52 protein-coding genes and 4 tRNA genes (1 of these 56 cut by a window edge) are annotated in these 56,722 nt (G+C 60.9%); 33 read left to right on the forward strand and 23 right to left on the reverse strand.

Annotated elements, in window-relative coordinates; genetic code table 11:
- Window positions 1-42 precede the first annotated feature (42 nt).
- Window positions 43-119, forward strand: a tRNA-Met gene (locus ACMU_RS15130).
- Window positions 120-204: 85 nt separating this feature from the next.
- Here the strand turns inward: ACMU_RS15130 and ACMU_RS15135 are convergent.
- Window positions 205-1,251: an NAD(P)-dependent alcohol dehydrogenase gene (locus tag ACMU_RS15135; RefSeq protein ID WP_035261145.1), complete on the reverse strand. Its 1,047-nt coding sequence runs from the start codon at window positions 1,249-1,251 to the stop codon at window positions 205-207.
- A gap of 447 nt (window positions 1,252-1,698) precedes the next feature.
- Here ACMU_RS15135 and ACMU_RS15140 point away from each other — a divergent pair, with 447 nt between their 5' ends.
- Window positions 1,699-2,637 carry a helix-turn-helix domain-containing protein gene (locus tag ACMU_RS15140; RefSeq protein WP_051588375.1) on the forward strand — a complete coding sequence of 313 codons (939 nt, stop codon included), beginning with the start codon at window positions 1,699-1,701 and terminating at the stop codon, window positions 2,635-2,637.
- Here ACMU_RS15140 and ACMU_RS18890 read toward each other — a convergent pair.
- Window positions 2,626-3,324: a GntR family transcriptional regulator gene (locus ACMU_RS18890; RefSeq protein ID WP_051588376.1), complete on the reverse strand. Its 699-nt coding sequence runs from the start codon at window positions 3,322-3,324 to the stop codon at window positions 2,626-2,628. The two genes, ACMU_RS15140 and ACMU_RS18890, sit on opposite strands and share 12 nt — an antisense overlap.
- A 100-nt stretch (window positions 3,325-3,424) precedes the next feature.
- Here ACMU_RS18890 and ACMU_RS15150 point away from each other — a divergent pair, with 100 nt between their 5' ends.
- From ACMU_RS15150 to ACMU_RS15180, 7 genes are all read left to right on the forward strand, one after another.
- Entirely contained in the window at window positions 3,425-4,603 is a 1,179-nt protein-coding gene (locus ACMU_RS15150; protein WP_051588377.1) for a mandelate racemase/muconate lactonizing enzyme family protein, read from the forward strand.
- 124 nt (window positions 4,604-4,727) lie between these two features.
- A complete protein-coding gene (locus ACMU_RS15155; RefSeq protein ID WP_035261149.1) occupies window positions 4,728-5,975 on the forward strand; it encodes an ABC transporter substrate-binding protein in 1,248 nt (415 codons plus the stop codon).
- Window positions 5,976-6,127: 152 nt separating this feature from the next.
- Window positions 6,128-6,892 carry a carbohydrate ABC transporter permease gene (locus ACMU_RS15160; protein ID WP_236626277.1) on the forward strand — a complete coding sequence of 255 codons (765 nt, stop codon included), beginning with the start codon at window positions 6,128-6,130 and terminating at the stop codon, window positions 6,890-6,892.
- Complete coding sequence (locus ACMU_RS15165) at window positions 6,889-7,794, forward strand: carbohydrate ABC transporter permease (RefSeq protein WP_081805552.1); 906 nt, start codon at window positions 6,889-6,891, stop codon at window positions 7,792-7,794. Before ACMU_RS15160 ends, ACMU_RS15165 begins: the two co-directional genes overlap by 4 nt.
- A gap of 3 nt (window positions 7,795-7,797) precedes the next feature.
- The gene (locus ACMU_RS15170) at window positions 7,798-8,889 is read left to right on the forward strand and encodes an ABC transporter ATP-binding protein (RefSeq protein ID WP_035261157.1); all 1,092 of its coding nucleotides are present in this window, start codon (window positions 7,798-7,800) and stop codon (window positions 8,887-8,889) included.
- A 41-nt stretch (window positions 8,890-8,930) separates the two neighbouring features.
- On the forward strand, window positions 8,931-9,347 hold the full coding sequence (locus tag ACMU_RS15175; protein WP_035261160.1) for a VOC family protein: 417 nt from the start codon (window positions 8,931-8,933) through the stop codon (window positions 9,345-9,347).
- Window positions 9,348-9,374: 27 nt separating this feature from the next.
- Complete coding sequence (locus tag ACMU_RS15180) at window positions 9,375-10,466, forward strand: Gfo/Idh/MocA family protein (RefSeq protein ID WP_035261162.1); 1,092 nt, start codon at window positions 9,375-9,377, stop codon at window positions 10,464-10,466.
- Between the two features lie 99 nt (window positions 10,467-10,565).
- Here ACMU_RS15180 and ACMU_RS15185 read toward each other — a convergent pair whose 3' ends face one another.
- The 3 genes from ACMU_RS15185 to ACMU_RS15195 all read right to left on the reverse strand — a co-directional run bounded on the left by ACMU_RS15185 (window position 10,566) and on the right by ACMU_RS15195 (window position 12,689).
- Complete coding sequence (locus ACMU_RS15185) at window positions 10,566-11,051, reverse strand: YHS domain-containing (seleno)protein (protein WP_081805561.1); 486 nt, start codon at window positions 11,049-11,051, stop codon at window positions 10,566-10,568.
- A gap of 206 nt (window positions 11,052-11,257) precedes the next feature.
- Window positions 11,258-11,626, reverse strand: a complete 369-nt coding sequence (locus ACMU_RS15190; protein ID WP_035261164.1) for a hypothetical protein — start codon at window positions 11,624-11,626, stop codon at window positions 11,258-11,260.
- A 106-nt stretch (window positions 11,627-11,732) separates the two neighbouring features.
- On the reverse strand, window positions 11,733-12,689 hold the full coding sequence (locus ACMU_RS15195) for an AraC family transcriptional regulator (RefSeq protein WP_035261166.1): 957 nt from the start codon (window positions 12,687-12,689) through the stop codon (window positions 11,733-11,735).
- 186 nt (window positions 12,690-12,875) lie between these two features.
- On the opposite strand from ACMU_RS15195, the gene ade reads away from it, so the two are divergent.
- The 4 genes from ade to ACMU_RS15215 all read left to right on the forward strand — a co-directional run bounded on the left by ade (window position 12,876) and on the right by ACMU_RS15215 (window position 15,494).
- Window positions 12,876-14,567, forward strand: a complete 1,692-nt coding sequence (ade, locus tag ACMU_RS15200) for an adenine deaminase (RefSeq protein WP_035261169.1) — start codon at window positions 12,876-12,878, stop codon at window positions 14,565-14,567.
- Between the two features lie 66 nt (window positions 14,568-14,633).
- On the forward strand, window positions 14,634-15,122 hold the full coding sequence (locus ACMU_RS15205; RefSeq protein ID WP_081805553.1) for a winged helix-turn-helix transcriptional regulator: 489 nt from the start codon (window positions 14,634-14,636) through the stop codon (window positions 15,120-15,122).
- Between the two features lie 94 nt (window positions 15,123-15,216).
- A tRNA-Asp gene (locus tag ACMU_RS15210) sits at window positions 15,217-15,293 on the forward strand.
- Between the two features lie 124 nt (window positions 15,294-15,417).
- A tRNA-Asp gene (locus ACMU_RS15215) sits at window positions 15,418-15,494 on the forward strand.
- Window positions 15,495-16,146: 652 nt separating this feature from the next.
- Here ACMU_RS15215 and ACMU_RS15220 read toward each other — a convergent pair.
- Together ACMU_RS15220 and ACMU_RS19795 are read right to left on the reverse strand one after the other, a co-directional pair.
- Window positions 16,147-16,231 (reverse strand) — tRNA-Tyr (locus ACMU_RS15220).
- A gap of 156 nt (window positions 16,232-16,387) precedes the next feature.
- Entirely contained in the window at window positions 16,388-16,588 is a 201-nt protein-coding gene (locus ACMU_RS19795; protein WP_236626278.1) for a hypothetical protein, read from the reverse strand.
- A gap of 63 nt (window positions 16,589-16,651) precedes the next feature.
- Between ACMU_RS19795 and ACMU_RS19800 the strand changes: the two genes are divergently transcribed.
- Window positions 16,652-16,858 carry a hypothetical protein gene (locus tag ACMU_RS19800; RefSeq protein WP_236626279.1) on the forward strand — a complete coding sequence of 69 codons (207 nt, stop codon included), beginning with the start codon at window positions 16,652-16,654 and terminating at the stop codon, window positions 16,856-16,858.
- Window positions 16,859-16,957: 99 nt separating this feature from the next.
- Here the strand turns inward: ACMU_RS19800 and ACMU_RS15230 are convergent, their stop codons facing one another.
- From ACMU_RS15230 to ACMU_RS15240, 3 genes are read right to left on the reverse strand one after another with little or no spacing between them, the layout of a single operon-like run.
- On the reverse strand, window positions 16,958-17,641 hold the full coding sequence (locus ACMU_RS15230) for a M50 family metallopeptidase (RefSeq protein WP_051588379.1): 684 nt from the start codon (window positions 17,639-17,641) through the stop codon (window positions 16,958-16,960).
- On the reverse strand, window positions 17,641-17,940 hold the full coding sequence (locus ACMU_RS15235) for a putative quinol monooxygenase (RefSeq protein ID WP_051588380.1): 300 nt from the start codon (window positions 17,938-17,940) through the stop codon (window positions 17,641-17,643). Before ACMU_RS15235 ends, ACMU_RS15230 begins: the two co-directional genes overlap by 1 nt.
- The gene (locus ACMU_RS15240) at window positions 17,940-19,319 is read right to left on the reverse strand and encodes a M20/M25/M40 family metallo-hydrolase (RefSeq protein WP_035261174.1); all 1,380 of its coding nucleotides are present in this window, start codon (window positions 19,317-19,319) and stop codon (window positions 17,940-17,942) included. The genes ACMU_RS15235 and ACMU_RS15240 overlap by 1 nt, the downstream gene beginning before the upstream one ends.
- Window positions 19,320-19,443: 124 nt before the next feature.
- On the opposite strand from ACMU_RS15240, the gene ACMU_RS15245 reads away from it, so the two are divergent.
- From ACMU_RS15245 to ispG, 4 genes are all read left to right on the forward strand, one after another.
- Complete coding sequence (locus ACMU_RS15245; RefSeq protein ID WP_035261176.1) at window positions 19,444-20,022, forward strand: hypothetical protein; 579 nt, start codon at window positions 19,444-19,446, stop codon at window positions 20,020-20,022.
- A gap of 212 nt (window positions 20,023-20,234) precedes the next feature.
- Entirely contained in the window at window positions 20,235-21,458 is a 1,224-nt protein-coding gene (gene hemA / locus ACMU_RS15250) for a 5-aminolevulinate synthase (protein ID WP_035261177.1), read from the forward strand.
- A gap of 117 nt (window positions 21,459-21,575) precedes the next feature.
- Window positions 21,576-22,799 carry a helix-turn-helix domain-containing protein gene (locus ACMU_RS15255; RefSeq protein WP_035261179.1) on the forward strand — a complete coding sequence of 408 codons (1,224 nt, stop codon included), beginning with the start codon at window positions 21,576-21,578 and terminating at the stop codon, window positions 22,797-22,799.
- A gap of 76 nt (window positions 22,800-22,875) precedes the next feature.
- Window positions 22,876-23,997: a flavodoxin-dependent (E)-4-hydroxy-3-methylbut-2-enyl-diphosphate synthase gene (ispG, locus tag ACMU_RS15260; RefSeq protein WP_035261181.1), complete on the forward strand. Its 1,122-nt coding sequence runs from the start codon at window positions 22,876-22,878 to the stop codon at window positions 23,995-23,997.
- A 3-nt stretch (window positions 23,998-24,000) separates the two neighbouring features.
- Here ispG and ACMU_RS15265 read toward each other — a convergent pair whose 3' ends face one another.
- Complete coding sequence (locus ACMU_RS15265; protein ID WP_035261183.1) at window positions 24,001-24,741, reverse strand: DsbA family protein; 741 nt, start codon at window positions 24,739-24,741, stop codon at window positions 24,001-24,003.
- A gap of 71 nt (window positions 24,742-24,812) precedes the next feature.
- Entirely contained in the window at window positions 24,813-26,153 is a 1,341-nt protein-coding gene (locus tag ACMU_RS15270; protein WP_035261186.1) for a M48 family metalloprotease, read from the reverse strand.
- Between the two features lie 58 nt (window positions 26,154-26,211).
- Between ACMU_RS15270 and ACMU_RS15275 the strand changes: the two genes are divergently transcribed.
- Window positions 26,212-27,360 (forward strand): pyridoxal phosphate-dependent aminotransferase, encoded by a 1,149-nt coding sequence (locus ACMU_RS15275; RefSeq protein WP_035261187.1) that lies wholly within the window; start codon window positions 26,212-26,214, stop codon window positions 27,358-27,360.
- Complete coding sequence (locus ACMU_RS15280) at window positions 27,357-28,553, forward strand: N-acetylmuramoyl-L-alanine amidase (protein ID WP_035261190.1); 1,197 nt, start codon at window positions 27,357-27,359, stop codon at window positions 28,551-28,553. Before ACMU_RS15275 ends, ACMU_RS15280 begins: the two co-directional genes overlap by 4 nt.
- Here the strand turns inward: ACMU_RS15280 and ACMU_RS15285 are convergent.
- Window positions 28,543-29,139, reverse strand: coding sequence for a class I SAM-dependent methyltransferase (locus tag ACMU_RS15285; protein WP_035261192.1), 597 nt, complete (start codon window positions 29,137-29,139; stop codon window positions 28,543-28,545). The two genes, ACMU_RS15280 and ACMU_RS15285, sit on opposite strands and share 11 nt — an antisense overlap.
- A gap of 154 nt (window positions 29,140-29,293) precedes the next feature.
- Between ACMU_RS15285 and ACMU_RS15290 the strand changes: the two genes are divergently transcribed.
- From ACMU_RS15290 to ACMU_RS15310, 5 genes are all read left to right on the forward strand, one after another.
- Window positions 29,294-31,858: a penicillin-binding protein 1A gene (locus tag ACMU_RS15290; RefSeq protein ID WP_035261194.1), complete on the forward strand. Its 2,565-nt coding sequence runs from the start codon at window positions 29,294-29,296 to the stop codon at window positions 31,856-31,858.
- 91 nt (window positions 31,859-31,949) lie between these two features.
- Window positions 31,950-33,077, forward strand: coding sequence for a peptide chain release factor 2 (prfB, locus tag ACMU_RS15295; RefSeq protein ID WP_035261196.1), 1,128 nt, complete (start codon window positions 31,950-31,952; stop codon window positions 33,075-33,077).
- 78 nt (window positions 33,078-33,155) lie between these two features.
- On the forward strand, window positions 33,156-34,553 hold the full coding sequence (locus ACMU_RS15300) for a hypothetical protein (RefSeq protein ID WP_035261199.1): 1,398 nt from the start codon (window positions 33,156-33,158) through the stop codon (window positions 34,551-34,553).
- Window positions 34,553-36,127 carry a hypothetical protein gene (locus tag ACMU_RS15305; RefSeq protein WP_035261202.1) on the forward strand — a complete coding sequence of 525 codons (1,575 nt, stop codon included), beginning with the start codon at window positions 34,553-34,555 and terminating at the stop codon, window positions 36,125-36,127. The genes ACMU_RS15300 and ACMU_RS15305 overlap by 1 nt, the downstream gene beginning before the upstream one ends.
- Before the next feature lie 72 nt (window positions 36,128-36,199).
- Window positions 36,200-36,961, forward strand: coding sequence for a DUF2189 domain-containing protein (locus ACMU_RS15310; protein WP_035261204.1), 762 nt, complete (start codon window positions 36,200-36,202; stop codon window positions 36,959-36,961).
- 54 nt (window positions 36,962-37,015) lie between these two features.
- Here the strand turns inward: ACMU_RS15310 and ACMU_RS15315 are convergent, their stop codons facing one another.
- From ACMU_RS15315 to ACMU_RS15330, 4 genes are all read right to left on the reverse strand, one after another.
- Window positions 37,016-37,555: a bactofilin family protein gene (locus ACMU_RS15315; RefSeq protein WP_035261207.1), complete on the reverse strand. Its 540-nt coding sequence runs from the start codon at window positions 37,553-37,555 to the stop codon at window positions 37,016-37,018.
- The gene (locus ACMU_RS15320) at window positions 37,545-38,870 is read right to left on the reverse strand and encodes a M23 family metallopeptidase (protein ID WP_035261210.1); all 1,326 of its coding nucleotides are present in this window, start codon (window positions 38,868-38,870) and stop codon (window positions 37,545-37,547) included. Before ACMU_RS15320 ends, ACMU_RS15315 begins: the two co-directional genes overlap by 11 nt.
- Window positions 38,871-39,011: 141 nt before the next feature.
- Window positions 39,012-39,824 (reverse strand): ferritin-like domain-containing protein, encoded by an 813-nt coding sequence (locus ACMU_RS15325; protein WP_201769899.1) that lies wholly within the window; start codon window positions 39,822-39,824, stop codon window positions 39,012-39,014.
- Window positions 39,821-40,288, reverse strand: a complete 468-nt coding sequence (locus ACMU_RS15330; protein ID WP_035261212.1) for a peroxiredoxin — start codon at window positions 40,286-40,288, stop codon at window positions 39,821-39,823. The genes ACMU_RS15325 and ACMU_RS15330 overlap by 4 nt, the downstream gene beginning before the upstream one ends.
- An 86-nt stretch (window positions 40,289-40,374) precedes the next feature.
- On the opposite strand from ACMU_RS15330, the gene ACMU_RS15335 reads away from it, so the two are divergent.
- The 5 genes from ACMU_RS15335 to lpdA all read left to right on the forward strand — a co-directional run bounded on the left by ACMU_RS15335 (window position 40,375) and on the right by lpdA (window position 48,104).
- Window positions 40,375-43,632, forward strand: a complete 3,258-nt coding sequence (locus tag ACMU_RS15335; RefSeq protein ID WP_051588382.1) for a YhdP family protein — start codon at window positions 40,375-40,377, stop codon at window positions 43,630-43,632.
- Window positions 43,629-44,684 carry a tRNA preQ1(34) S-adenosylmethionine ribosyltransferase-isomerase QueA gene (gene queA / locus ACMU_RS15340; RefSeq protein ID WP_035261215.1) on the forward strand — a complete coding sequence of 352 codons (1,056 nt, stop codon included), beginning with the start codon at window positions 43,629-43,631 and terminating at the stop codon, window positions 44,682-44,684. Before ACMU_RS15335 ends, queA begins: the two co-directional genes overlap by 4 nt.
- Window positions 44,685-44,695: 11 nt before the next feature.
- Window positions 44,696-45,955, forward strand: a complete 1,260-nt coding sequence (locus ACMU_RS15345; protein WP_035261218.1) for an MFS transporter — start codon at window positions 44,696-44,698, stop codon at window positions 45,953-45,955.
- A 92-nt stretch (window positions 45,956-46,047) separates the two neighbouring features.
- On the forward strand, window positions 46,048-46,641 hold the full coding sequence (locus tag ACMU_RS15350) for a DUF924 family protein (protein ID WP_035261221.1): 594 nt from the start codon (window positions 46,048-46,050) through the stop codon (window positions 46,639-46,641).
- Window positions 46,642-46,709: 68 nt separating this feature from the next.
- Window positions 46,710-48,104, forward strand: coding sequence for a dihydrolipoyl dehydrogenase (lpdA, locus tag ACMU_RS15355; protein WP_035261223.1), 1,395 nt, complete (start codon window positions 46,710-46,712; stop codon window positions 48,102-48,104).
- A 91-nt stretch (window positions 48,105-48,195) separates the two neighbouring features.
- Here lpdA and ACMU_RS15360 read toward each other — a convergent pair whose 3' ends face one another.
- The 3 genes from ACMU_RS15360 to ACMU_RS15370 are packed head-to-tail and all read right to left on the reverse strand — an operon-like array spanning window position 48,196 to window position 49,320.
- Window positions 48,196-48,567 (reverse strand): DUF1761 family protein, encoded by a 372-nt coding sequence (locus ACMU_RS15360; protein WP_035261226.1) that lies wholly within the window; start codon window positions 48,565-48,567, stop codon window positions 48,196-48,198.
- Window positions 48,564-48,989 (reverse strand): SRPBCC family protein, encoded by a 426-nt coding sequence (locus tag ACMU_RS15365; RefSeq protein WP_035261229.1) that lies wholly within the window; start codon window positions 48,987-48,989, stop codon window positions 48,564-48,566. The genes ACMU_RS15360 and ACMU_RS15365 overlap by 4 nt, the downstream gene beginning before the upstream one ends.
- The gene (locus ACMU_RS15370; protein ID WP_035261232.1) at window positions 48,982-49,320 is read right to left on the reverse strand and encodes an ArsR/SmtB family transcription factor; all 339 of its coding nucleotides are present in this window, start codon (window positions 49,318-49,320) and stop codon (window positions 48,982-48,984) included. The genes ACMU_RS15365 and ACMU_RS15370 overlap by 8 nt, the downstream gene beginning before the upstream one ends.
- Before the next feature lie 94 nt (window positions 49,321-49,414).
- Between ACMU_RS15370 and ACMU_RS15375 the strand changes: the two genes are divergently transcribed.
- The 3 genes from ACMU_RS15375 (at window position 49,415) to ACMU_RS15385 (ending at window position 54,532) form a co-directional block, all read left to right on the forward strand.
- On the forward strand, window positions 49,415-50,593 hold the full coding sequence (locus ACMU_RS15375) for an MFS transporter (RefSeq protein ID WP_035261518.1): 1,179 nt from the start codon (window positions 49,415-49,417) through the stop codon (window positions 50,591-50,593).
- Between the two features lie 108 nt (window positions 50,594-50,701).
- Window positions 50,702-53,623, forward strand: a complete 2,922-nt coding sequence (gene uvrA, locus ACMU_RS15380) for an excinuclease ABC subunit UvrA (RefSeq protein WP_035261234.1) — start codon at window positions 50,702-50,704, stop codon at window positions 53,621-53,623.
- Between the two features lie 204 nt (window positions 53,624-53,827).
- The gene (locus tag ACMU_RS15385; RefSeq protein ID WP_035261236.1) at window positions 53,828-54,532 is read left to right on the forward strand and encodes a head GIN domain-containing protein; all 705 of its coding nucleotides are present in this window, start codon (window positions 53,828-53,830) and stop codon (window positions 54,530-54,532) included.
- Here ACMU_RS15385 and mmsB read toward each other — a convergent pair.
- The 3 genes in view from mmsB to ACMU_RS15400 are tightly spaced (each overlapping or abutting the next) and all read right to left on the reverse strand, a layout consistent with a single transcriptional unit that may run on beyond the window.
- Window positions 54,529-55,401, reverse strand: a complete 873-nt coding sequence (gene mmsB / locus ACMU_RS15390; RefSeq protein ID WP_035261238.1) for a 3-hydroxyisobutyrate dehydrogenase — start codon at window positions 55,399-55,401, stop codon at window positions 54,529-54,531. The two genes, ACMU_RS15385 and mmsB, sit on opposite strands and share 4 nt — an antisense overlap.
- On the reverse strand, window positions 55,398-56,441 hold the full coding sequence (locus ACMU_RS15395) for an enoyl-CoA hydratase/isomerase family protein (RefSeq protein WP_035261241.1): 1,044 nt from the start codon (window positions 56,439-56,441) through the stop codon (window positions 55,398-55,400). Before ACMU_RS15395 ends, mmsB begins: the two co-directional genes overlap by 4 nt.
- A protein-coding gene (locus ACMU_RS15400; RefSeq protein WP_035261242.1) for an acyl-CoA dehydrogenase family protein crosses the window boundary here: on the reverse strand, window positions 56,438-56,722 show its end. It continues 861 nt past the right edge of the window; the window shows 285 of its 1,146 coding nt (coding positions 862-1,146); its start codon lies beyond the right edge, outside the window; the stop codon is at window positions 56,438-56,440. Before ACMU_RS15400 ends, ACMU_RS15395 begins: the two co-directional genes overlap by 4 nt.

Genomic DNA, 56,722 nt, shown 5'->3' on the forward strand with positions numbered 1-56,722 from the left:
CTCTCTAAGCGAAAAGCGTTTCATGCCGGCAACGGCACATGGCGCGGGATGGAGCAGCCCGGTAGCTCGTCAGGCTCATAACCTGAAGGTCGTAGGTTCAAATCCTACTCCCGCAACCAACTTATACGTACAGCCCTTGGGTACTTACCCCGGGGCTGTTTTCGTTTTGTGATATGCATGCGCCGCTCTCTTTCATTGTCATTCTCAACCGCGTGCTGTTGCGACTTTAATCTGTAGTTTGATGTCCGAGGGCAGGCCCTTGGCGGCCCGCTCAAACGCGGCAATACTTTGATCAAATGGGTAAGTCTCGGAGATCAGCGGTTTAAGGTCGACCTTGCCAGATCCAATCAGTTCCAGGGCGCGGTCAAAAACATTTGCATATCGAAACACCGTTTCAATGCGCACTTCCCGCGCGATGGCGGCGTTTACGTCAAAAGGCACCTCGCTTGGGGGCATGCCAATCAGAACGACGCAGCCTCCCGGCCGCAGGGCGCGAAGCGCGTCGTTCAATACCCCGGGTGCGCCGCTTGCTTCAAAGACAACATCTGCACCCCAGCCACCAGTATGCTCTTCAATCGCGGAACCAAGCGTGCGCTCGCTGACGTTAACGGGGAAGACGCCCGCGTATTGGCCTGCGGTTTTCAGCTTCGCGGCGCTGATGTCGGTGATGATGACCTTGCTGCATCCGCCTGCAAGCGCGGCAAGGGCGACCATGTTTCCAATTGTGCCGGCGCCGGTAACCACACCCACGTCGCCAGGTGTAATCCGCGCACGAGTGGCCGCTTGCATGCCGATGGCAAAGGGCTCCACCATTGCTCCCTCGGCGAAGGTTACGTTGTCGGGCAACCGATAGGTAAATGCGGCGGGATGCACGACCTCGGCCGTCAGGATGCCATGGTCGGGCGGGGTGGCCCAGAACGTGACGGCGGGGTCGACATTGTAAAGGCCCAGCTTCGAAGCCCGCGAAGTGGGGTCCGGCACGCCGGGCTCCATGCAAACACGGTCCCCAACTTTCAGGGTGGACACGGCTGTGCCAACCTCGATCACGGTTCCGGCGCCTTCATGGCCAAGAACCATCGGGGCCTTCACCTCAAAGTCGCCGATACGCCCATGGGTGTAATAGTGCACGTCACTGCCGCAAACGCCCACGGTGTCGATGGCGATCTTGACGTCATTTTCGCCGACATGCTCTGGCAGGGCGATGTCTCTGATTGCCAATTCACCGACACGTTCCAACACAAGAGCTTTCATCTCATGACCTCCTATTGATATCTTGGGGCGCCGCAAATCGGCCGCCAATGCGTTTGGATTTCGCGGCCGGCAGGATCAAAAATGTACGTATCGTGCGGGCCTGCCTTCGGCGCGTCCGGGCCGAGTATGGCTCAGAAACTCTTGGTCTTGATCGGGACAACCTGAGGTGCTGCCAGGGCGCGGATGACGCCCGTTTGCACGGTGTGTCTACATTTGGCCGCGAAAACCTTGTAAAATTGGGGCTTCGGATGCCACGCCGTTGCACTGAACGCTGATCATCTTTGTGAACTCCTCCCAGAATGTCGGCTGTTCCCGATCCTCCCAATCGGGGCTGGTTTCAGACATTGACGGCTGAACGGTGTTCAAGCTAGCGCTTGTCATGCGTAGTACCTGTACTATTTTGACATTCTGGAAAGCGGTGCTCCCGCAGCTTTGTGAGGGTTGGACATGAACACGGAAGCAATCAAACCCACAGAAACGCACGCGTTTTACGAACAGATCGATGTGCCGCCCGGGCACAGTTTTTTGTGGCGTGTCGACGATTACCCGTGGGAGCGCAACGTCTGGAACTATCATCCCGAGGTCGAGATACACTTGATTCGACACTCGTCCGGGCTGGCATATGTCGGTGATCACATTGGGCAGTTTCACGCGGGCCATCTGTACATGGTTGGCGCAGATCTGCCCCATAACTGGATCACACCCAATATCAGTGACCAAAGGCTTAGGGCGCGTGACGTTGTCCTTCAGTTCGACGCAGAGCTGTTTCGATGCCAAACGCAGAGTTTTCCCGAACTTGGCAGCCTAGAAAACCTGTTTGACCGTGCGAAACGAGGCCTCGAATTTCACGGCGAAACGCGGCAACAGGGGCGCCGCATTCTGGAAAGCATGGACGGGTCGGGCAGCCTGCCGGATCTGGCAAAGGTGATGGAATTACTTGGCCTCCTTTCGCGTTCGGACGAGGTGACCGTGCTGTCCTCGCAGGCCTTCGTTGCCGGGGATCACATCAAAGGGCGGAAAGAGCACGAACAGATCGAACGGGCCCTCGATTACCTGCAGCGTAATTTCCTGAGCGCGCCTTCGCTGAAGGACGTCGCGGAGGTTGTGAACATGTCAGAAAGCGCGTTTTCGCGTTTCTTCAAGAAGAAAACCGGCAATACGTTCACGGATCATATGGCGTCGCTGCGGCTGTGGATGGCGGGCAAGCTTTTGCTGGAAACCGACCAGGCGATCACCGACATCTGCTTTGAGGCGGGGTTTGGCAATATCGCCAACTTCAATCGGACGTTTCTGCGAAAGACGGGGATGACGCCGTCGGCCTACCGCAAAGCATCCCGCCAGCGAAACCTTTCGATAGCGCAAGGGATGAAGTTGTCAGCGGTTTAGCTTGTGAATTTTGCGTCTGGATTGCCGCATTTGTTCCAGAAAATCTTCGCCTGCTGCCAGCACGTGGTCGCGTGACGCTTGGCGCGCCAGCTCGACGTCGCCTTTGGCGATGGCCTCGATGATTGCGGCGTGTTCGACGATCCGCATGCGCGCGCGCCCTTCCGTCATTCGGTGCTGTGACCGGACGGCGTTGATCAGGTCACCATAGCGTTCGATCACCTGTATGCCTTCTTCGTTGGGTTCTTCTTCGATCATGATGGCGTGAAAATCGCGGTTGTGCCGGTCCATGGCATCTGTGTCGATAGGGTGCGTGCCCGCTTGGCGGAATTTTTCAGCGGCCTCTTTAAGCCGATCGATGTCTGCTGACGAGCATCGGCGACAAAAACGGCCGACAAACAGGGGTTCAATGACCGAGCGGATTTCAAAGATGTTCCGCACAAAATCATCGTCAACCACCCGAACGCTGGCCCCTTGGTTGGGCAAAAGAACAATGAAACCTTCCCCTTCAAGTCGCCATAACGCCTCTCGGACCGGGCTTGCGCTGACCGCGTAACGTTCTGTCAGAACTTCGGTTTTAAGCCGGGTACCTGGGGCAAAATAGCCGGAAATGATGTCGCGCCGGATATCGGCGGCAAGGCGGTGGGCAAGGCTTTTGGCGGGCGCGGCGGCCGGCGAGTTTTGTTTCATCCTGCCACTAAGCGATGCGCCGACACTGCTGTCAACATTGGGAATCTATGGACATTTGATATGATTCTATATAATGTTATTAATAATCTATACTAACGGGATGAAATTCTTGAACATTGTCAGGCTCGAAACCTTTCTGGTAGGGCGGGATTGGAACAATCTTTTGTTGGTCCGCCTGACAACGGACTCTGGCCTGACCGGTGTGGGCGAAGGCACCATGCAGTGGCAGGCCGCCTCGGTGCAGGCCGCAACAGCGGTGCTGTTCGAACGCTACGTCCATGGGGCAAACCCGTTTGAGATAGAGCGCCTGGTTCAGGCCATGTACCGCAATGAATACGCGCGCGGCGGGCCCGTGGTGAATTCCGCCATCGCCGGGATCGAGATGGCATTGTGGGACATTTGCGGCAAGGCCACGAACCTGCCTGTCCACAGCCTGCTTGGCGGACGCATGCGCGACAGCATCCCGGCCTATGCCAATGGCTGGTTTGGCAATCGGGTGGACGATGTCGTGCTGGCGCAGGATGCCCGCGCTGTGCGCCAAGCGGGATACACGGGCCTGAAGTTTGACCCCTTTGGCGGGGCGGGGCGCGATCCGTCGCAGGCCGAGATCAAAGACGGTTTGCGCAAGCTTGGCGTCGTGCGCGCGGCGGTGGGCGACACCATGCGCATCATGATTGACGGGCATGGGCGTTTCAGCGTCGGCACCGCCAGCTATATCGCCCATGGCTTGGCCGAGCATGATGTCTATTGGTTCGAAGAGCCGGTGGAGCCCGAAAATTTTCGCGCCCTGGGCGAGGTGGAACGCCCTAACGGGCTGCGCATCGCCACCGGTGAACGATGTTTTTCCCGCTATCAGTACCCGGCCTTGATCCAGGATGCGCGCCCCCATGTTCTGCAACCCGACCTGATACAGGTCGGTGGTTTGCTGGAAGGGCGCAAGATCGCATCGCTGGCCGAGACGCATTATTTGCCGGTCTCGTTCCACGTGCCGTTTGGCCCGATTGCAACGGCCGCCGCGCTGCAGCTGGACGCCGCCATTCCGAATTTTGTCTGCCAGGAATCGTTCTCGGCCTTCGATGTGCCGTGGCGCAAGGACCTGGTGACCAACTGCCCAATGCCAAAAAACGGCGCCTATCCCGTCAGCACGGCACCGGGACTGGGCATCGAGATCAACGACGAAGTTGCGCTGGCGCATCCGTACCGCGACGACGCCGTTTTGCCCATGTGGGGCGAGAACGGATCGATGACCGCGGGGTTGGAGGCTTCGATGCCAGCCTAGACCGGGATTTTGCCGCTCTGGAGGGGGCGGCGAAAGGGCCTGCATGGCAGGTTCGTGCGCAAAGGAGCGCACGCGTTCAATAGGTGCAAAAGGGGGGAGCCTCTTGCGCCACAAGGAGGAAACTATGTTACGCAAAGCACTCGTTGTAGGAGCATTCGCGGGCGTCGGCGCATTGTGCACGCCGGCATTGGCCGAGGGCGAACGGGCCGAGGTCATTCACATCTGGACGTCCGAGGGTGAATCAGCCGCCATCCGCGAAGTGGTCACACGCTTCGAAGCTGCCGGCGGCGTATGGCTCGATTCTGCCGTCGCAGGTGGCCAAAACCTTGGCCAAACCGTGTTCAACCGGATCGCTGCAGGCGACCCGCCAACCGCATATCAAGGCCTCGGCGGGCGGGCGTATGAAGACCTGCTGGCCGAAGGGTTGCTGAACGACGTCGACGCGACGGCAACGGCGGATGGTTGGCGCGACGTGCTGCCCGGCCCACTGGTGGATGTCATCACGAATGACGACGGCAAAATCTTCCTGATCCCGATCAATGTGCACGGACCGAACTGGATTTGGTACAGCAAGGACGTGCTTGAAAAAGCGGGCGTGACCGAGGTTCCGACCACTTACGACGAAACCTTCTTTGCGGCTGTCGAAAAGATCAATGACGCCGGAATGGTCGGGTTCGCGGTCGGCGGGCAAAGCTTTCAGGAACGCTTCCTGATGGAATCCGTCATGCTGGCCCTGGGTGGTCGCGATTATTGGAACAACGTGTGGCAGAACCGCGATGAAGCCGCCATTCGTTCCGCGACAACCACGAAAGTGTTCGAAACCTTCCGCCGGTTGTCGACCTATCGCGACGATGGTGCCGCAGGCCGGTCCTGGCCGCAAAACACCAATATGCTGATCACCGGGGCTGCTGGTTTCAACGTGATGGGCGATTGGGCCAAGGGTGAGTTCACCGCCGCCGGGCAGCAGGCCGAGGTGGACTATGGCTGTATCCTGCCGGGCGACAAGCCGTATTTCATCGTGCATGCCGATGTCATGGCCGTGCCCTCGGGCCGGGACAAGGGTCGCGTCGAAGCGCAGCAATTGCTGGCCCATGTTGCCATGAGCGCCGAGTCTCAGATCGAGTTCAACCTGCGCAAAGGCTCGTTGGCTGCGCGCACCGATGTTGACACCTCGCGCTATGACGCGTGTTCGCTGAAAGGTCTGGCCTCGTACTCGGACCCTGAGCTGGTGGTGCCAAGCGTGAATATGACGATGACCCCCGCCGCTGCCGGCCTTTGGGAAGACCTCGTGACCGAGTTCTTCAATGACGACTCCATCAGCATCGACACGGCAGTGGATCGCCTTGCCGATATCGTCGCCGGGTCCGACTGAGCCCGAACCCGCCAACCTGACAGAACCGTGGGACATTCAACGTGAACAAATGGATTGCAAGACTAGCACTTGCGCCAGCTGCCATTGTCGCATTTGGCGTATTCATAGGATGTCTGGCCTATACGTTGGCCTTGTCATTCACCTCATCAAGAATGCTTCCACGGTTCGAATGGGTTGGGTTCGAGCAATATGAAAAGCTGTTTGCCAGCTCGCGCTGGCAGGTATCGGTCGAGAACCTGTTCCTGTTTGGTACAGTGTATATCGTGGCGTGCCTGTTGCTTGGTTATGTGCTTGCGGTTCTGATCGACCAAAAGGTGCGCGGTGAAACCTTGCTGCGCACCATCTATCTCAGCCCCCACGCGCTGAGCCTTGTGGTGACCGGACTTGTCTGGTCATGGTTTCTGAACCCGCAATTCGGCCTGCAAGCCTTTGTCCAGGAGCTGGGGTTCGAAAACTTCCGTTTTGCGTGGCTGTCCGACCCAAAGATGGCCATTCATGCCGTGACTTTGACCGCCGTGTGGCGGGGCACCGGGATTGTGATGATCCTGATGCTGGCCGGCTTGCGTGGCGTGGATGCCGAAATGATCAAAAGCCTGCGTGTCGACGGGGTGCCGAAATGGCGGATCTACACGCAGGTCATTCCACCCATCCTGACACCGATGATCCTTACGTCACTGGTCTTGTTGGCCGCCGGTGTGATCAATTCTTATGACCTGGTCGTTGCGCTGACCCGCGGGGGGCCGGGGATCTCTACCCAGGTGCCCGCGCTTTTTGTGATGGAGCATTTCTTTGCCCGCGGCGACGTTGGCGTGGCGACGGCAGGGGCGGCCATCATGTTGCTGTCGCTGATCGTGGTTGCCGGGCCCTTGATCCTTTGGCGGCGCATCGCATCGCGGCGACAGGAGGCCGCGCAATGACGACACAATCCCGTCCCCAGCAATTCGAGGGGCCACACGGCCCCAGACCGCGGCGTGTGTCGCCCATGCGCGTGGTGACCTATGCCATCCTGATCGCGGCCGCCTTGTTCTTTCTTTTACCGGTCTACGTGATGATCATCACCTCGCTGAAACCGATGGAGGAAATCCGCACCGGTGCAATGTTGGCCCTGCCGCAAAACCCGTCGTTCGAGGCGTGGTCGATCGCGTGGAGCCAGGCCTGTTCCGGCGTGCGCTGCGAAGGGGTGGCGCCGGGGTTCTGGAACTCGGTCCAGATCACCATTCCATCCGTCATCGTATCAGTTCTGGCCGGGGCTTTGACCGGCTACACCATGTCGTTCTGGAAGTTCCGCGGCTCGAACCTGGTCTTTGCCATTCTGATTTTCGGGGCCTTTGTTCCTTATCAGATCCTGCTGTACCCGCTTGTCCGCGTTTACGCGTCTCTGGGGATTTTTGGCACCGTCGGCGGCTTGGTCATCGTGCATTCCATCTTTGGCCTGCCGTTGACCACGTTGATGTTTCGCAATTTCTTTGTTTCGATCCCGACAGAGCTGTTCAAGGCCGCGCGGGTTGATGGGGCAGGGTTCCTGCGTATCTTCTGGCAAATCGTGCTGCCCATGTCTGCGCCCATCATTGTGGTTACGGTGATCTGGCAGGCCACCGGCATCTGGAACGATTTCCTGATGGGGCTGGTCTTTGGCGGGCGCGAGGCCAAGCCGATGACCGCGTTGCTGAACAACATCATTCTCTCTGAATTTGGCGAGCGGCGCTACAATGTCGAGATGGCGGCGACCTTCCTGACCGCGCTTGTTCCCCTTGCAATCTACCTGTTGTCGGGCCGCTGGTTCGTGCGTGGCATCACGGCTGGCTCTGTGAAAGGATAAACTGTGGCTGATCTGGAAATCCGCGGCGTGTCAGTCGCTTACGGGGCTTTGACCGTACTGGAAGAGCTGAACCTGACCGTGCCGGATGAAGAGTTCCTGGTTTTGCTGGGGCCGTCGGGTTGCGGCAAGTCGACCTTGCTGAACGCCATTGCCGGCCTGCAGGATATCAGCACCGGCCAGGTGGTGATCGGCGGCAAGAACGTTACCTGGGCAGAACCCAGCGCGCGCGGTATCGCGATGGTGTTTCAGTCCTATGCGCTGTATCCGCGTATGAGCGTTTACCGAAACCTCGCCTATTCGTTGCAGGTGGCACGCCTGCCAAGGGCCGAGATCGAGGACCGCGTGCACCGCGCCGCCGAGATGTTGCAGATAACAGAGCTGCTTGAACGTAAACCGGCCATGCTGTCGGGTGGTCAACGACAGCGCGTGGCGATTGGGCGGGCGCTTGTGCGCGACGCCAGCGTGTTCCTTTTTGACGAGCCGTTGTCGAACCTCGACGCGCAGCTTCGGGTGGAATTGCGGGTCGAGATCAAGCGCCTTCACCGCGAGCTGAAACGTACCATGATCTATGTGACCCATGATCAGGTCGAGGCAATGACACTGGCCGACAAAATCGCCGTTCTGAAGGGCGGCGAGATTCAGCAACTGGGCACCCCGGACGCGATTTACGACACCCCCGCTAACCTCTTCGTGGCCGGATTTGTGGGTGCCCCTGCGATGAACTTCCTCTCGGGCACGGTGCAAAGCGCTGGGCCCGATTTGGTTGTGGATGTTCGGGGCACACAGCTGGCTTTGCCCAAATACGCGCGGACGGCTGCGCCGGTGGCGGGCCAAAAGGTGGTTCTGGGCATCCGGCCCGAACGGCTGAACCTCGATAACCGCCTTGTAGGTGCTGATTGCCGCCTGACCGTCGACGTGGATGTGCAAGAGAGCCTGGGATCGGAAAAGGTGATCTGGGCGCGCTACCAAGGTCAGCAGATCGCCATCAAAACCCCGGTTGACGCACCCGCCGTGACCGACGGCGCACCTCTGGAGCTGAATTTCTCGTCCGCAAATGTCTCGCTGTTCGATGCCGACACCGAGACCCGCCTTTAACCCCCAAACCATCGGCGCATTCCGCGCCCAAAGGAGTTTCCATGCCAATCAAACAACTGGCTCATGTCTGTATCTTCGCGCGTGATCTGGACGCAACGAAACAGTTTTATACCCAGGTTCTGGGGTTGGATATTGCCTTCAACTTCACCCGTGATGGCCGTGTGTTCGGCTTTTATCTGCATGCGGGCGGTCGCAGCCATATTGAGGTGTTCGAAAACGCCGAGGCCGAGTTCGACAAAACCAACCGGATCAACCACCTGTGCCTAGAGGTCACATCGCTGGACGAGATGATCGCCCAGATACGCGGGCAGGGTGTTGAAATCACCGACAAAAGCCTGGCCTGCGATGATACCTGGCAGGCGTGGACGGCAGACCCGAACGGCACACGGATCGAGCTGTTCGAATATACCGACAAGAGCGCGCAATTTGTTGGCGGTGATCGCGTCGCGAATTGGTAGCATGGCACCGGTTTCGGAGGACAGAGGATGACCGGCACGAAGATCGGGCTGTTGGGAACCGGCAATATCGCGCCGGTCTATATCAAGGCCGCACAGCATTTCCCGGTGCTGGACCTGCGGGCCATTGCCGGGCGCAATCCGCAGGTCACCAAGGCCCTTGCCGACGAGGCCGGGATCGCCGCGATGGACATCCCTACCATGCTGGCTGACCCCGAGATCGAGATCATCGTTAACCTGACCACGCCCGAGGCTCATTTCGATACCTCTATGGCGGTGCTTGAGGCCGGAAAGCACCTGTACAGCGAAAAACCCCTGGGCGTGGACGTGACCGAGGCGCAGACTCTGCTGCGCACCGCGGCGGCGCGCGGGTTGCAGGTTGGTGGTGCGCCGGACACGTTTCTGGGGCAGGCGGTGCAGACCGGGCGCGCCTATCTGGACACGGGCAAGCTGGGCACGGTGATGGGGGCGTCGCTGAACTTTCTGTCGCCGGGGCACGAGCGTTGGCACCCAAATCCGCACTTCTTTTATCAACCCGGCGGCGGGCCGCTTTATGACGTTGGCCCCTATTACATCAGTGCGCTGGTTGCGCTTTTGGGGCCGGTTGCCTCGGTCTCGGGGTTGCGGGCGCGGCCTCGGGCCAACCGGCCCTGGGCCAACCCCGCCACCGGACAGGCGCAGGATATCGAGGTGAATGTCGACACCCACATCACCGGCCTGCTTCAGATGGCCAGCGGCGCCATCGTCACCATGAGCATGAGCTTTGATGTCGCCAAGACCGGCAGCCGCGACATAGAAATCTATGGCACAGAAGGAACCTTGTCCCTGCCATCCCCCGGTGCGTTCGGTGGTGTGGTTGAAGTCAGCGGCCCGGATCGTGTCTGGCAACAACTGACGCCCCAACACGGGTTCGGTGACGAAAATTACCGGATCATCGGCGCGGCTGACATGGCGCAGGCACTGCGCGACAGGCGCCCAATGCGAACCAGCGGCGACTTGATGCACCATATTGTCGAGATCATGGATGGGGTGATGCATTCTGCGCAAACCGGGGCCCGTGTCAGCATGCAGACCGCACCAAAGCGCCCAGCGGCAGTGGACCCGACCGAAAGCTGGCACTGAACAGCGCCTTGTGTCGGCGAAGCGCTGCGTTACCGTGACGGGCTGAACAAAATGAGGGCGGCCAGTACAGCCGCCCCCGCTGATCAGGTTTGAACCCAATTACAGGTCCGTCACCGCGATGCTGCGGATCTCTTTCCAGTTGGTCTCGGCTTTCGAGATGGTGCCCGCCCGGTCCTTGTTGAACGCGTCAAAGATTTCGCGGTTCAGGAACACGTACAGTTTGTTGTCGATGACCGCATGGTATTCGGGATCGCCGTCGAACTTTTTGCCAACCGAAACACCATAGGTGCAGAAGCCGCCGTTCTGAGGCAGGAAGGCGGCGGGGTTGGCCTTGAACGCCTTCATGTTGTCTTGGGTGGCAAAATAGTAGGCAACACCGTCATGCACAGCAGTGTAGGCCGCACTGCCTTCAACCGGGTTTTCGGTGGCCAGGAATTCCACCGGGTCAACGCCGTGCAGGCCCAGCGGCGCGTTTACAGCTGTCAATCCGCGCGACACGTTGTACTCGTCGGCGGCAAAAGCAGCGGTGCCAGTGAAAGCCATTCCGGCCAAGATGGCAGACGTCAGAGCGATGGTTTTGATCATGATATGTCCTTTCAGGTTGCAACCAGCCCGGCCAACCTTGGCCCCGCTGGTGTGTGAAAGAAGATACTTTCGCTGAACGATAGGGCAATAAATTGGGCGTAATGGCGAATGATCGAATGTGTTTGCTGAACGATCTGCGTAAACCGGGCCGCTAAAGGCAAAAAGGGGCCGCCAATCTTTGACGGCCCGGTTGGATTTCTCTGCCTTCATGCCAGAACGCTGTTTTCCTCGGGCTTGTGCAGCCCAACAACGGCCAAAACGGTCAGGCCCAGCGCGAAGTAATACCAGAAGTCTAACCCGGCAAATCCCAGAACAAACGGAGCCGCGACAAAGACGACACCAACCAGTCCGTCCACAGTCAGGTGGACGCTGTAGGGCAACACGCGGAACAGGCCCAGGTGGTGGTCCGTCAAGACCGTCAGCAAGAACGCCGCGACGCCGGTTGCAATCGACAGCCACAGTGCCAAGGCATTGCCGCTGCCCAGGTCGAAAACTATGGGCATGACGATCAGGCCGAACGCCACAGGATAGTCCAGATAGGCATGGATGGTTTTGGTTACGAAACGGAGGGACATGGTTTCTCTTCCTTGTGTTAATGCAGCAAGCTGCGGGGTGGAAGAGATGTAACGCCCGACGACCGAACGCCCCATGCGCGGGCGTTCCTAAGTTTACGCAGATCGTTCAGGAATGCGCCGCATCTGCGCTGGCCAGCTTTCGGAAGCTGGCAGGGGACAGCCCGGTTTCTTTCTTGAACACGCGGGCAAAGGCGGAATCCGAGGCATAGCCAGCGCTTTCCGCAACCTCGGCCATGGCCACGGCCGGCTTGGCAAGCATCTGCTTGGCAACCTCTACCCGCCACGCCGTCACGTATTCCATCGGTGTCATCGCCATTTTCTTTTGGAACAGCACTGCAAAGCTGGTGCGCGACATGCCGGCCTCTTGTGCCAGTGCTTCTACCGTCCACGCACGATCTGGCGCTTTGTGAAACGCATCCAGTGCGCGGCACAGATGCTTGTCCGCGAAACCGGCAAGTCCCCACTCGGGCGCGTCATGGCTTTCGATGAAGCTGCGAATGGCTTGCGCCAGGATCGCCTCGGACATTTTCAAGGCAATAAGGTCTCCACCCATTTTCCGGCCGCCAGCCTCATCACCGATAACCCGCAAGGTGGCCTCCATCCAGCGCCCGGCGGCCTCGCCGTAGTTTCTGAGGTGGATATAGGGCGGCAGGCGTTCCATCAGGATGTGCCTGGCGTGCGGCTCGAACGAGAAATGGCCGCAGATCAACTGGGTCTCGCTGGCCGGTTCTTCGCCGCCAAACACCAAAACCCCGGACCCGTCATAGCCCGACTTCTCCAGCACGCGGTCCAACGGCATGACCGAATAGTTCTGGACATGACCCGACACCAGATCGTGCGACGCCCCATGGGGGATGATGATCAGATCGCCTTGCGCCAGATGCACCGGATCATCGACGCCATCCACGGCGACCAAACACGCGCCCCGATGGGCAAAATGAAACCGCGCAACATTTTCGTAGCTGGGTACCGCCACGCCCCATGGGCTGGTGAAGGATGTACGGAAATAGAGGGTCCCGCGTACCGACAAGGTGGTCAGGATGTCACTGAGCAGATCAAGCATGTGACAGAGATACCCGATTTGCGTTCCCTGTACAGGTTATCGAACGAACTGCGTTGTTTTCGGAAGGATCTGCGCGCTTGGAAGCCGGCTTTGCGCGTGCCAGGGGTGATCTGTCCCTTGTCTCTTTGGCAATCCACCGCATAATCGGCGCACGTCCCTTTGGACGGCAGTTGAAAGGACAACACGGTGGCCGATCTGGAAACGCTCATTGATGTCGCGGCGGGGCGACAGCCGGCCGATCTGGTGCTGCGGGGCGCGCAGGTTCTGGACGTTGTGACCGGAGCTTTGATGGATGGCGACGTGGCCATCTGCGACGGACGGATCGCCGGGATAGGGGCTTACGAGGGGCGCATGGTGCGCGACCTGACGGGCCTGACGCTGGTGCCCGGTTTTATCGACACGCATCTGCATATCGAAAGTTCGCTGGTTACCCCGTTTGAGTTTGACCGCTGCGTTCTGCCCCACGGTGTGACCACTGCAATTTGTGACCCGCACGAGATCGCAAACGTTGCAGGGGTGTCCGGCATTCAGTATTTCCTCGATGCCTCGCAGCTGACACTGATGGATATCAAGGTACAGCTGTCTTCCTGCGTACCGTCAACCGATATGGAAACCGCAGGCGCAAGGATCGAGGCCGAAGATCTGCTGCCATTTCGCGATCATCCGGCAGTGGTCGGTTTGGCCGAAGTGATGAACTATCCCGGTGTGATCCACAAGGATCCGGGCATCATGGCCAAGCTTAAGGCATTTGAAGGCGGCCATATCGATGGTCACGCGCCGCTTTTGTTGGGCCAGGATCTGAACGCCTATATCGCCGGAGGCATCCGGACGGAGCACGAGGCCACAACCGCCGAAGAAGCGTTGGAGAAGCTGCGAAAAGGGTTGCGTGTTTTGATACGCGAGGGCTCAGTTTCCAAAGACCTCAACGCGTTGCAGCCCATTCTTGATGTCGCAAGCAGCGCTTACATCTGCCTTTGCACCGATGATCGCAATCCGTTGGATATTGCCGATCAGGGGCATCTTGACCACATGATCCGCACCCTGATCGCCAAGGGAACAGACCCGCTTGCCGCCTATCGCGCCGCCAGCCTTTCAGCGGCCGAAGCGTTTGGGCTGAAGGATCGCGGCCAGATCGCGCCGGGCAAACGCGCCGATATCGTGGCCGTCGGCAGCCTTGTGGCATGCGATGTACAGACCGCGTTCTGCAGCGGGGTAGAGGCCACCGCAAGCACCTTTGCTGCGCGGGGGCATATTCCACCTGTTGCCCGCCACTCCGTCAAAGCCCCGCAGGTGGTGCCGGAAAGCTTCCGCAGCGGCGGAAATCGCGCCGAAACGGATGTAATCGGCATCGTTGAAGGCAAGATCATCACCGATCACCTGCACGAGGTGATCCCGGTCGTAGATGGCGACAAACAGCCGGATATCACCCGCGATCTGATCAAGATTGCAGTGATCGAAAGGCACGGCAAAAACGGCAATATCGCGACCGGCTTCGTTCGCGGCTTCGGTTTGCAAAAGGGGGCCATCGCCTCCACCGTATGCCATGATCACCACAATATCGCCGTTGTGGGATCGGACTATGACGACATGGCGCTGGCCGCCAATCGCCTGTCGCAGATCGAGGGCGGGTTTGTCGTGGCCGAGGGCGGGCAGGTATTGGCGGAACTGCCTTTGCCCGTCGCAGGGCTGATGAGCCTTGATCCCTATGAAAAGGTCGAAACCGATCTGCGCGCGCTGCGCGATGCTGCGATGTCGCTGGGCGTGAAATTGGAGGAACCTTTCCTTCAGCTTGCTTTCCTTGCATTGCCGGTGATCCCTGCGCTGAAAATCACCGATCGGGGCATGGTTGACGTTACGAAGTTCGAGATTATCGCCTGACCACCCTTGATTGCCGGGCGCTGCAAGGTCTGATACCGTATTCTGCACCCAGCAAAGGCACAGGCCATGACACAATCCGACAGCCCCTTTCCCCGTCGCCGCGCACCGCTTCCGGTGGAAGAATGTGGTGCGGCGCTGGCCTCGCGTCTGCTGTCAGATCGCTGGACATTGCTGATCGTGCGCGAGGGGTTTTATGGCGTCACCCGGTTCGACGATATGCGGGCTGATCTGGGTATCCCACGCTCGGTTTTGGCGGACCGGCTTGATAAACTGGTCGAGGCCGGAGTGTTCGCCCGGCAACCATATCGCGAAGAAGGGGCCCGAACCCGGCAGGCCTATGTACTGACCCGCGCGGGCTGGAAGCTGAGCCTGACAGTGCTGGCCCTGATGCAATGGGGCGATGAACACCTGCGGGGCGGAAAGAGCTCTCTTGATGTGACCGAAAAGGGCACTGGCAAGCCGCTGCGTGTGGCGCTGGTGCGCGATGGCGATGATTTTGTCCGTCTGTCGCAGGTCGACTACATGCCCAGAAACACCGGCGAAACTGGCAAGTAAAAAAACATGCAGAATTTTGCGCGGACCTGCTTGACGCGCTTGGCACTGGGGCATAATAACGCCCTCACGCCGGGCCAAGCCCGACGCAAGCAGAGCGGTTGTAGCTCAGATGGTTAGAGTACCGGCCTGTCACGCCGGGGGTCGCGGGTTCGAGCCCCGTCAACCGCGCCACTGCTTTCAAGACGCCCTCCGATCCGGGGGGCGTTTTGCGTTTTGGGGCCGCGATCAGACGGTGCCGGGATCCCTCAAAATCGCGATTGACGCCATCCCGACGCTCGGCTATCCAACGCCCCACGCGGTTGTAGCTCAGATGGTTAGAGTACCGGCCTGTCACGCCGGGGGTCGCGGGTTCGAGCCCCGTCAACCGCGCCATTGCATTCATGACGCCCTCCGACCCGGGGGCGTTTTGCGTTTCGGGCCGTGCGGCAACACGACAAACCCCACGCGACGCCACTTTGACGCCTAGGATGCACCGCGTCCCGCGATTGGAGCAGAGCAGGTCAACCGGCCTGAAGGTTACACGACTCCATCAACGGTGCCAGTGCCCCCGCAATCGGACAACGTATTCTTTTTTGGCTTTTGCGAAAAGTGTCAGAGAGTCAGTCGTGATTAACCTTGCGATAGACACAAGGTTAACTGTCCACATCAATAGTATCAAAGAACCCCGACCAGCCCTCGGGTTCGGGATAAGCCAAAACAAACGAGGCATATTCTTGCCTGTCGAGTGAACGCACCCAAGAATGGAACGCATGCCAGTAGTCCTCACCGACCCCCATCCTCCAGCCCATTGAAAACCTGTCCTATTTCGGGAAAGCGACCCACGGAGGTTGTTTATGATCTACCGCGTTCTTCTCCATGCTCTTTTTTGCGTCGAGCAGAAACTCCCTGAGTTCTGAAGACATTGAGCCGTCAGGTAACAAGTGTTCTTGGACTTTGATTCCGCGCTCGTGTTTTTTCATGTCTGGAACTGCGCCCTTCGTTTAACAAAACTGAACGGTCATTTGCCGTTTAAGCACACCAAGTTTGGTGGGGAGTCTAGGATTCGAACCTAGGTGGGTTGCCCCAACGGATTTACAGTCCGCCGCATTTGACCGCTCTGCCAACTCCCCAGAGTTGGTGCCTAAGTAACCGAAAAGCAACCGAACAATACGACCCAAACGTATTGCGCCGAATACCGAGTTACCAAGGCAGTCGTTGGGTCCAGCGGTGTATGTAGAGTATGAAACAATCAACCAGCACCCAACATTCGGGCACTTTCGCGCCCGTCAGATATAGTAGGTGTATTGATAGTTCATCTGTTTCATAGCAGCCGTGTAGCATGGCCCCAAAACCGAGGCAACGTCCCAACCGGACTTTTGATGAATTGCAGAAATCTCTTCACTTGGCTCAAAGCGCCGTAAAGCGCCAGGTCGCAGGAATGCCTGCGTTCTTTGGGGAAACACCGCCTGCCGCAACACAACGTCCATTTGTGTCCTGGGAGACGCTGGCATAGCTTTGCGAAGGTTAAGTCTGAACGGAATCGACCCATGATGACATTTGATGAGTGCGTTCGTCTTACCTATCTCGATTGGGAAAGCTGGCTCATATTGTTTGTGTCTTTGGCCATCTCCCTTGGTCTTTGGAAGATCGGAAAGACTGTACTTGCAATTGTGATCGGTTGTTTCGGCCTGCTCTTTGCAGGTTCGTGGGCATATTCTTTTTACGTACTAACCTGTGTAGAACTCATCGGTTTGTAGGGATCTGGGTTCAAAGCAAGGTTTGGCGGCTTGTGGCAGGCATGGTTGCTTCGGGTGAGGAAAATCCGGCTGCCTCGACAATATGGCCGTGCCGCCCCTTTACCTGTTCGTTTTTGGGCGCCTAAGGTTGCTGTTTTCACCCAGCCCGTGGCGCAAGCACCAATAGATCGCGCCCAGCGCCAGGATCAGCCACAGCCCGCCCCACAGCATCGTGGTGCCGCCGAATTCTTCGGCCAGCATGCGCGCGTCCGATTGCAGATTGGATCGCAGGATCGTGTCCGAGATGATGTCGTAAGGTACGTAGAACAGGCTGCTGATGCCGATGACGCGCAGGGTTACGTCGCTGACCGTGGCCGGCAGGAATCGCGCGGCGGCCAGCATTGCGATGCCGGCGCCCAGGGTAAACGCCAGTGCAAAGAGGTCGCGCAGGTACAAGAGCGCCACGGCCACCATTACCGCTCCCAGAACGCCCAGCACCGCTCGATCCAGCCGGCTGCGCGTTGCCGCCAGCAACAGCCCGATGCCGATCACCAGCGAACCCAAATAGCCCGCCGTCAGCGTCCAGAACCGTGCGCCACCGCGCATGATCACATGGCCGCCCTGCTGCGCGGACAGGCCCATATCCACAATGGTGGCGCCCGTGGCCAGCCCGACCAAGGCATGGGCCAGCTCGTGCAGAAACACGATCAGGATCTTCAGCGGCACCACCACCGGCGTCTGCCAAAGCCCAAAGACCACTGCGGCCAAAGCCAGCAATTGCCAATGGCCGCGCAACATCCGCATCAGAGGTCCGACTTGGGCCCGGCCGAGAACTTCTGAACCTTTGCATTGCGCAGGTCGAACCCAGCTAATGCCGCGCGGAAGGTTGCCATATGCGGCGTCTCACCATGGGCGGTCAGGGCCTCCTGATCCTCCCATTCCTCATAGACGCGGAACCGGCCCGGCGCCTCGACGTCTTCGTAGAACGCATAGGCGATACAGCCGTTTTCGCGTCGCGTGGCAACGGCCATTTCGGCGGCGGCGGCGCGCGCCGCTTCGATGTCGCTTTCGGCTACTTCAATCAATCCGGTGACAACCAGCATCAGTTTTCCTCCGCCAGAGCATTCAAAATCCGCGCCCAGCTGCGCATGCCTTTGTGGAAGCTCTCCACATCGTATTTCTCGTTCGGGCTGTGAAGCTGATCGTCGTCCTTGCCAAATCCGATCAACATCGCATCGACACCGAGAATGTCCTTGAAATAGCCAGCAATCGGGATCGAGCCGCCGCAACCCACATAGGCGGCCTCGACACCCCATTCTTCGGTCAGGGCACCGCGTGCGGCTTCGAACGCCGGGTCACCGATTTCCATCTGGCCCGCCGGGCTTGCACCGTGATCCGTGAACTCAACCGAGCAATCGGGTGGCAGCATCGATGTGACATACGCACGAAAGCTTTCGCGGATCGCCAGGGGGTCTTGTGTGCCCACCAGACGAAAGCTGATCTTGGCCGAGGCTTTGGACGGCAGAACGGTTTTGAACCCGTCACCCTCGTAACCGCCCGAGATCCCGTTGACCTCGCAGGTGGGGCGAGACCACAACATTTCCAGCGCGCTGCGGTTGGCTTCGCCGGCAGGTTGCGACAGGCCGACATCGCCAAGGAACGCAGAGTGGTCAAAGTTCAGCGCCTCCCAACCGGCGGCCACGTCGGTGGGCAATTCCGGCACGCCGTCATAGAAACCCGGCACCGTGATGCGGCCCTGATCGTCGTGCAGCCCTGCGATGATCTTGGACAGGACACGGATCGGGTTGATTGCCGCACCCCCGTACATGCCTGAGTGCAGATCCTTGTTGGGGCCGGTTATTGTGACCTCTTCGCCCAGCAGCCCACGCAGCATTGTCACGATGGTGGGTACCCGATCTGCAAACAGCCCCGTATCACAGATCAATGCCACGTCTGAACGCAGTTCATCTGCATTGTCCCGCATGAAGGGAACCAGCGACGGCGAGCCGGATTCCTCTTCGCCCTCAAAGAAAAAGGACAGGCGGCCCGGCAGGGTGCCATGCACGGCCTTCCAGGCGCGGCAGGCCTCGACAAAGGTCATCAGCTGGCCCTTGTCATCTGATGTGCCCCGCCCGCGTAGAACCTTGCCCTTGGGCGTATCCTCGATCTGCGGATCAAACGGGTCATTGTCCCACAGATCCAGCGGATCTACGGGCTGAACGTCGTAATGTCCATAAAACATCAGGTGCTTGCCGCTGTCGCCGGTATGGCCAACCACCATCGGATGGCCAGGCGTCTGGCGCTTGGACGCGTCGATTCCGATGGATTGCAGATCAGCCACCAGCCAGTCGGCAGCGGCATCGCAATCGCCCTTGTAGGCCGGGTCGGTCGAGATCGAGGGGATGCGCAACAGCTCTTGCAGGCGCGAGATGGCATGGGGCAAGTCCGCATCGAGGCGGGCAAGGACGGCGTCAAGGGACATGGGGCAGGGCTCCGACAATTGCAGAATTGGGCTGACCCTAACAGGTGCGTTGGGGGTGTCCAGTGGGCTGGATGTGCAGGCAAGCACAGGCTAGAATTCGGCACCAAATTTCAATGGGTGAGACATGCGAACGATTCTGGGTGTTATGGCGGCGATGGCCGCATTGGGGGGCGCGGCCACGGCCGATCCAGTGACGGGAAAAGAGGCGCGTAAGCTGGTCTTTTCGCCCAAAGGGGCCGAGGTCGAGGTTCTGGATGTCGAGTTTCTGACCGATCAGGACCGCGCTATCCTGCAGCAGGTCGGGCAGCAGCAAAGCTATTACGCGGCAATCGCGGCCTCGCCCAGCGAAGGGTTGATGTCGAACTCCTTGATCGCGGCGGCCAAGTACCATGACGTGGATACCGCTGCCGCCAAGGCGATCGAAGGCTGCAACGAACGGCGCAATGACGGCTCGGATAGCTGCGTTGTGGTGGCCTATGTGCGCCCCAAAGCGTGGGAGGCGCGAGACCTTCAGCTGTCCGTCGATGCCACGAATGGCTTGCGCAAGGAATACCGCAAAGGCAAAGGCCCCAAAGCATTGGCAATCGCACCCAGCACCGGCGAATGGGCCATTGCCAAGGGGGACGACGCGACAGAGGCCGCGCTGGCCGATTGCGCTGCCGGGTCGGGTGCGACGGACTGCGCAGTGGTTGTGGCGGACTGAATCCCCTATCTGTTTGATCAAGGTCAAAGCCGCGATTGTGGTTGCCGCCTAGGGTCTGATGACGGAATCGGGTTAATAATGCGTCAGGCCGTCCGCATTCGAACGCAAAGTTGATCAATTTTGCAGCAAATGTGCGGGACTTCGGGTCGCAGACCTTTTAAAACGACCCAGACGCTGCGCAGATGGGCAGCGAACGAGAATAGGAGAGTGCGGTGGACTACGTCGCGGGATTGGATAAAGCGTTGAATGCCCTTCATGAAGAAGGCCGCTATCGCACATTCATTGATATTGAACGCCGCAAAGGCGCCTTTCCGCACGCCGTATGGACCAAACCGGACGGGTCTGAACAGAACATCACCGTGTGGTGCGGCAACGACTATCTGGGTATGGGGCAACATCCGGTTGTGACCGCCGCCATGCACGAAGCCGTTGACGCCACCGGCGCCGGTTCGGGCGGTACGCGCAACATCTCGGGCACCACGGTTTATCACAAGCGGTTGGAGGCCGAACTGGCCGATCTGCACCGCAAAGAGGCAGCGCTGTTGTTCACCAGCGCCTATATCGCCAATGACGCGACGCTCAGCACGCTGCCCAAGCTGTTCCCGGGCCTGATCATTTACTCGGACGAGCTGAACCACGCCTCGATGATCGAAGGTATCCGCCGCAATGGCGGCGCCAAGCGGGTGTTCAAGCATAACGATCTGGACGATCTGCGCGCCAAGCTGGCCGCCGACGATCCCGCCGCGCCCAAGCTGATTGCCTTCGAGTCGATCTATTCGATGGATGGCGACATTGCCCCGATCGAAGCCATTTGCGACCTGGCCGACGAGTTTGGCGCGCTGACCTATATCGACGAGGTGCACGCGGTGGGCATGTACGGGCCCCGCGGCGCCGGTGTGGCCGAGCGCGACGGGCTGATGGGCCGCATCGACATCATCAACGGCACCCTGGCCAAGGCTTACGGGGTGATGGGCGGCTATATCGCCGCGTCGGCCAAGATGTGCGACGCGATCCGGTCCTATGCACCGGGTTTCATTTTCACCACCTCGCTGCCGCCCTCGGTGGCTGCCGGTGCTGCGGCGTCGGTTGCGCATCTGAAGACAGATCAGAATTTGCGCGACAAACACCAGACGCAGGCCCGCATTCTGAAGATGCGCCTGAAAGGCCTGGGCATGCCCATCATCGACCATGGCACACATATCGTGCCGGTGATTGTTGGCGATCCGGTGCACACCAAACAGCTCAGCGACATGCTGCTGGAAGGCTATGGCATCTACGTGCAACCGATCAACTTCCCAACCGTGCCGCGCGGGACCGAGCGTTTGCGCTTTACCCCGTCGCCGGTGCATGGCCCCAAAGAGATCGATGCCCTCGTTCGGGCAATGGATGAACTTTGGAGCCATTGCGCGCTGAATCGTGCCGAAATGTCTGCCTAAATTGCGCCGGTCGTGCAAATTTCATTGCAGTATGTTACAAATGCTCTAACAGATTGGCGAGACTAGGGAATCGCCGACAGTTGGGGAACATGCGGTGACAGGCATCGGGGACAAATCATGATCGGGTGGCGGCAGACACCTTCTGCCGATCCCGAAGAAGAGTCGATGAAGGGCTTCGACGACTTCGAGCTTCGGCTTGGTGACGTCATGCGCGGGGAACGCGCAACTCTCGGAAAATCTTTGTTGGACGTGCAGCGCGAGTTGAAAATTCGCGCCACGTATATCGCGGCCATCGAAAACGCGGATCCAACCGCCTTTGAGACGCCCGGCTTTGTTGCCGGTTATGTCCGGTCTTATGCGCGCTATCTTGGGCTGGACCCGGAATGGGCCTTCAACACCTTCTGTGAAGAAGGAGAGTTCGAGGCCGTGCACGGCATGGATGCCGCCGCGTCGCCCCGGACTTTGCAAAAGCAGCGTGCCCAGGGCAAACAGGCCACCCCCCGTGATCCGCTGGACGCGCTGGGCGATCCCAACGCCATGTTCGTCCCCCGCAGCCCCGCAATCTGGTCGCGTATCGAACCCGGTGCGATTGGTTCGGTTCTGGTGCTGTGTCTGTTGGTGGCTGGTCTGGGCTTTGGTGGCTGGACCGTGTTGCAGCAGATCCAACGCGTGACCGTGACGCCGGTGGAACAGACACCTGATGTCTTTGCGCAGATCGACCCGCTGGCGGGCGCAACGATCGCACCCGAAGCTGATACCGCGATTTCCGACGCTGCAAATGAACAAGCGCTGAGCCGCCTTTACCGGCCACAGCCGCTGGACGTTCCGGTTCTGATTGCGCGCGACGGTCCGATCTCGACGCTGCAACCCGGTTCGCTGGGCGCGTTGGCGGACCTTGCGCCGACCGCTCCCGCGCTGGTGGAACGCGCACCTGCCGTGGCCGAGGCGGACCTGTCTGAAGACACACCGGTGAAAGTGATCGAAGACGCTTACCCCGCCGTGGCCGTTGCCGCGCTGCGCCCAGCCTGGGTTCGCATCACCGCGGCTGACGGCACGGTGTTGTTCGAAAAAATCCTTGATGCCGGCGAAAGCTATGACCTGCCGTCTACAGAAAACCCCGCACGCCTGCGCGCCGGGAATTCGGGTTCGGTCTATTTCGTTGTTGATGGCGAGGCTTATGGCCCCGCATCACCGGGTGCTGCCGTGGTCAAGAACATCTCGCTTGCTGCGTCCGACCTGAAAGACGGCTATGAATTGGTTGATCCGAGGCAGCACGCGGATGTCGCCACCATGGTGGCCGAATTGCGCTCGCGCTGGGAAGATGCCGAGATCACCGAATAGCGACATTTGACGCCGTTGCCTGTCGGGGGCAGGGCGACTATGTAAGCGGTGACAGTCCTCAATTCGGAACCCCGCCATGTCCGTGAACGAGATCCGCCCCTGGCGCAATATCTACCGCCGCAAATCCCGTCAGATCCATGTGGGCCCGGTGCCGGTTGGCGGCGATGCCCCGATCAGCGTGCAGACCATGACCAACACGGTCACCACCGATGTGGCCGGCACCATCGCCCAGGTTCAGGCCTGCGCCGAGGCCGGTGCCGATATCGTGCGCATCTCGGTCCCCGACGAGGACAGCGCCAAGGCGCTGAAAGAGATCGTGCGCGAAAGCCCGGTGCCCATCGTCGCCGATATCCACTTCCATTACCGCCGCGGCATCGAAGCGGCCGAGGCCGGCGCCGCCTGCCTGCGGATCAATCCCGGCAATATTGGCGATGAGAAGCGGGTGCGCGAGGTCATCAAGGCCGCCCGCGACCACAATTGCTCGATCCGCATCGGGGTGAATGCCGGATCGCTGGAAAAGCACCTGCTGGAAAAATACGGCGAGCCGTGCCCCGAGGCGATGATCGAAAGCGGCATGGATCACATCAAGATCCTGCAGGACAACGACTTTCACGAGTTCAAGATCAGCGTAAAGGCCTCCGACGTGTTCCTGGCCGCCGCCGCCTATCAGGGGCTGGCCGACGCCACCGACGCGCCGATCCATCTGGGCATCACCGAGGCCGGCGGCCTGACATCGGGCGCGATCAAATCGGCCATCGGACTGGGCAATCTTTTGTGGATGGGCATTGGCGACACGATCCGTGTGTCGCTGTCAGCGGACCCGGTCGAAGAGGTCAAGGTTGGCTTTGAAATCCTGAAATCGCTGGGCCTGCGCCATCGCGGTGTGAACATCATTTCCTGCCCGTCCTGCGCGCGGCAGGGGTTTGACGTGATCAAGACGGTCGAGACGCTGGAAAAGCGGCTGGAACACATCAAAACACCCATGAGCCTCAGCATCATTGGCTGCGTGGTGAACGGGCCGGGCGAGGCGCTGATGACCGATATCGGCTTTACCGGTGGCGGGGCAGGCAGCGGCATGGTCTACATGGCTGGCAAAGCCAGCCACAAGATGTCGAACGACCAAATGGTGGATCACATCGTCGAACAGGTGGAAACCCGCGCCGCCGCGATCGAGGCGGCGAAGGACGCTGCCGAGTAACGCTTAGCCCCGGGCGTCAGCCACCAGTTCCCGCATGCCGTCCAGCGGCACGTAACCGCGCAGCATGCTGTCATTCAGCACAAATGTCGGCGTGCCGTTGATCGACATGGCTTGCGCCAGCGCGTAGTTGGCCTGAATAACCTCAGTCACTTCCTGGCCGTTCATCCGTGCCAAAATCTCGGTGGCGTCCAGATTGAACTGCTCGGCCAGGCGGCGCAGCGCATTTTCGGAAACAGAGCCCCGGAAAGTGATCAGCGCATCATGCACCTGCTTGTACGCCGCATCACCAGCAACCTGGCGCGTTGCAATTGCAAAGCGCGATGACAGCACCGACTCTTCGCCGAGGATCGGGAATTCCTTGACGATCAGCTTGATGTTGCCATCGGTGCTGATCAACTCGGCCACTTCGTCATGCGCGCGGCGGCAATATGAGCAGCGATAGTCGACAAACTCGACCAGCGTGATGTCGCCGTCGGGGTTGCCGCCCTGCCACGAGTTTGTGTCGTTGAACAAGGCGTCCGAATAGGCCGCCACCAGGTTCAGATCCGCATTGGCTTGTTCTTCTGCTTCGCGCTGCTCCAGAACGGCAATAGCTTCGCGCAGAACTTGCGGGTTTTCAAGAAGATAGGCCCGAACCTGTGCGCCAAATGCCGCGCGTTCGGCATCGGTCATATTGGTCAGATCGGTTGCCTGCGCAGGCGATACAAGGGCAAGTGCCATGGTCAGGGCAAGGATACGGCGCATGGTGACTCCGGTCGGTGTTCAAATCGTGGTCAACTTGGCACGGCGCGGCCTTTTGGCCAAGCGGATTACGATCACTTTTTGCGGCTCGATGACGCAGCAACCGCCAAAATGTCCTGCGCCCGCAGCCAGCCACGTGACCCGCGCGGCAACAAACCCTCGGCGCGTTTGGCGTGCACCACGGCATCCTTCAGCCGCCCGGTCAGCGCGTATCGTTCCGCCGTAACCACCGACGCCATCCCGTTGTTTCCCGCCCGTGCATAGGCGACAGCAAGGTCGCGCAGCATGCGCGGGTCATACGGGTCGCGCCCACGGGCACTTTCCAGCGCGCTCAGCGCCTTGCGGTTGCCGTCGGCGGTGTTCAGGGCCAAAAGCGCGCGCCCATACCCCGCGCGGATCAGTGCCTCGTGCCCGGCAAGGTTCACCGCGCGGGCATACGCCGATACAGCGGCCTTGGCATTTCGCGATTCCAACAGGATCTGGCCGCGCAGCTCGTGCACATACGGGTCATTGGGGCGCTTGGCGACCAGCTTGTCGATCTCGCGCAGTGCCGCCTTGGCGTCCGGTCGCCGGTGATAAGCCACCGCTTTGCGGATCAGCGCAACGTCGGAATTGTCATTCTTTTTGACACGGCGCAACGTGTAGGAACTGCTGTTCAGAAAGGCGCTCAACTTGCCCTGCGCGCGCGCGAACCAGTAGTCCGAGCCATTGTCCTGCGGGACGACATCGTCTTCGTAAGCATTGGCAAACCCGATCACCGCACGCAGGCGATTGCGTGTCAAAGGGTGCGTCAAAACGTAAGGATCGACGCGCGACGACCCCGAAAGCGCTTCTTGTCCCCGGAACAATTCCAGCACTTCGACCATGGCGCGCGGCGGCACGCCCGCTGCGACCATGTACCGGGCGGCTGTTTGGTCGGCGGCGGCCTCTTCGGCTCTTGTGTGGGTCAAAAATGCGCGGGTCGAGGCGGATTCGGCCCCAACCGCAAGCCCCGCCGCGGCGGCGGTGTTGCCCGAAGCCCCCACTGCGATCGCAGCAACCAGACCCGCAATGGCAGATTGTCGGGCGTTGCGCAGGTTGCTGATGCGGCGGGTGATGTGGCCATTGGCGATATGCGCCAATTCATGGGCAAGAACCGCCTGTACCTGGTCTGCGGTTTTCAGCTTCAGCAGCAGCCCGGTGTGAATGAAAATCGTGCGGCCATCAGCGACAAATGCGTTCAGCGACCGGTCGTTCACCATGATCACCTTGATACGCCCATTTCCCAAACCCGCGGCATTTGCCAACGGGGCCAGTAACTGACCCAACGCATATTCGATCTCGGCATCCCGGATAAGGCCCTGTGCCCGCGCGGGCAGGGATGCCAATACCGTCAGGGCGAACCCCATTACCAATACACGCAGAAGCTTGGCCATTGACTGTCTCCACCCGGGCTGGAACAAAAGCCCACAACAGCAGTCTAGGAGCGCGAGCGTGCGAAGTTCAACCCGCAGTGATATTGATCCCTTCATCGTGATGGATGTCATGGAGGCCGCACGCAAGGCCGAGGCCGTCGGCCGTCACATCATCCACATGGAAGTTGGTCAGCCCGGCACACCCGCGCCGCAAACCGCACGCAATGCGGTGTCGGGCGCGCTGGACAGCTCGGCCATGGGGTATACCGTGGCGCTGGGTCTGATGGAGCTGCGGGAACGCATCGCAAGTCTTTATAAAGACTGGTATAATGTTGACCTTGACCCGGCCCGCGTTGTGGTCACATCCGGGTCGTCGGGCGGGTTTCTTCTGGCCTTCTCAGCGCTTTTTGATAGCGGCGACAAAGTGGGGATCGGGGCGCCCGGCTATCCGTCATACCGCCAAATCCTGACGGCGCTGGGCCTGGCCCCCGTGGTGATTGAAACGGCGGCGGAAAACCGCTTGCAACCCGTACCGGGGGATTTGCACACTGATCTGGCCGGTTTGCTGGTGGCCTCGCCGGCCAATCCAACCGGTACGATGCTGAACGCGGACAAGCTGGGTGCGTTGATAGCGGCCTGTGCGGAACAGGACACGGCCTTTATCTCAGATGAGATTTATCACGGCATCGAATACGAAGGTCGTGCGGTCAGCGCGCTGGAGCTGTCAGACGATGTCTATGTGATCAACTCGTTCTCCAAGTATTTCTCGATGACCGGCTGGCGCGTCGGCTGGATGGTGGTGCCCGAGGACCATATCCGGCGAGTAGAGCGTCTGGCGCAGAACATGTTTATCTGCCCGCCCCATGTCAGTCAGCTGGCCGCTTTGGGGGCGCTGGATGCCAAGGACGAACTGCAGGGCAATCTGGACGTATATCGGGCCAATCGCGCGCTGATGCTGCGGGAACTGCCGCAGGCCGGATTCACGCGGATCGCACCACCGGATGGCGCGTTTTATGTCTATGCTGACGTGTCCGACCTGACCGATGACAGCCGCGCCTTTGCGGCTGAAATCCTTGAACATGCGGGCGTGGCGGTGACGCCGGGACTGGATTTTGATCCGGCGCGTGGGCATCAGACGTTGCGTTTTTCCTATGCCGCTGCGACGGCGGATATTGCCGAGGGCCTGGAACGTCTGAAGACCTTCATGCAGGCACGAGGTGCCGTATGATCCGCGTGTTGGCCCTTGTTTTCCTGACTTTGTGGCCTCTCGCGACCGCAGCGCAGGAGCTGACGGCACTGGCCCGACCGCTTGACGGGGCAGCGCTGCGGAACGCGGGTGGCGGCGTTGCGTTGAACGTGCCGCTGAGCCAGGCCGTGCCGTTTCGTATTCGCCACCTGAACGATCCGCCGCGCCTTGTGATCGATTTTCGCGAGGTTGATTGGGCCGGGCTGGATCTGAACGCGTTCAACCAATCGGACCGCATCGCTGATTTACGGGCAGGGCAGTTGAGCCCCGGATGGTCACGTATGGTGCTTGACCTGCGCCTGCCAATGATCGTGGAAAGTGCCGCGATGACAACTGGTGACGTCGCGGGGTTCGCCCTTTTGCTGCGGTCCGCAACGGATGCGGAATTTGCCGAACAGGTGCGTGCCGTCACCCTGCCACAGGCCGAGACCGCCCAGGTGGAACTGCCAAAACTGGACCGCCAGGATGGCAGCCGCCCGGTGCGTGTTGTGTTGGACCCCGGCCATGGCGGGATTGATCCCGGTGCCCAGCGGGATGGCGTGGTCGAGGCGCACCTGATGCTGACCTTCGCCCGCGAATTGCGCGATCTTTTGCGCCGTGACGGGTTCGAGGTGACCCTGACCCGCGAGGCGGACGTGTTTGTCCCGCTTGAGGCGCGCATGACCCGCGCGCGCGCAGCGCAGGCCGATGTGTTCTTGTCATTGCACGCAGATGCGTTGCCGGAAGGTTACGCCACGGGGGCAACGATTTACACGCTGTCAGATGCGGCCTCGGGCGCAGCAGCGCAGCTTTTGGCCGAGCGCCACGACCGCGCCGACCTTCTGTCAGGTGTGGACCTGACCCGGCAGGATGACGTGATCGCAGGTGTATTGATGGATCTTGCGCGGCAAGACACCGCGCCGCGATCCGATGCGCTGGCCAGGGCCCTGGTTGCGGGACTGCGCGCCAATATCGACCGGTTGCACAAGAACCCGCATCAGTCCGCGGCGTTTTCAGTGCTGAAAGCACCCGACATTCCATCGGCCCTGATCGAGCTGGGCTTTTTGTCGTCAAAAAACGACCTGGAGAACCTGACCGATGCCGAATGGCGGCTGAAGGCCGCAGCAGGAATTCGCGATGCGTTGCAGGTCTGGGCGCGCGACGACGCGGCCAACGCGCAACTGCTTAGGCAGTGAAACGTGCCAGCCACACGGAATGCTGATTACAATCAGGGTCTTGCGGGGTGAACTTCAGAACGGTGAATCCCGCATCCTTTAGCAGACCCCGATAGTCATCCGGCGACAGCGAGCTGTGGTAAACCGCTGTGCCCTGCACACTGCCCATGGCCTCTCCGGCTTGGTGGCCCGTGGTGAACAACAACACCGCGCCCGGCGCGGCATGGGCGGCAAAGACGGGGAACATCGCCCGCTGATCGTCGGGCGCAAGGTGGAAAAAAGAATTCCACGCCACGACCACATCAAACTGACGGTTCAGCGCCAGATCACGCATATCGGCATGGATCGCCTCGGCCCCGGGCAACGTCTGTTGGAACAGCGCCACCATGGCGGCTGCACCGTCCACACCCGTCACCTCGGCCCGACGGTCCGACAGGTACCGCGCGATGGGATTGCCCGAACCGCAGCCCAGATCCAGCACCCGCCGACCAGGCGCATGCGCCAAAGCGCGATCCAGCCAGCCGCGTTCAAACAGCACTTTGGACCGGCTGCGTGCATAGCCAGCGGCGTGAAGTTCATAAGTTGTCAGTATGTCGTCAGGGCCCATGGCGCAGAGTTGGGGCAGGCCGGAACCACAAACAAGACGTTGCGGTAAATTCTTTGTATTTGCGCGCAAATTGGCCGACGCAGGCCGGACAGGTTTTGACCCGCCCCCCGCACGCGCGTATATCCTTGGGTCAGTGAAAAGAGGGGCAAGTGCCGTGATCCGTTTTGTGGCAAATTTTCTGGGTGCGATTTTCAGCTTCGCTACTGTGGGCACCGCGATGGGCGCGATCCTGATTGGTGGCGTCTTCTGGGCCTATGCGCGCGGGTTGCCGAACCACCAGGAATTGACGAACTATACGCCTAAGACCATCAGCCGGATTTACTCGGGCGAAGGGCAGCTGATCGACGAATTCGCCACCGAACGCCGCCTGTTCGCCCCCATCGAAGAAATCCCCGATCTGGTCAAAAACGCCTTCATTTCGGCCGAGGACAAGAATTTCTACACCCATCAGGGTTATGACCCGCGTGGTATTGCGGCGGCAATGTTCGAGGCCCTGCGCAGCCGCGGCGAAAGCCTGCGCGGCGCATCCACCATTCCGCAGCAGGTGGCCAAGATTTCGTTCCTCAGCTCGGAACGTCGGATCGAACGCAAGGTCAAAGAGATCATCCTGGCCAGCCGCATGGTGAACACGCTGGGGCGTGACAAGGTGCTGGAGATCTATCTGAACGATATTGACCTTGGCGTGCGCAGCTTTGGCGTGCGGGCGGCCGCGCAAAGCTATTTCAACAAGAACCTCGCCGATCTGGAACCGCACGAAGCCGCGTTTCTGGCCGTGCATCCAAAGGCGCCGTACAGCTATCGCCCACATAACGTCAACGAATACGACCGCGCGATGGACCGACGGAATTTCGTTCTGAAAGAGATGAACGAAAACGGCTATCTCAGCGATGCAGAATACGAAACGGCCCGCGCCACACCAATTGAAACGGTGCAGATGGGCAAGATGGCGTCGTTCAAGGAAAGCCTGCCGCCGCGCGACTATTTCACCGACGAGATCAGGCGACAGCTAAGCGCAAACTTTGGCCAGGACGAGTTTTTCGGTGGCGGTCTGACGATCCGTGCAACCGCGGACCCGGAATTGCAATCCGAGGCCGCGCTGGCCCTGCGCGACGGGCTGGAAAAATACGACCGCGCGCAGGGTGTCTGGCGCGGCACAGGCCTGAAAGTAGCCGAAACCGAATTGGGCACCGAAGAGGCCTGGCGCAAAGCGCTGGCTGCGGTCGAAACGCCACGCGACATTTGGGGCTGGTACCCGGCGGTTGTGCTGGAAGTGGGCAAAACCCACGCCCGTATCGGGATCGAGGACGTGGCCAATGACAGCGACGGTCATTGGATCCCGCCCGAGGATGTGAAATGGGCGCGCAAGCTGTTGGAAGATGGCGAACTGGGCCGCAAGGCCAGCCGGGCCAGCGACCTTTTGGAACTGGGCGACGTGGTGTACGTGCGTCAGATGACCAAGGACAGCGATGGCAGCTTCATCCGCTGGACCCTGCGCCAGATCCCCGAGGTGCAGGGCGGGTTCATGGCGATGGACGTGAACACCGGCCGGGTTTTGGCGATGCAGGGCGGGTTCTCGTACCAGCATTCGGTGTTCAACCGCGCCACGCAGGCCACGCGACAGCCGGGCTCCAGCTTCAAGCCGCTGGTCTATGCCACCGCGCTGGACAGCGGCTTTACGCCCGCCACGATCATCATTGACGCCCCCATTGAAATTGACACGGGTGCCGACATCTGGCGACCCAAGAATGCGTCGAACAAGTTCTACGGCCCCACGCCCCTGCGCACCGGGATCGAACGCTCGCGGAACCTGATGACCGTGCGGCTGGCGCAAGAGATCGGCATGCAGACGGTGGCAGGGTACGCCGAGCGGTTCGGCGTTTATGACCGGTTGGAACCGTTCCTTGCAAACTCGTTGGGGGCGCAGGAAACGACGCTGTTCAAGATGGTGTCGGCCTATGCGATGTTCGCCAATGGCGGCGAGCGGGTGGAACCCACGCTGGTGGACCGTGTGCAGGACCGGCAGGGCCGCACCATCTATCGCCACGACCCGCGCGATTGCCCCGATTGCAAGCTGGCCTCGATCGACCCGCTATTTGCCCCGCAGATCGTGTCGAACCGCGAACGCGTGATCAACGCGATTACCGCCTATCAGCTGACATCGATGATGCAGGGCGTGGTGCAGCGCGGCACGGCGGCGGGAAAGGTGAATCTGGGCGTGCCCACGGCGGGCAAAACCGGCACCACCAACGACGCGCGCGATGTGTGGTTCATCGGCTTTACCTCGAACATCGTGGCTGGGTGCTATATCGGCTACGATCAGCCCAAACCGCTGGGCCGTGGCGCCTCGGGCGGGGGAATGTGCGGGCCGGTCTTCAACCAGTTCATGACCAAGGCGACCGAGAAATACGGCGGCGGCTCGTTCAAGGTGCCCGAAGGGGGGCACTTCATCAAGATCGACCGGTTTTCGGGCGCGCGCCTTGCCGATGATGCCACGGGCGATTTCGTGGTGTCCGAATATTTCCGCGATGGTGAAGAGCCGATCTTTGGCCTTGGCGCGCTGATCGATGGCGGTTTTGCCATGGGGGCGAACCTGCCGCTGTTCTCGCCCGAGGAACTTGGACTGGACGAACAGGCCACGGTCAAAACATCTACCGGGAAAACGATCACAATTGGGCCCAAGGCCAATTTCGGGTCACTGGGGACCGGCGGGCTGTACTAGCAGGCTGAAATTGCTTGGGGCGGAGGCATTGCCCGCCGCCCCAATAGCCGCTATCACCGCAGTCCGAACCCAAGCTTGATGAGACCTGACCATGCGCGCCGAAACGCAGAATTTTGTTGAGGAAATCCGCAAATCCATCGCTCTGCTCGCGCAGCGGCTGGATTACGAGACCGCGCCGCACCGGTTGGAAGAGTTCAACGCCCGTGTCGAAGACCCGAACCTGTGGGATGATCCCGCCGCCGCGCAAAAGCTGATGCGCGAACGGCAGATGCTGGTGGATGCGCTGGGCACCCATGACGGTTTGAAGCAGGAGCTTGAGGACAACATCGAGCTGATCGAACTGGGCGAGATGGAAGACGATGCCGAGGTTGTCGCCGAGGCAGAGGCCGCCATTGCCGCGCTGGTCGAAAAGGCCGCCGAGAAAGAGCTGGAGGCGTTGCTGGATGGCGAGGCCGACAGCAATGACACGTTTCTTGAGATCAACTCGGGCGCCGGTGGCACCGAAAGCTGCGACTGGGCGTCGATGCTGGCGCGGATGTATATCCGTTGGGCCGAGAAAAAGGGTTACAAGGTCGAGCTTCAGTCCGAAACCGCCGGCGAAGAGGCGGGCATCAAATCCGCCGCTTACAAGATTTCGGGGCATAACGCCTATGGTTGGCTGAAATCGGAAAGCGGCGTGCACCGGCTGGTGCGCATCTCGCCCTATGATTCGGCGGCCAAGCGGCACACCTCGTTCAGTTCGGTCTGGGTTTATCCCGTTGTCGACGACAATATCGAGATCGAGGTAAACCCCGCCGATATCCGCATTGATACCTATCGGTCCTCAGGCGCGGGCGGTCAGCACGTGAACACCACCGACTCGGCTGTGCGGATCACCCACAACCCGACAGGCATCGTGGTGACGAGCTCCGAGAAATCGCAGCACCAGAACCGCGACATTGCCATGAAGGCGCTGAAATCGCGCCTTTACCAGTTGGAGCTGGACCGCCGCAACGCCGATATCAACGCCGCGCACGAGGCCAAGGGCGATGCCGGCTGGGGCAACCAGATCCGGTCTTACGTTCTTCAGCCCTATCAGATGGTCAAAGACCTGCGCACCAACCACGAAACGTCCGACACCAAGGGCGTTCTGGATGGCGATCTTGACCCGTTCATGGCGGCCACGCTGGCCATGGACGTGGCTGGTAAATCGCGGGCCGAGGCGCAGGCCGACGACTGATCCCGCGGGTCAGGTTCTCGGGACTATTCTTAAATTCGGTTACACGGCATCATCTCCCACATTTAAGGGAGAAATTTGATGCTACGCAATTTTGCGATTCTGGCCGCGTTGGCGGCTTCACCGGTAGTTGCTCAGGATATCTACGTCGCCCCGCGGGGGTCGGCGGCTTATGACGCGGCCAAGGCAATGGACGGCGTGAAGGTTGAACGCACGATCCACAAAGCGCTGGGCGGTGCTGCGACGCTGTTGCAAAGCTGCGGCGACTGCACCGTCACCATCCACATTGCAGGTGGAGATTATGACGGCAAGGCGGGTACGGGCCAATGGTTCCTGCCCGAGGTCAAGGCCCCCGGCGCGCGGCTGCGCATATTGGGGGGCTACAACGATGACTTCACCGCACGCACCCCGTTTGCAACCCCGACACGGATGATCACACCGCCCGAACGCTCGGCCACCGTCTTGCGGTTCGAGGGGAAGAAGCACGCCTTGGCCGAACTCGTCGTGTCGGGGCTGGCTTTCGATGTGTCGCCATCGAACAATTACGAACGCGAGACTAACTCGCTGATGTTTGGTGGCAGTTCCACCTGGGGTGTGCTGCAATTCGGGTATCTCGAGACCGACCTTCTGGTAATTGCCGACAACACCTTTCTAAATGCACCCGCCGGTGTGGGTGGCCCGGCCATTCGCGCGGCATCACCCGGCGCGGTGGTGCAGGTGTCGAACAACATCTTCATGAACAACGTTTTCACCTGGCAGGTCGAAGCCGGCGGCGGCAAGCACCTGCCCACCCACAAGATCGCGGGGAACTCTTTTGTTCTGAACTGGCCCCGCAACCCCGATCAGACCACGTCCAATCCCGGAACCTTGCAGATCGGGTCGAACTATTCCGGCGCCGGGGTCGAGATCACGGGCAATCTCTTTGCCTATAACGTCGGCGGCGCGATCTTCCCGCAATGGGACGAGGATCGTGGCCCGCCCATGACCATCACGGATAACCTGTTCTTCGGCAATGGCGCGCTGTTCGGGGCCGAGGATCCGGGGCAGGGTGCACTGGTCGGCAAGTTCAACGGTTCGGCCACGCATTCGATTTTTGATCATTGGGATCTGGAAGATGAGTTCGACTGGGACAGCGCCGACAATACCGATATTGATCCCGAGGTTGCGGTGCCTGTGCTGGAAATCGGTGCCCTGAAGATGACGCTGGATCGCGGCACACAGGAAAGCGAACCCAAGGCCGAGCCTGCCACGACCACCGATGACGATCTGGGCCTCGATCTGGACATGTTGGACACGGGCTTGGGCGAACTCAGCCTGGATATTGATTTCGACATGGACGACATGGCCGATGGCGACGGCATTCGTAATTTTGCCCCTGTCATCCCCTTCGACATTCGCGCGCTGCCTTTCCCGCGTAACCCGGCCGCCGAGGGCTATGGCGCCTCGCCCGATCGGATCTATGTTGCGGGGCAGGGCTGATGCGGTATCTGGTTGTTGCTTTGGCATTGCTGGCCACGCCGGGTCTTGCAGATGACAAGGATGTCGAAAATGCCATCGACGACGTTGGCGATTGCCTGCAGCAGGTCACGCGCGGTTTGCCCCGCGTGGCCGGTGGCGACGATGACGACGCCGAGGCGCTGCTGCGTCATGTCAAATGTGCGGAATCCGAACTGACTCAATTGTCCAAAGACGCGTCTCGCGACGAACGCTACATGGCCAACGAAGACCGGATCGAAGAATTCGTGAAGGTGCATCTGCGCAATATGGGCGCGTTGGAGAACGCCATCGAAACGCTTGCCCGGATGGAAGCGGCGCAGCAACAACTGGACGATCTGCCCGCCAAATGCACCAAGCTGGATGCACAGATGCAGGCCAAGATCGAAGACATTGCCGAAGAGGTCGAGGAGGGCGATGAAAGCGCCATTCGCAAGCTGTCGGGCATTGTCGCCGATCAGGTTGAAGATACGCTGGACGACGCCGAAAAGGCCGAGCGTGATCTCAAACGCCTGCTGGGCACCATCACCTCGGTCGCCTTCAAATCCTCGCGCGAGTACCCGCAGCGCTGGAACGCCGAGATCGACCGGGCGCTGGAACGCTCGGCCCGCGAGATCCTGGATTACTTCGAACGCGCACGAGACGCGGCCGAGGACGAGTGCGAACACCTGATGCGGCCCGAAAAGATCGACTATGTCGTTGCGGCACTGGAACGCACCGGGGCAACGCTGGACGCGGCCGATGCGTTTATCAAGACCGGCGAAGACTGGTTCGAGGGCACGCGCGAGATCTGGCGGCGCAATTGCCTGGCGATGGAGAACATCCGGTTCGCCTATTGCAGCGTCGATTGGAACGACACCGACAAAAGCGGCGGTTCGCGTGCAGCGGCGGCATCGATCATTGTCGCGGAACAGCGTGATATGATGAAGATGATCACCGTCATGGTCGAGGAATACAAAGAGATCTATCCGCGTGGACAATCCGTGGCTGAAGCAACCGGCGACCGACAGGTGGAACAACTGGTGCGCAACATGAATGCCCGTTACCGCGGGATCGAAAAGTTCCTTTCGGACAAGGACGCCGCCATGCTGGGCACGCGTTCGCCGTGGATCCAGGTCTGGCAGCGTTACGGCGTGGAGCAGCACAAGTCCCTTGGTGGCTCGTCCAATTGCGACGTGACCGAACGCGCCATCCCCACCGACAGCAGCAGCCGGCCCGACTGCTTTCGCGTGCCAAGCTGTACCGTGGTGGAGTTCAAGCCCAACAACGATGCCGAGATCCGCAAGGGCGAGGGGCAGCTGAAACGCTATAAGGCGTCGCTGGATAGCTATTACACCGATCTGCTACAGGACCTGTTAAAGCCCGATGATGTCAGTTTCGAGGATGTGCGCGAAGGCCGTGTCAAACCTTCGTCCAGCACCTATGGCGGCGCGGATGTATTCGTGGATATGGCCGATGGTTGCTTTGACGGCGAAGACAAGGTTGCGGTGAACACGATCAAACCCGTCACCTATGACCGCTGCGAAAAGGCGCAACCGATCTGTCCCAAGCCCGACTAAGGGCTTGCCGGGGCGCGCATTTCGCGAAACACTGAACCCGGAAACGCGCGGCTTCCAAGGGAGGAGACGCGCATGAGCGACGCAACACCGGCCCGCCCGGTGGTCCGGGCCATCGGTCCGGGCGATTTGAACGAGGCCCTTTCAAAAGGCTGGTCCGACTTTCGCCGGGCCCCGTTATGGGGCCTGTTCTTTGGTGGCTTTTACGTGGTGGCCGGGCTGATCATGGCCGTCGTTGTCTGGCTGACGGGGCAGGTTTACTGGCTGGCCATTCTGGTCTTTGGTTTTCCGCTGATCGGCTCGTTTGCCGCCGTGGGGCTTTACGAGGTCAGCCACCGGCTCAGCTTGGGCCAGCCGTTGGACCGTGGCATCCTGTCTGTGATCTGGGCGCAGAAAGACCGGCAATTGCCGTGGCTTTGCGCGATCATCATCTTCATTTTCCTCTTCTGGTCCTTCATCGGCCACATGATCTTTGCGTTGTTTCTGGGCCTGACGACGATGGTCAACATCTCAACCAGCTACGAGGTTTTCCTGACAACAAACGGTCTTGCCATGTTGGGATTTGGCTCGCTGGTGGGCGCGGCGCTGGCCGGTGTGATCTTTGCCATCACCGTTGTCGGGCTGCCGCTTTTGGTGGACCGCGAGATTGATTTTGTCACCGCTATGCTGCTGAGCATCGAGGCCGCGCGACGCAGCCCGTTCACCATGGCGCGCTGGGCGGTGACCATCGTGATCATGGTCATGATTGCCATGGTCCCCGCCTTCTTGGGGCTGCTGGTTGTACTGCCTATCCTTGGGCACGCCACATGGCACCTGTACAAACGCACCCTGCAATAAAAAACGCGGCCTCAAGGGGCCGCGTTCCAACGGTCTGGGTGAAGGCGTCGCGCCTTATTCGGCAGCTTCACCGGCTTGTGCAGCTTGGCGCGCCTGGCGCTTAGCGGCGCGGGCACCACCTTCGCCCGACAACGGATCGTCCTGACGCTGCACCGAGCCTTCGAAATGTGCACCGCTTTCGATCGCGATGGTCTTGTGGATGATGTCGCCTTCGACCTTGGCGGTCGAGGTCAGGCGCACCTTCAGGCCGCGCACGCGGCCCACAACGCGGCCATTCACGACAACGTCGTCGGCTACAACCTCGCCTTTGATGGTGGCGCCTTCGCCCACGGTCAGCAGATGCGCGCGGATGTCACCCTCGATGGTGCCCTCAACCTGAATGTCGCCCGTCGTGCGCAGGTTGCCGGTGATTGTCAGGTCGCTGGACAGGACCGACGCAGGCGGCTTGGGCTTGGGGGCGCTTGCCGGGCGTGCCTCGGTCGACGCGGCGGCCGCCGCGGGCGGTGTGGCCGGCTTGGCGGTTTCAGTGCTTGCCGGTGCCGAGCTTTCGCCAGGTTTTGCGCCGGGTTCGTTGATCCTGCTTTTAGAAAACATCTCTCGCTGCCTTAATGTAAGTCATCGGGTTGACGGGTTTGCCCCCCACGCGCACTTCATAGTGCAAATGTGTTCCAGTAGAACGTCCAGAGTTCCCCATATCACCGATCCGTTCACCGCGCGAGACCCTTTGCCCGACTTTCACGCGGATTTTCGCCAAATGGGCATAGCGAGTCTCGATTCCAAACTCGTGCTGGATGGTGATCAAACGCCCATAGCCCGATGCCCAATCCGCCTTCAGCACCACGCCGTCGGCGGTGGAGTAGACCGGCGAGCCATGCGCGCCGGCAAAGTCAGCGCCGTTGTGCATACGCCCCCAACGCGGGCCGAACCCGCTGGTAAATCGATAGGCCGACCGCAGCGGCATATCAAACGGGGTCTTCTCGGCGGCGATGCGGTACAGGTTCAAACGGTCCAGCTGTTCCACCAGCTCTTTGGCGCGCATGATATTGGGGTCCAATGCCTCGCCATCGCCCTTGGTCGAGATGACGATCGGCAGGGACGGGCCGCCCTGACCGGAATAGCCCTCGCGGACCTTGCCAATCAGTTGTTGTGAGTCGATGCCAACCTTGCGGAACATATCGTCCAGCGGCTGAACCGACACTGCCAATGCATCCTCAAGCTGGCTGAAAATGCGGTCGGTCCGGTCCTGATCCAACGCGCGCTGATAATCCATCTCTTTGACAAGGCCATAGGCCGCCGCGGCGTCGGCCGCGATCAGGTCGCGCTCGGCGGCGGTTTGGCCCAGCGTGTCGACCATCGCCTGCAGCAGAACCTCCATATCCTGCATCCGGGACAGATCGGTGACATCGCCATCAGCTTCGGCCTGCAATTGCCCGCGCAGGCCCTCGGTTTCGGTCCGGGCGGCGTCGCGTTCGGCCACGGTGCGCTGCAGCGTGCGCTGAATGACCGAGATACCGGTTTCCAGCTCTTTCACGCGGTCCTCGGCGTTCAGGAGCGCCGATTGCATCTTGGAAACTTCGTCCAGAGCCAGCGCATAGCGGTTTTGCGCGCTCGAGGCCTCTTCGGCCCGGTTGTCCCGCTCTTCGGCCATTTCCGACAAGCGCATCTCGTACAGCGCCTGCTCCCGCTCGGCCTGATCGCGCAGGTCGCCTGCGCCAACCGAATCCATCAGGATCATCGCGGCCGACAACAATGCCCACGCAACGACGATCACGCTGCCACTTACGGCCACGAATTGGGTTAGCGGGCTCAGCCGGATGAACCGTGTTTCCGTGTCGCTGCGAAGGAACAGACGTTGCTCGGGGATAAACCGCCCAAGCAGCATGTTCACGCGGTGCTCTATGCCCGCCATTTGACCGTTTTCCCCATCTTCTCCTCGCCTAACTGCGAAACCATCCCCAATGGTTTTCGTTTTCTTAAGACAACCATGCATTGGGGGGCAAGAATTTTGCGGGCTTCCAGGGCCCATGGCCAGGTGCGGGCGGGAATCTGCCTATTCTTCCGCCAATGGCCAGTAGAAATCGGGTGGCAAACCCGCCTCGGCCCGCTTTTCCTCGTTAAAGGGCGGCTTCAACGCCCCGTGGAAATATTTGCGAACAAGGCTGTGGAACACGTCCTTGGGGTCCAGCTCGTGGCGTCCGCACAAGAAATGAAACCATTTCGAGCCATAGGCGACATGGCCAACCTCTTCGGCATAGATCACGTTCAACGCTTCGACCGCCTGAACATCGTTCGCTTTGCTGAAAATCTCGATCATGCCCGGCGTGACGTCCAGCCCGCGCGCCTCCAGAACCATGGGCACAACGGCCAGGCGGCCCATCAGATCGTCCACCGTATCCTCGGCCGCGCGCCACATGCCGGCATGAGCCGGAAGATCGCCATAGAAGCTGTCGTTTGCTTCAAGGCAGTCGCACAAAAGATTGAAATGTTTGGATTCCTCGTCTGCGGCTTTGACCCAGTCATCGTAGAAACCGGCGGGCATCTTGGTGTCGGTGTACCGCGCGATAATGTCCCAATGCAGGTCCACCGCGTTCAGTTCGATATGCGCGATAGCGTGCAGCAGCGCGATACGGCCTGCTGGCGAACCCGGACGGCGGCGCGGCACGTCACGCGGGTTCAACAGCGCGGGCTTTTCGGGTCGCGCGGGGTGCAACGGCGGCTGCGCCTGCCCAATCGTGGGCAGCTCACCTTCGGCGCGTGCCGCAAACCAAGCCGCCGCGTATCCCCGCGACAGGGCGGTTTTTTCGCGCCCGTCGCCCGTTTCCAATACGTTGCAGGCCATTTCGGCCAGCGGCAGCAGGCTCATGCGGACAACTCGCGCAGGGCTTGCAACACTTCGTCGGCGTGACCGGGCACCTTCACCTTTGGCCAAACACGCGCGATGCGCCCGTCGCCATCGATCAGAACCGTGGTGCGCACGATGCCCATAAAGGTTTTGCCGTACATCTTCTTTTCCGCCCATACGCCATAGGACTCGCAGACCATGTCTTCGGCATCCGACAACAATGTGACCGTCAGATCGCGTTTCTCGCGGAATTTTTGGTGTTTGGCCTGCGTATCCTTGGATATGCCGTACACCATGGCACCGGCGTCGGCGAAGTCCCGGGCGAGGGCCGTGAAGTCTTGGGCCTCACGCGTGCAGCCGGATGTGTCGTCACGCGGATAAAAGAACAGAACAACCGGCGCTGGTTTGGCGGTGGACAGGCGGTGCAGGGCACCATCCTGATCGGGCAGTTCAAAGTCGGGGGCGATGTCACCTTGTGCGGTCATGTGGCGGGTCCTTGGAAACGCTGTTGCTTGGCTTTACCATCGCGGTTGCCCGATCGCAAAGGGCAAGGGAATCGAACAGGTTACGGATGATCCAATTCACCACCAACTTGGCACGCCATTGCCTTCGATGCGCCGTCTGGGGGCTGTCGGGGTTGGTGATGGCCGCCTTGGTGGTGTTGGCGGTGATCCTGATGCTGCCGGGGCGCACGGTCTCGGCCCCGGGATGGGTCACCACACATCTGGAACAGCAGCTTAATCAGGTCACCGGCCCGGTCCGCGTTGATCTTGGTGGGGCGGACCTGTTCTTTGAATCCATTTCCGCCCCCCGTCTGGCATTGAAAAACGTCTCGGTGATCGACGGCAATGCGCAGGTTTTGGCCGAGGTGCCATCGGTCGAGGTGGTGTTGGAAACGCAGGCGCTTTTGCGGCGCCAGATCGAGGTGCGGCGCCTGTCGCTGCAAGGGGCCGACGTGGTGCTTCGGCGAGCCCGAACCGGTGGGTTGCAGGTGGCGCTGGGTGAATCCGACCTGCCATCGCGCGGCATTGACGATCTATTGCTGCAGGTGGACCGCGTGCTGGAACAACCGGTCTTGCGCAGTTTGCAGTCGGTGACGGTCGAAGACCTGCGGCTCAGCTATACTGACACGCGCGCCGGTCGCCGCTGGGAAGTGCGCGATGGCCTGTTCGCCCTGACAACCGGGCGTCGCGAGCTGTCGGCGCAGCTGTTCTTTTCACTGACCAACGAGTTGGGCCTGCCATCCGAGGTGGCGATGAGCGTTGCAAAGGCCCGTGGCGACGCGTCGGCGCAGCTGTCGGTCAGTTTTTCTGATCTTCCCGCACGCGACATTGCCACGCAGTCGCCGGCGCTGGCGTTCCTTTCGGTGCTGGACGCGCCCATCTCGGGCGCTCTGCGTACGGGGCTGGCTACGGATGGCGCGGTGCTGCCCCTCAGTGCGTCACTGGATATCGGCTCTGGGTTTCTCAGCCCCGTTGCCGGCGCACAGCCGATCCGCTTTCGCAGCGGCAAAAGCAACTTTCGCTTTGACCCCGAGAAGTCTCAGCTGACTTTCTCTGCCTTGCAGGTGGACAGCGATATCTTGTCCCTGCGCGCAGATGGCCAGGCGTTCCTTGAGGATTTTGCAGAAGGGTGGCCCACGGCCCTTGTCGCGCAGACGCGGATCACGGGCCTGACGGTTGCCCCCGACGACATGTTCGAGGACGCGGTACAGTTTCCCAACGGTGTGATCGAGGCCAAGGTGACCCTGAACCCCTTCCATGTGCAGATCGGGCAGGTTCTTCTGACCGATCCGGAAGGCGCGCACAGCCGCATTTCGGGTCAGATTTCCGCGGATGCCGAAGGGTGGGCCGCGGGGCTGGACCTTGATGTTGATCACATTTCACAGGAACGTCTTCAGGCCCTCTGGCCGCCCAACGCGGTGCCGAAAACACGCCTGTGGGTGCGCGAGAACATCCTTGGCGGCACGTTTTTTGACCTGCGCGGGGCCATACGGTTGGAAGCCGGGCAAAAGCCCAAATTCTCGATCAGCCACGAATTCCGTGAGGCCAGCGTGAGGTATCTGCGAACATTGCCGCCCGTGCAGGACGGGTCGGGTTACCTCACGTTGACGAACAAGGACCTCAACGTCGTGGTCTATGACGGAGCGGTGACCTTGCCCAATGGGGACCGGGCCGATGTGTCGGGCTCGGTCTTTCATGTTCCCGATATTACCGTGAAGCCGGCCATGGGCGAGGTCCAGCTGAAGGTCAAGGCGCCGGTGCCGGGATTGATCCAGTTGCTGGACCTGCCACCAATCGAGGTGTTCAAAAAAGCGGGGCGCAGCACTGACATCGCCGATGGCATTGCCGAGGCGGACGTGGCGCTGAGGGTCAGTCTCGCCAAGGACGCCAAGGCCAAGGATGTCGAATACGCCGCCACGGCGGTTCTGCGGAATGTCCGGTCAGAAACCTTGGTGCCCAATCGTGTGCTCTCGGCGAACGAATTGCAGCTAAGCCTTGATGACCAAAAGCTGTTGATCAGCGGCAGCGCGCAATTGGACGGTATCCCGATCAACGGGGTCTGGAGTCAGGCCATAGGCCCGGACGCACCCAAAGGCAGCCGTGTCGACGGCCGCGTGGCCCTGTCCGAACGTGCCATCGACGTCTTCAATATCGGTTTGCCCGATGGCATGGTACGCGGCGAGGGATGGGGCGAGATCGCGCTGGACCTGCCACCCGGAGACGCACCCGCCCGCCTTCAGCTGACCTCGGACCTGAACCGCGTGGCGCTTTCCGTGCCATCGATCGGCTTCTTCAAACCGGCAAACTCCACCGGCCGGCTTTTGGTTCAGGCCACCTTGGGTCTCAAACCCGATGTTCCGGTTCTGGAAATCGAAGCCGGGGGATTGCAGGCCAAGGGATCCGTGACAGTGGCCGATGATGGCGGATTGCAGGTGGCGCGGTTTGACAATGTGCGGCTGGGGTCCTGGTTGAATGCCGGGGTCGTTCTGACCGGACGCGGCAAAGGCCGTCCGGCTGCCATCACCCTGCAGGGCGGGCGTCTGGACCTGCGCGGCAGTCCGATCCTCGAAGGATCGGGGCGGGGCGGCGCGCCGGTAACGCTGCGGCTGGACCGGCTTGCGGTGTCCGACGGGATCTTGCTGGCCGACGTGCGCGGAGACCTGACACCGGTCGGTGGATTGAATGGCAAGCTGACCGCGCAGGTGGCCGGTGGGGGTCCGATTGTGGCCACCCTGGCCCCCGCGACCCACGGCACCGCCATCCGTGTGCAATCCGACAATGCCGGGGCCGTTCTGCGTGGCGCGGGCATCTTCAAAAAGTCGCAAGGCGGTACGATGGATCTTGTCCTGACGCCACGCCCTGAGAAAGGCCAATTCGACGGCCGCCTACAGATACGCAACACCACCGTACAGGACGCCCCCGCGCTTGCCTCGCTGCTGAGTGCGATTTCGGTTGTCGGTATCCTGGAGCAGATGGCAGGGGGCGGCCTGATCTTTGGTGCGGTCAATGCCGAGTTTCGCTTGACGCCGAATGCGGTCCAGATAAAGACGGGCGCCGCCACGGGACCGTCCCTTGGTATCTCGCTGTCTGGCATCTATGACCTAAGAAAGAACACGGTGAACATGCGTGGTGTCGTCTCGCCTGTATATCTGCTGAACGCCATTGGCCGGGTGATCTCGCGCCCGGGCGAGGGGCTGTTTGGCTTTAACTATTCGCTCGTCGGTTCGGCGGAAAAGCCAACCGTGCGCGTGAACCCGCTGTCGATCCTGACGCCGGGTATGTTCCGCGAGATCTTTCGTGCGCCGCCGCCGGAGCTGGGCAATTGAAGCTGTCTGATTTCGATTTCGACCTGCCGGACAGCCTGATTGCCACCCGGCCTGTGCATCCGCGCCCTTCGGCCCGGCTTCTATTTGCCAAGGGGCAGGAGCCGCTGCAGGATTTGCAGGTCTATGATCTGCCCAACCTGCTGCAACCCGGCGACAGGATGATCCTGAACAACACCAAGGTGCTGCCCGCGCGCCTGTTTGGAACCCGCGCCCGTCAAACTGCGCAGGGCCTTGTGACCGCCAAGGTCGAGGTTACCCTGCTGGAACCGATGGACAATGCCGGCCTCTGGCGCGCGCTGGCCAAGCCGCTGCGCAAGATCAAACCGGGCGAGGTCGTCGAATTTGGCGCTGGGCTGAGGGCGCGTGTGGAAGCGGTCGCCGACGGCGAGGCGCATTTTCGGTTCGACCTGCAGGGCGACGCCTTCGAGGATGCGCTGGGACAGGCGGGCACCATGCCCCTGCCACCCTATATCGCCGCCAAACGCCCCGCCGACGCGCAGGATAACGAAGATTACCAAACCGTCTTTGCACGCGAACCCGGTGCCGTCGCGGCACCCACGGCGTCGCTGCATTTCGACGATGCCCTGCTGCAATCGCTGCGCGACAAGGGCGTGGATTTCACCGAGGTTACGCTGCATGTGGGCGCCGGCACCTTCCTTCCGGTCAAGGTAGACGACGTGACCACCCACCGCATGCATGCCGAACGGGGCGAAGTGACCGCTGCTGCGGCGGCCGAGATCAACCAGACCCGCGCAAGGGGCGGGCGTATCATCGCCGTGGGCACCACCGCGCTGCGGCTGATCGAAACCGCCGCCGCGCCCGATGGCACCATGCACCCCTGGCAGGGCGACACCGACATCTTCATTTATCCCGGCTATGACTTCCGTGTCACCGACGGTTTGATGACCAATTTCCACCTGCCGAAATCTACCTTGCTGATGCTGGTCTCGGCCCTTTTAGGGGCGGATCGCATCCGGCAGATCTATGACCACGCCGTGGCCCGCGAATACCGGTTCTTTTCATACGGCGACGCGTCGCTTTTGCTGCCCTAGCGGAGGGACCCATGATCAAAGTGTTGTCAGGTTCCTGGGCTCTGCTCTTGGGTATGTTCCTTCTGATGATCGGGAACGGTCTGCAAGGGTCGCTGGTGGGGGTGCGCGGCGGGATCGAAGGGTTCTCCACCGCCGAGTTGTCGGTCGTGATGTCGGGCTATTTCGCGGGGTTCCTTGGCGGGTCGCGTGCCACCCCGCACCTGATCCGGCGCGTAGGGCACGTGCGGGTCTTCGCCGCGCTGGGCTCGTTGATCTCGGCAGTGCTGATCCTTTATCCGACGTTGACGAACCCGGTTGCGTGGACGCTTCTGCGCGTGGTGATGGGGTTCTGTTTCTCGGGCGTCTACGTGGTGGCCGAAAGCTGGATGAATGACAGCGCCACGAACGAAACCCGCGGGCAGTCGTTGTCGCTTTACATGACGGTGCAGATGGCCGGCATCGTCGCAGCACAGGGGATTCTAACGCTGGGGGATCCGTCCGGCTTTGTGCTGTTCATCGTGCCGTCGGTCCTGGTTTCGATCGCTTTTGCGCCAATCCTGTTGACCGTTTCACCAACGCCCGCCTTTGAAACGTCCCAACCAATGGGCATCCGCCGCCTGTTCGCGTTATCCCCGCTCAGCTGCGTGGGGTGCTTTTTGCTGGGCGGGGTGTACTCGGCCACATTTGGTATGGCGGCGGTATATGGCTCGCGGGCGGGGCTCAGCATCGTGCAAATCTCGGCGTTTCTGGCGGCGATCTACCTGGGAGGGCTGATCCTGCAATTTCCCATCGGCTGGTTGTCGGACCGGCTGGACCGACGGATGCTGATTCTCAATGTCGCGTTGTTGGGTGGTGCCGCGGCCATCGTGGCAGCCCTGGCAGGCGGTGTGTTCTGGATGCTGCTGCTGGCATCTTTCGTGATCGGGGGCACCACGAACCCGCTTTACGCGCTGATGATCGCCCATACGAACGACTTTCTGGATACCGAGGACATGGCCGCGGCCTCGGGCGGCATGATCTTCCTGAACGGTGTGGGCGCGGTCGCGGGGCCGCTGGTCACCGCGCCGTTCATGGTCTGGGTGGGGCCGCCGGGCTTTTTCATCTTCATTCTCGTGTTGCTCAGCGCCATTGGGGCATATGCCGCTTATCGCACCACGCGCCGCGCCGCGCCCGACGTGGCCGATACCGGTCAGTTTGCGCCTGTTCTGCAATCATCCACCGCCGTGGCTGTTGAAACTGCGCGCGAAGTCTATCTGGAAGGTGTGGACGAGGTTGAGCCGGATACAACCTGAGGCTGCTTTATGATTAAAATTGTTGCAGCAAGAAATGATTTCTGATTGCGTGGTCTCAGGACCGAGCAGTTGGCACAGATAAGGAGGGCGCAATGACAAGCCCCAGCGATGTGATCGAGTTCTGGATAACGGAAGTGGGCGAGGCCCGCTGGTACGTCAATGACCCTGCGCTGGATGCGCAGATCCGCGACCAATTTCTCCCACTTTGGCAGCAGGCCGCAGATGGTGGCTTGCATGAATGGCTGACACAGCCGCAAGGTGCCTTGGCTTACCTGATCCTGACCGACCAGATGCCGCGCAACATGTTTCGTGGCGAAGGCCGGGCGTTTTCCACCGACGCACAGGCGCGTGCCGCGGCAAAGCACGCCATCGATCAGGGCTTTGACCTGAAAATTGACGGGCCGAAGCGGCAGTTCTTTTACATGCCCCTGATGCATTCGGAATGCCTGTCGGATCAGGATCGCTGCGTACGCCTTATGCACACGCGCATGGATGGCGGTGGCGGGCAGAACCTACGCCACGCACGCGCCCATCGCGAGGTGATCCGCGCCTTTGGGCGTTTCCCGGCCCGCAACGTGGCGCTGGACCGCGCCTCCACCGCGCGCGAGGCTGAGTATGTCAGCAATAACGGCTATGGTGCGATGCTCGACAAAGTCGATGCGATGCCCTGCAAAATGGCCAGCTGACCAAGGTGCATTGAAGCCCTCCACCAGATAGTTTAACATCAAACTATCTGGCAGCGCAGGGGGAACAGATGGCGTCGAAAAGTTTTGATCTTGTGGTGATCGGCGCCGGGCCGGGCGGTTATGTGGCCGCGATCCGTGCCGCGCAGAACGGTCTGAACGTGGCCGTGGTCGAGCGGGAGCATCTGGGCGGGATCTGCCTGAACTGGGGCTGTATTCCTACCAAGGCGCTGCTGCGGTCCTCGGAAGTGTTCCACCTGATGCACCGGGCCAAGGAATTTGGCCTGAGTGCCGACAAGATCGACTATGACATTGATGCAGTTGTGGCGCGCTCGCGCGGGGTGGCCAAACAGCTGTCGGGCGGTGTGGGGCATTTGCTGAAAAAGCACAAGGTGACCGTTGTGATGGGCGCTGCCACCATCCCCGCAAAGGGCAAGGTTGCGGTGAAAACCGACAAGGGCACCGAAGAGCTGACCGCCAAGAACATCATCCTGGCCACCGGCGCGCGGGCGCGCGAATTGCCGGGGCTGGAGGCCGATGGCGATCTGGTCTGGACCTATAAACACGCGCTGCAGCCGCCGCGGATGCCGAAAAAACTGCTGGTGATTGGCTCGGGCGCAATTGGCATTGAATTTGCCAGCTTTTACAACACGTTGGGCGCTGACACGACGGTGGTTGAGGTGATGGATCGCGTGCTGCCAGTGGAAGATGCCGAGGTGTCGGCCTTTGCCAAGAAAGCCTTCACCAAGCAGGGTATGAAGATCATGGAGAAATCCATGGTCAAACAGCTGGACCGGGCCAAGGGCAAGGTCACCGCGCATATCGAGGCGGGCGGCAAGGTGCAAAAGCTGGAGTTTGACACGGTGATCTCGGCCGTGGGCATCGTTGGTAATGTCGAAGGGCTGGGGCTGGACGCGTTGGGCGTCAAGATCGACCGCACCCATGTGGTTACGGATGCATTCTGCCGCACCGGTGTCGACGGGCTTTACGCCATTGGCGACATTGCTGGCGCGCCATGGTTGGCGCACAAGGCCAGCCACGAGGGGGTAATGGTCGCCGATCTGATCGCCGGCAAGCACGCGCATCCGGTGAAACCCGAAAGCATTGCGGGCTGCACCTATTGCCATCCGCAGGTGGCCAGCGTGGGTTATACCGAGGCGAAGGCCAAAGAGCTGGGCCATGACGTGAAGGTGGGCAAGTTCCCCTTCATCGGCAATGGCAAGGCGATCGCGCTAGGTGAGCCCGAGGGGTTCATCAAGACGGTGTTCGACGCCAGAACGGGTGAGTTGCTGGGCGCGCATATGATCGGCGCGGAGGTGACCGAGCTGATCCAGGGTTACGTGGTGGGCCGCCAGTTGGAGACCACCGAAGAGGACCTTATGCACACGGTTTTCCCGCACCCGACCTTGTCAGAAATGATGCACGAGGCTGTGTTGGACGCCTATGGCGCTGCCATTCATTTCTGAAGGCTGTTAAAAGGCGCGGCCTTGCGGCCGCAAGACATGTCCCCGGCCCGGATGGGCCGGGCGTGCGGGCGCCCGGCCGGTGGGTTTTCTGTTACAGGATGGCGTGCGCCAGGATCATGACGACGCCACAGCCCAGCGCATAACCGGCATCAACCGTGACGGCGAAGCGGCTCTTTTGCGCCCAGACACCAACCGAGACGGTTTGCGCGATGACCGCAAGAATTGCCACCAGCGCGGTATTCAGCGCTTGCGTGGTTTCGGTCATCGCGATGACCAGCGCCAGCAGCGCCAGCGCGGTGATTTGCGCGGCCATGGGGGCAAGCGGGGGCGAGGCGGGCGGCTCGGGGTTGATGCGCGTGCCCTCGGCCCAGCGGCGTTGCAGGCCCAGGAACGGCCCGTAGACGATATATCCCAGGATGAACGCGCCCACCACGCCGGCGCCAAATGCGGCCCAGTTGATCATGCCAGCGCGCCTTCCAGCGCTTCTAGGATCAGCGTCCAGCCGCCCTGGTGGTTGTTGCGGCTTTCCTCATCCGGGAAGCGCACATGGGTCAGCCGCAGCATCGTGCCGTCACCGTCCGGCGTCAGGTTCAGCGTGACGGTGCTGTCATCCTGGCTGAAGGGCGAGTTCCAGGTGAATTGCAGCCGGCTGGCGCGATCAATTTCCAGGTATTCGCCTTCATGCGGCAGGTCGTTGGCATCGGGCGTGCGCATGATGATGCGGAACCGGCCGCCCACCTTGGCCTCGGACTGTGCCTCGGGCACCGACATGCCGGGGCCGGGCACCATGAATTTGGCCAGCATGGCCGGGTCCAGCCAGGCGTCGAACACGCGTTCGGGCGGGTAGGGAAGGGACCGGGTCACCTCCAGCGAAAGTTCAGTCATCGTTGTCCTCCTTCAAGGCAGCTTCGAGGGCATCCAGCCGCAGCGCCCAGATCGAGCGCAGGTCGGCAAACCAGGTGTCGATGGTTTTCAGAGGGGTCATCTGCACCTCGATCAGGTGCTCGCGCCATTCGGTGCGGCGACTGGCAAGACCCGCGTTTTCCAGCACCTTGATGTGCTTGGAGACGGAATTCAGGCTCATCTCGAAATGCCGGGCGATGTCGGTCACACGCATCGGGCCTTGCTGAGCGAGCAGCGTCAGGATGGCCCGCCGCGTGGGGTCGGCGGCGGCTTTCAGGATGGCGCTGAGGGTTTGATCCTCTCGTTCAACCATATGGATGAATAACACCGCGAATATTATCAGTCAACCCAAAAGGTGAATGACAGGCCGCTTGCACCAAAACCCGATTGCGCCGAAGGTGGCCGCCATGGGGCAGACGGCTCAACCACGCGCGTTTTTCAGCGTCTTTGTCATCTGGCTGGGCGGGCTGGGTGCGGCGGCGCAATGGGCGAAGGTCAGCGTGATATTCGACCAATTATCCGGGGTCTATCCTGGGGCCGGATTGATGCTGGGCTGGGCGCTGACGCTGATTGGCGTCACGGGGATCTTGCTGGGCGTGGTGGCGGGTCTGCTGGCCACGCGGCTGGGGCTGCGGCGCGTGTTTCTGGGCGGCATGGTTTTGGGCGCGCTTGTGTCAGCTGCGCAGGCTATGGGGTTGAGTTTTAATCTTTTTCTTGCCTCGCGTGTTGTGGAGGGCTTTGCCCATCTGGCCATTGTCGTGGCCGCGCCGACCCTGATCGCGCAGGCAACGCCGGCCCGCTACCGGCCCTTTGCGCTGACGTTGTGGGGCACGTTTTTTGGTGTGGCCTTTGCCGTTGTCGCATGGGTTGGGCAACCCTTGGCAGTGGTGCAGGGCCCCGAGGCGCTCTATGCTGCTCACGCGGTGTGGATGGCGGTGATGGCGGGGCTGGCATGGGGCGTTTTGCCGGCATCCGCACCTACGTCCGGGCCCGGCCTGTCCGCGCGGAGCATCCTTCGACAGCATGTGGCGATCTATCGCTCGCCCTTCGTGTCGGCCCCGGCCGTGGCCTGGTTGTTCTATACGTTCTGTTTTGTCAGCATGATCACCTTGTTGCCGCCCTTTTTGCCTGAAGGCAGCCGGGCCCTTGTTGTGGGCATGATCCCGCTGGCGACGCTGGTAACCTCCATGACCATCGGCAACTTTTTGCTGCGGTCGATCAGCGCCATATCGGTGATCCAGCTGAGTTTTTTTGGCACGATGTTATCGCTGCTTGGGCTGTTGATCTGGCCGGGCGCCCCCGTGGTGGCTATTATCTGGGCCGGATGCCTTGGCCTGGCGCAGGGGGCGGGTTTTGCCGCGGTGCCGGAGCTGAACGCCGATGTCGCCAGCCAGTCGCAGGCCAATGGCGCGATGGCGCAGACCGGTAATCTGGGCAACACGATCGGCACGCCTTTGCTTTTGCTGGCTCTTTCGGGGGCGGGCTATGCCGGGATGATGGTGGCGTCGATTCTCGTGCTGGCGATTGGGCTGTTTCTGCAATGGCTGCTGGTGCGGGCACGGCGGGCGCAGATGGTGCATTCCTGACAACCTCCTGTCAGGGGCGCGTCAGTTGTTCATGGAATGTTCTGACTTTTTGATTGGAGACTCGGCCGCCATCCACTATCTATTAGGAATTGTGTCCGAGGTGGGTTGATGGCCGAGCTGAAGAAGATCGAAGTGCGCGGCGCGCGCGAGCATAATCTGCAAAATGTCGACGTGGATATTCCCCGGGACGAGCTTGTGGTGATCACCGGTCTGTCGGGTTCGGGCAAGTCCTCGCTGGCCTTTGACACGATCTATGCCGAGGGGCAGCGGCGCTATGTCGAAAGCCTCAGCGCCTATGCCCGGCAGTTCCTTGATATGATGGAAAAGCCGGATGTGGACCACATCAGCGGGCTCAGCCCGGCGATTTCCATCGAACAGAAAACCACGTCGAAGAACCCGCGTTCTACCGTTGGCACGGTGACCGAGATCTATGACTATATGCGGCTTCTGTTTGCCCGCGTCGGCACGCCTTATTCGCCGGCCACCGGCCTGCCGATCGAGGCGCAGCAGGTCCAGGATATGGTGGACCGCGTGATGGCGATGGACGAGGGCACGCGTGCCTATCTACTGGCTCCCATCGTGCGGGATCGCAAAGGCGAATATCGCAAGGAATTCATCGAGTTACGAAAGCAGGGCTTTCAACGCGTCAAGGTGGATGGCGAATTTCACGAACTGGAAACCCCACCCGAGCTGGACAAGAAATACCGCCACGATATCGACGTGGTGGTGGACCGGATTGTGGTGCGCGAAGGTCTGGAAACGCGCCTTGCTGACAGCCTGCGCACCGCGCTGGACCTGGCCGACGGTATCGCCATTCTCGAAACCGTGCCGCGGGCGGGCTCATCGGACGCTGACGCGCCCTCTTCGCCGGGCGAGAAGGGCCCGCAAGGGTCCGACGAGCCATTCCGCATCACCTTCAGCGAAAATTTCGCCTGCCCGGTCAGCGGTTTCACCATCCCCGAGATCGAACCCCGCCTGTTCTCGTTCAACGCGCCCTTCGGCGCTTGCCCGGCCTGCGACGGGCTGGGCAAAGAGCTGTTCTTTGACGAACGCCTCGTCGTCCCTGACGCCACCATCACCATCTATGACGGTGCGCTGGCCCCCTGGCGCAAGGGCAAATCGCCCTATTTCAAACAAACCATCGAGGCCATGGCCCGCCATTACGAATTCGACAAGAACACCCCGTGGAAAGACCTTCCTGCCCACGTCCAACAGGTGTTCCTGCACGGTACCGGCGATGAAGAGATCAAGTTCCGCTATGACGAAGGCGGCCGCGTTTACGAGGTGACCCGCCCCTTCGAAGGCGTCATTCCCAACATGGAACGCCGCTATCGCGAAACCGACAGCAACTGGGTGCGCGAGGAGTTCGAACGCTATCAGAACAACCGCCCCTGCGGCACCTGCGACGGCTACCGCCTGCGGCCAGAGGCACTGGCGGTGAAAATCGCCGGGTTGCATGTGGGGCAGGTGGTCGAGATGTCGATCCGCGATGCGCTGGCCTGGTGCGACACCGTCCCCGACAGCCTGACCGCCCAGAAAAACGAAATCGCCCGCGCCATCCTGAAAGAGATCCGCGAGCGTTTGGGCTTTCTCAACAATGTCGGCCTCGAATACCTGACCCTGTCGCGCTCCTCGGGCACGCTATCGGGCGGCGAAAGCCAGCGAATCCGGCTGGCCAGCCAGATCGGCAGCGGCCTGACCGGTGTGCTCTACGTGCTCGACGAACCGTCAATCGGGCTGCACCAGCGCGACAATGGCCGCCTGCTGACCACGCTGAAAAACCTGCGCGATCAGGGCAATACGGTGATTGTCGTGGAACATGACGAGGAAGCCATCCGCGAGGCCGATTATGTCTTTGACCTTGGCCCCGGCGCCGGGGTGCATGGCGGCAAAGTTGTCTCGCAGGGCACACCCGCGCAGGTGGCCGCCGATGCGGGCTCGGTCACCGGGCAATACCTGTCGGGCACGCGCGAAATCGCGGTGCCCGCCGAGCGCCGTCCGGGCAAGGGCAAAGCTGTGCGCGTGGTCAAGGCCAGCGGCAACAACCTGCAGGACGTGACCGTCGATTTCCCGCTGGGGCAGTTTGTCTGCGTGACCGGCGTGTCAGGCGGCGGCAAGTCGACGCTGACCATTGAAACCTTGTTCAAAACCGCCTCGATGCGGCTGAACGGCGCGCGGCAGACGCCTGCGCCCTGCGAAACCATCGAAGGGTTGGAGCATCTGGACAAGGTCATCGATATCGACCAGCGGCCCATCGGCCGCACGCCGCGCTCGAACCCGGCCACCTATACCGGCGCCTTCACGCCGATCCGCGAATGGTTCGCCAACCTGCCCGAGGCCAAGACCCGCGGCTATAAACCCGGCCGGTTCAGTTTCAACGTCAAAGGTGGCCGGTGCGAGGCCTGCCAGGGTGACGGCGTGCTGAAGGTCGAGATGCACTTTCTGCCCGACGTCTATGTCACCTGCGAAACCTGCAACGGCGCGCGGTATAACCGCGAAACGATGGAGATTCGGTTCAAGGGCAAATCCATCGCCGACGTTCTGGATATGACCGTGGAAGACGCGCAGGAGTTCTTTAAGGCCGTGCCGTCCATTCGCGAAAAAATGGATGCGCTGATGCGGGTCGGTCTGGGCTATATCAAGGTCGGGCAGCAGGCAACGACCCTGTCGGGCGGCGAGGCGCAGCGGGTGAAACTGTCCAAGGAACTCAGCCGCCGCTCCACCGGTCGCACGCTTTACATCTTGGACGAGCCGACGACGGGCCTGCATTTCGAAGACGTGCGCAAACTGCTCGAAGTGCTGCACGAGCTGGTGGACCAGGGCAACACCGTGGTGGTGATTGAACACAATCTCGACGTGATCAAAACCGCCGACCACATCATCGATATCGGTCCCGAGGGCGGCGATGGCGGCGGCACCGTGGTGGCCACCGGCACGCCCGAAGAAGTGGCCGAGGTCGCCGCCAGCCACACCGGGCGCTATCTCAAAGAGATCCTTGCTACCGCCAAATCCAGGGTCGCGGCAGAGTAGGGGCACACCCTTTCTCAACCCGACATGTTGGCCAGCCACGTGCGTGCAGTTGTCGCCGGGAAATCTGTGGCTTCTAAACCTTTGCTGCCGCTGAAAAGTTTAAAATTCGGCGACGATGATCTGGCGAAAGTTTAAAAACCACTTGAATGTAAATGCGTGTTACATATGTAATGAGTATTAACATAACTGATTCACGAGGACAGCATGACACGCGACATTTTCGCCCTGATGGGGGCCCTGGTCGTTGGCACAACCGCGCCGTTGGTGGCGTCTGATCGCCACTTGGACATCAAGGATTTCACCGAGGTTTCGGTTCGCGGCGGGGTCGCCGTCGACATTGTCGCAGGCGATGAATTCCACATTGACGTTGACGTTTCGCGGCGCAGCCTTGCCCGGAACCTGAACATCCGCAAACGCGGTGACACGCTGATTATCGAACGCGAACGGGGCTGGAGCCTGTTCATGCTGGGTATGACCGATCGCTACCATGTCACTGTTTCCATGCCGGAACTGGCCGGCATCAATGCCGGTGCCGGGTCCGACGTGGATGTGCGCGCAACCTACGCCGACACCGTGGAAATCAGCGCGTCGAGCGGGGCCTATGTCGATCTGGCCGCCGTCATCGCGCAGGACGTGGCGCTGCGCGCGTCGTCGGGGGCAAATATTGACGTTGCCGGGACCTGCACCCACGTTTCGGCCCGCGCGTCGAGCGGCGCGAATATCGATGCCGAAGAGCTGCGATGCCAAACCGCATCGGCCCGCGTGTCCAGCGGTGCGGATATCGACCTTTATGCCAGCGAAACAGCCGAGGGGCGCGCCTCGAGCGGCGGCGATATCGACATCCACGGGCCGGCGCGTCTGCTGGATGTGTCGGAAAGCTCGGGCGGCGACGTGTCGACCCGCGGCTAACCGCGCCCGCGCTTTTCGAACCGGGGCAGCATGGCACTGAAATCGGTGCCGGCCCCGTTCTCGGCCTCGACGAATTGCTGGTATAGCGCGGTGGCCAACTGGCCCATCGGCGTATCGGCATCGGCGCTGTCTGCCGCTTGCTGTGACAGGCGCAAATCCTTCAGCATCAGGTCCGACGCAAAGCCCGGCGCATAGCCATTATCGGCGGGCGATTGCGGGCCCACGCCCGGGGCGGGGCAATAGGCGTTCATCGTCCAGCTGTAACCCGACGAGGTGCTGACCACGTCGAACATCTTTTGCCGGTCCAGCCCCAATTTGTCAGCCAAAGCAAAGGCTTCGCAGGTGGCGATCATGGTGACGCCCAGGATCATGTTGTTACAGATCTTGGCGGCCTGGCCGGCGCCGCTGTCACCACAATGCACGGCTTTCTGGCCCATGATGTCAAAAAGCGGCTCGGCCGTGGCAAAGGCATCCGCCGTACCGCCCACCATAAAGGTCAGCGTACCCGCCGCCGCGCCGCCAACGCCGCCCGATACCGGCGCATCCAGCGCGCCCAGCCCGGCCGCCGCAGCCTGTTCGGCCACCGCACGCGCGCTGTCCACATCCACGGTCGAGCAATCGCACAGCACCGCGCCCGGCCCCATGGCCGGAAGGATGTCGGCGGCCACGGCGCGCAGGATGGCGCCATTGGGCAGCATGGTAATCACCACCTCGGCCCCGGTCGCGGCCTCGGCCGCGCTGGCAGCCTGCGCCACGCCTTCGGGCATTGGCGCGGCCAGGTCAAACCCGGCAACCGCGTGCCCGGCAGCGGCCAGATTGGCGGCCATCGGCCCGCCCATATTGCCCAACCCGATAAACCCGATCTTCATTGCGCGTCCTCCCATACCAGTTCATTGGCGCCCAGCGGCATCAGCATCGTTGTGACCAGCATGCCGGGCACAGCCGATGCATCGCTGTGCGACCATTTCGGTGCGCGGTCTTTGTCGATAATGGCCGCACGCACACCTTCCAGAAAGTCCGATTTCTCCAGCGCACGATAGGTGAACCGGAACTCCTGACTTAATGCAGCCTGAATCGTGTCGATCCCGCGCAGGCGGTGCAGCATCTCGACCGTGCAGGCCATCGACAGGGGGCTGCCTTTCGCCAATTGGTCACGGGCCAGCGCGGCAACATCCGAGGTATCATGGGCCAGTGCCCGCAGGATATCGGCAATCGTTTCGCCACCAAAATTGCGGTCGATATCGGCCTGCATGGCGGCCAGTTTCCCATCGGGCGGCGCCGTGGCGGCGCGGTCTACCGCCTGCCAATCGCCGGTTTCTTCCAGCGTGGCGATCAGTGCCGGCCAGTTGTCTTTGGGCACGTAATAGTCAGCAAAGCCCGCCAAAATGGCGTCCGCAGGCCCCATGCGGAATCCGGTGGTGCCCAGGTATTCGCCCAACCGCCCCGGCGCGCGCGACAACAGCAACGTGCCGCCCACATCGGGGATCAGGCCGATGCCGCATTCGGGCATCGACAGGCGCGAGCTGTCGCAGACCACACGGTGGCTGCCATGGCACCCGATGCCAACCCCGCCGCCCATGGTAAAGCCCTGCATCAGGCTGACCACCGGTTTGGGAAAGGTGAACATCTTGGCGTTCATCCGGTATTCGTCGCGCCAGAACCGGCGGCCATAGTCATAGTCGCCGGCCGTGCCGGTTTTATAGATCTCCGCGATATCACCGCCGGCACAAAACGCCTTGTCGCCCTCGGCATCCATGACGATCAGTTTCACGCGGTCATCGCCGGCCCAGGCGTCCAGAGCGGCCTCGATCGCCATCGCCATGTCATAGCTCAGCGCGTTCAGCGCCTTGGGGCGGGTCAGGGTGATCCGGCCCGCATGGCCGGTGATGCGGATGTCGATATCGCTCATGCGCGGTCGGCCAGCAGCGCGCGGCTGATGATCAGGCGCATGATTTCATTGGTGCCTTCCAGGATCTGGTGCACGCGCAGGTCGCGCACGATCTTCTCGATCCCGTAATCGGCCAGATAGCCATAGCCGCCATGCAGTTGCAGGCAGTCATTGGCCACCTCGAATGCGCGGTCGGTCACGTAAAGCTTGGCCATGGCGCAGAATTTCGACGCATCCGGAGCCTTGGTGTCATATTTCCACGCCGCCTGCCGCAGAAAAATGCGCGCGGTCTGCAGCTTGAC

The organism is Actibacterium mucosum KCTC 23349, from assembly GCF_000647975.1.
Taxonomy (GTDB): Bacteria; Pseudomonadota; Alphaproteobacteria; order Rhodobacterales; family Rhodobacteraceae; genus Actibacterium; species Actibacterium mucosum.

Coding starts and splice junctions, on each gene's coding strand:
- ACMU_RS15325 (WP_201769899.1), bottom strand. CDS start 39,824: ATGAGCCTGCTGCCGCTGGCCGAAATGGCCTGCAACGTATTGGAAACG.
- ACMU_RS15175 (WP_035261160.1), top strand. CDS start 8,931: ATGCCAATCAAACAACTGGCTCATGTCTGTATCTTCGCGCGTGATCTG.
- ACMU_RS15350 (WP_035261221.1), top strand. CDS start 46,048: ATGACAAGCCCCAGCGATGTGATCGAGTTCTGGATAACGGAAGTGGGC.
- ACMU_RS15190 (WP_035261164.1), bottom strand. CDS start 11,626: ATGTCCCTCCGTTTCGTAACCAAAACCATCCATGCCTATCTGGACTAT.
- ACMU_RS15375 (WP_035261518.1), top strand. CDS start 49,415: ATGGGGCAGACGGCTCAACCACGCGCGTTTTTCAGCGTCTTTGTCATC.
- ispG (WP_035261181.1), top strand. CDS start 22,876: ATGTCCGTGAACGAGATCCGCCCCTGGCGCAATATCTACCGCCGCAAA.
- ACMU_RS19800 (WP_236626279.1), top strand. CDS start 16,652: ATGACATTTGATGAGTGCGTTCGTCTTACCTATCTCGATTGGGAAAGC.
- ACMU_RS15150 (WP_051588377.1), top strand. CDS start 3,425: ATGAAATTCTTGAACATTGTCAGGCTCGAAACCTTTCTGGTAGGGCGG.
- ACMU_RS15320 (WP_035261210.1), bottom strand. CDS start 38,870: ATGGCGGGCATAGAGCACCGCGTGAACATGCTGCTTGGGCGGTTTATC.
- mmsB (WP_035261238.1), bottom strand. CDS start 55,401: ATGAAGATCGGGTTTATCGGGTTGGGCAATATGGGCGGGCCGATGGCC.
- ACMU_RS15345 (WP_035261218.1), top strand. CDS start 44,696: ATGATCAAAGTGTTGTCAGGTTCCTGGGCTCTGCTCTTGGGTATGTTC.
- ACMU_RS15270 (WP_035261186.1), bottom strand. CDS start 26,153: ATGGCCAAGCTTCTGCGTGTATTGGTAATGGGGTTCGCCCTGACGGTA.
- lpdA (WP_035261223.1), top strand. CDS start 46,710: ATGGCGTCGAAAAGTTTTGATCTTGTGGTGATCGGCGCCGGGCCGGGC.
- ACMU_RS15255 (WP_035261179.1), top strand. CDS start 21,576: ATGATCGGGTGGCGGCAGACACCTTCTGCCGATCCCGAAGAAGAGTCG.
- ACMU_RS15330 (WP_035261212.1), bottom strand. CDS start 40,288: ATGACCGCACAAGGTGACATCGCCCCCGACTTTGAACTGCCCGATCAG.
- ACMU_RS15160 (WP_236626277.1), top strand. CDS start 6,128: ATGCTTCCACGGTTCGAATGGGTTGGGTTCGAGCAATATGAAAAGCTG.
- ACMU_RS15385 (WP_035261236.1), top strand. CDS start 53,828: ATGACACGCGACATTTTCGCCCTGATGGGGGCCCTGGTCGTTGGCACA.
- ACMU_RS19795 (WP_236626278.1), bottom strand. CDS start 16,588: ATGGACGTTGTGTTGCGGCAGGCGGTGTTTCCCCAAAGAACGCAGGCA.
- ACMU_RS15185 (WP_081805561.1), bottom strand. CDS start 11,051: ATGATCAAAACCATCGCTCTGACGTCTGCCATCTTGGCCGGAATGGCT.
- ACMU_RS15230 (WP_051588379.1), bottom strand. CDS start 17,641: ATGCGGATGTTGCGCGGCCATTGGCAATTGCTGGCTTTGGCCGCAGTG.
- ACMU_RS15360 (WP_035261226.1), bottom strand. CDS start 48,567: ATGATCAACTGGGCCGCATTTGGCGCCGGCGTGGTGGGCGCGTTCATC.
- ACMU_RS15245 (WP_035261176.1), top strand. CDS start 19,444: ATGCGAACGATTCTGGGTGTTATGGCGGCGATGGCCGCATTGGGGGGC.
- ACMU_RS15365 (WP_035261229.1), bottom strand. CDS start 48,989: ATGACTGAACTTTCGCTGGAGGTGACCCGGTCCCTTCCCTACCCGCCC.
- ACMU_RS15265 (WP_035261183.1), bottom strand. CDS start 24,741: ATGCGCCGTATCCTTGCCCTGACCATGGCACTTGCCCTTGTATCGCCT.
- ACMU_RS18890 (WP_051588376.1), bottom strand. CDS start 3,324: ATGAAACAAAACTCGCCGGCCGCCGCGCCCGCCAAAAGCCTTGCCCAC.
- ACMU_RS15310 (WP_035261204.1), top strand. CDS start 36,200: ATGAGCGACGCAACACCGGCCCGCCCGGTGGTCCGGGCCATCGGTCCG.
- ACMU_RS15335 (WP_051588382.1), top strand. CDS start 40,375: ATGATCCAATTCACCACCAACTTGGCACGCCATTGCCTTCGATGCGCC.
- prfB (WP_035261196.1), top strand. CDS start 31,950: ATGCGCGCCGAAACGCAGAATTTTGTTGAGGAAATCCGCAAATCCATC.
- ACMU_RS15305 (WP_035261202.1), top strand. CDS start 34,553: ATGCGGTATCTGGTTGTTGCTTTGGCATTGCTGGCCACGCCGGGTCTT.
- ACMU_RS15370 (WP_035261232.1), bottom strand. CDS start 49,320: ATGGTTGAACGAGAGGATCAAACCCTCAGCGCCATCCTGAAAGCCGCC.
- ACMU_RS15300 (WP_035261199.1), top strand. CDS start 33,156: ATGCTACGCAATTTTGCGATTCTGGCCGCGTTGGCGGCTTCACCGGTA.
- ACMU_RS15285 (WP_035261192.1), bottom strand. CDS start 29,139: ATGGGCCCTGACGACATACTGACAACTTATGAACTTCACGCCGCTGGC.
- ACMU_RS15180 (WP_035261162.1), top strand. CDS start 9,375: ATGACCGGCACGAAGATCGGGCTGTTGGGAACCGGCAATATCGCGCCG.
- ACMU_RS15240 (WP_035261174.1), bottom strand. CDS start 19,319: ATGTCCCTTGACGCCGTCCTTGCCCGCCTCGATGCGGACTTGCCCCAT.
- ACMU_RS15135 (WP_035261145.1), bottom strand. CDS start 1,251: ATGAAAGCTCTTGTGTTGGAACGTGTCGGTGAATTGGCAATCAGAGAC.
- ACMU_RS15280 (WP_035261190.1), top strand. CDS start 27,357: ATGATCCGCGTGTTGGCCCTTGTTTTCCTGACTTTGTGGCCTCTCGCG.
- uvrA (WP_035261234.1), top strand. CDS start 50,702: ATGGCCGAGCTGAAGAAGATCGAAGTGCGCGGCGCGCGCGAGCATAAT.
- ACMU_RS15235 (WP_051588380.1), bottom strand. CDS start 17,940: ATGCTGGTTGTCACCGGATTGATTGAAGTAGCCGAAAGCGACATCGAA.
- ACMU_RS15155 (WP_035261149.1), top strand. CDS start 4,728: ATGTTACGCAAAGCACTCGTTGTAGGAGCATTCGCGGGCGTCGGCGCA.
- ACMU_RS15205 (WP_081805553.1), top strand. CDS start 14,634: ATGACACAATCCGACAGCCCCTTTCCCCGTCGCCGCGCACCGCTTCCG.
- ACMU_RS15315 (WP_035261207.1), bottom strand. CDS start 37,555: ATGTTTTCTAAAAGCAGGATCAACGAACCCGGCGCAAAACCTGGCGAA.
- ACMU_RS15165 (WP_081805552.1), top strand. CDS start 6,889: ATGACGACACAATCCCGTCCCCAGCAATTCGAGGGGCCACACGGCCCC.
- ACMU_RS15195 (WP_035261166.1), bottom strand. CDS start 12,689: ATGCTTGATCTGCTCAGTGACATCCTGACCACCTTGTCGGTACGCGGG.
- ACMU_RS15140 (WP_051588375.1), top strand. CDS start 1,699: ATGAACACGGAAGCAATCAAACCCACAGAAACGCACGCGTTTTACGAA.
- ACMU_RS15395 (WP_035261241.1), bottom strand. CDS start 56,441: ATGAGCGATATCGACATCCGCATCACCGGCCATGCGGGCCGGATCACC.